This is a genomic window from Bacillus spongiae, assembly GCF_037120725.1.
Taxonomy (GTDB): Bacteria; Bacillota; Bacilli; order Bacillales; family Bacillaceae_K; genus Bacillus_CI; species Bacillus_CI spongiae.
In genome coordinates this window covers 115344-172177 of record NZ_JBBAXC010000009.1, presented here as the reverse complement: position 1 = coordinate 172177, position 56834 = coordinate 115344, and the positions used below count along the sequence as shown (strand labels likewise).

63 protein-coding genes, 1 pseudogene and 2 riboswitches (1 of these 66 only partly in view) are annotated in these 56834 nt (G+C 36.4%); of the genes and pseudogenes, 39 read left to right on the top strand and 25 right to left on the bottom strand.

Annotated elements, in window-relative coordinates; genetic code table 11:
• Positions 1-912, top strand: the 3' portion of a protein-coding gene (locus tag WAK64_RS12565) for a glycosyl hydrolase family 18 protein (protein WP_336587322.1). The gene continues 360 nt to the left of window position 1, outside the view; only the last 912 of its 1272 coding nucleotides appear in the window; its start codon lies beyond the left edge, outside the window; its stop codon occupies positions 910-912.
• Between the two features lie 231 nt (positions 913-1143).
• Here the strand turns inward: WAK64_RS12565 and WAK64_RS12560 are convergent, their stop codons facing one another.
• The 6 genes from WAK64_RS12560 to WAK64_RS12535 form a co-directional block, all read right to left on the bottom strand.
• Entirely contained in the window at positions 1144-2124 is a 981-nt protein-coding gene (locus WAK64_RS12560; protein ID WP_336587321.1) for an ABC transporter permease, read from the bottom strand.
• Complete coding sequence (locus tag WAK64_RS12555; protein ID WP_336587320.1) at positions 2117-3034, bottom strand: ABC transporter ATP-binding protein; 918 nt, start codon at positions 3032-3034, stop codon at positions 2117-2119. Before WAK64_RS12555 ends, WAK64_RS12560 begins: the two co-directional genes overlap by 8 nt.
• Positions 3027-3821 (bottom strand): GDSL-type esterase/lipase family protein, encoded by a 795-nt coding sequence (locus tag WAK64_RS12550; protein ID WP_336587319.1) that lies wholly within the window; start codon positions 3819-3821, stop codon positions 3027-3029. The genes WAK64_RS12555 and WAK64_RS12550 overlap by 8 nt, the downstream gene beginning before the upstream one ends.
• Positions 3822-4326: 505 nt before the next feature.
• Complete coding sequence (locus tag WAK64_RS12545; protein WP_336587318.1) at positions 4327-4947, bottom strand: hypothetical protein; 621 nt, start codon at positions 4945-4947, stop codon at positions 4327-4329.
• 590 nt (positions 4948-5537) lie between these two features.
• Entirely contained in the window at positions 5538-6200 is a 663-nt protein-coding gene (locus tag WAK64_RS12540; protein ID WP_336587317.1) for a haloacid dehalogenase type II, read from the bottom strand.
• Between the two features lie 133 nt (positions 6201-6333).
• Positions 6334-6753: a VOC family protein gene (locus tag WAK64_RS12535; RefSeq protein ID WP_336587316.1), complete on the bottom strand. Its 420-nt coding sequence runs from the start codon at positions 6751-6753 to the stop codon at positions 6334-6336.
• Positions 6754-7085: 332 nt separating this feature from the next.
• Here WAK64_RS12535 and WAK64_RS12530 point away from each other — a divergent pair, with 332 nt between their 5' ends.
• Positions 7086-8165 (top strand): AI-2E family transporter, encoded by a 1080-nt coding sequence (locus tag WAK64_RS12530; protein WP_336587315.1) that lies wholly within the window; start codon positions 7086-7088, stop codon positions 8163-8165.
• A 170-nt stretch (positions 8166-8335) separates the two neighbouring features.
• Here WAK64_RS12530 and WAK64_RS12525 read toward each other — a convergent pair whose 3' ends face one another.
• Entirely contained in the window at positions 8336-8755 is a 420-nt protein-coding gene (locus WAK64_RS12525) for an organic hydroperoxide resistance protein (RefSeq protein WP_336587314.1), read from the bottom strand.
• A 243-nt stretch (positions 8756-8998) separates the two neighbouring features.
• On the bottom strand, positions 8999-9319 hold the full coding sequence (locus WAK64_RS12520) for a thioredoxin family protein (RefSeq protein WP_336587313.1): 321 nt from the start codon (positions 9317-9319) through the stop codon (positions 8999-9001).
• A 299-nt stretch (positions 9320-9618) separates the two neighbouring features.
• Here WAK64_RS12520 and WAK64_RS12515 point away from each other — a divergent pair, with 299 nt between their 5' ends.
• The 3 genes from WAK64_RS12515 to WAK64_RS12505 all read left to right on the top strand — a co-directional run bounded on the left by WAK64_RS12515 (position 9619) and on the right by WAK64_RS12505 (position 11086).
• Positions 9619-9870, top strand: a complete 252-nt coding sequence (locus WAK64_RS12515) for a YusU family protein (protein ID WP_336587350.1) — start codon at positions 9619-9621, stop codon at positions 9868-9870.
• Positions 9871-9962: 92 nt separating this feature from the next.
• The gene (locus tag WAK64_RS12510) at positions 9963-10517 is read left to right on the top strand and encodes a class I SAM-dependent methyltransferase (RefSeq protein ID WP_336587312.1); all 555 of its coding nucleotides are present in this window, start codon (positions 9963-9965) and stop codon (positions 10515-10517) included.
• Between the two features lie 59 nt (positions 10518-10576).
• Positions 10577-11086, top strand: a complete 510-nt coding sequence (locus WAK64_RS12505; protein ID WP_336587311.1) for a GNAT family N-acetyltransferase — start codon at positions 10577-10579, stop codon at positions 11084-11086.
• A 137-nt stretch (positions 11087-11223) separates the two neighbouring features.
• On the opposite strand, the gene WAK64_RS12500 is transcribed toward WAK64_RS12505, so the two are convergent.
• Entirely contained in the window at positions 11224-11565 is a 342-nt protein-coding gene (locus tag WAK64_RS12500) for a spore coat protein (RefSeq protein WP_336587310.1), read from the bottom strand.
• Positions 11566-11578: 13 nt separating this feature from the next.
• Positions 11579-11839 carry a hypothetical protein gene (locus WAK64_RS12495; RefSeq protein WP_336587309.1) on the bottom strand — a complete coding sequence of 87 codons (261 nt, stop codon included), beginning with the start codon at positions 11837-11839 and terminating at the stop codon, positions 11579-11581.
• A 230-nt stretch (positions 11840-12069) separates the two neighbouring features.
• Between WAK64_RS12495 and WAK64_RS12490 the strand changes: the two genes are divergently transcribed.
• On the top strand, positions 12070-12987 hold the full coding sequence (locus WAK64_RS12490; RefSeq protein ID WP_336587308.1) for a proline dehydrogenase: 918 nt from the start codon (positions 12070-12072) through the stop codon (positions 12985-12987).
• A 134-nt stretch (positions 12988-13121) separates the two neighbouring features.
• Here WAK64_RS12490 and WAK64_RS12485 read toward each other — a convergent pair whose 3' ends face one another.
• A complete protein-coding gene (locus tag WAK64_RS12485; RefSeq protein WP_419465940.1) occupies positions 13122-13256 on the bottom strand; it encodes a YuzL family protein in 135 nt (44 codons plus the stop codon).
• Positions 13257-13473: 217 nt separating this feature from the next.
• Between WAK64_RS12485 and WAK64_RS12480 the strand changes: the two genes are divergently transcribed.
• From WAK64_RS12480 to WAK64_RS12425, 12 genes are all read left to right on the top strand, one after another.
• Complete coding sequence (locus WAK64_RS12480) at positions 13474-15858, top strand: 3-hydroxyacyl-CoA dehydrogenase/enoyl-CoA hydratase family protein (RefSeq protein WP_336587307.1); 2385 nt, start codon at positions 13474-13476, stop codon at positions 15856-15858.
• Between the two features lie 37 nt (positions 15859-15895).
• Positions 15896-17071 (top strand): acetyl-CoA C-acetyltransferase, encoded by a 1176-nt coding sequence (locus WAK64_RS12475; RefSeq protein ID WP_336587306.1) that lies wholly within the window; start codon positions 15896-15898, stop codon positions 17069-17071.
• Between the two features lie 50 nt (positions 17072-17121).
• The gene (locus WAK64_RS12470; protein WP_336587305.1) at positions 17122-18906 is read left to right on the top strand and encodes an acyl-CoA dehydrogenase family protein; all 1785 of its coding nucleotides are present in this window, start codon (positions 17122-17124) and stop codon (positions 18904-18906) included.
• Between the two features lie 275 nt (positions 18907-19181).
• On the top strand, positions 19182-19484 hold the full coding sequence (locus tag WAK64_RS12465; RefSeq protein WP_336587304.1) for an ArsR/SmtB family transcription factor: 303 nt from the start codon (positions 19182-19184) through the stop codon (positions 19482-19484).
• Positions 19485-19498: 14 nt separating this feature from the next.
• Positions 19499-19864: an arsenate reductase family protein gene (locus tag WAK64_RS12460; RefSeq protein ID WP_336587303.1), complete on the top strand. Its 366-nt coding sequence runs from the start codon at positions 19499-19501 to the stop codon at positions 19862-19864.
• A 71-nt stretch (positions 19865-19935) separates the two neighbouring features.
• Entirely contained in the window at positions 19936-20319 is a 384-nt protein-coding gene (gcvH, locus tag WAK64_RS12455; RefSeq protein WP_336587302.1) for a glycine cleavage system protein GcvH, read from the top strand.
• 303 nt (positions 20320-20622) lie between these two features.
• Entirely contained in the window at positions 20623-20967 is a 345-nt protein-coding gene (locus WAK64_RS12450; protein ID WP_336587301.1) for a toprim domain-containing protein, read from the top strand.
• 22 nt (positions 20968-20989) lie between these two features.
• Positions 20990-21304, top strand: coding sequence for a thioredoxin family protein (locus tag WAK64_RS12445; protein WP_336587300.1), 315 nt, complete (start codon positions 20990-20992; stop codon positions 21302-21304).
• 321 nt (positions 21305-21625) lie between these two features.
• Positions 21626-21949 carry a hypothetical protein gene (locus WAK64_RS12440; RefSeq protein WP_336587299.1) on the top strand — a complete coding sequence of 108 codons (324 nt, stop codon included), beginning with the start codon at positions 21626-21628 and terminating at the stop codon, positions 21947-21949.
• Positions 21950-22067: 118 nt separating this feature from the next.
• Positions 22068-22181: riboswitch (SAM riboswitch) on the top strand.
• Between the two features lie 114 nt (positions 22182-22295).
• Positions 22296-23318 carry a methionine ABC transporter ATP-binding protein gene (locus WAK64_RS12435; RefSeq protein ID WP_336587348.1) on the top strand — a complete coding sequence of 341 codons (1023 nt, stop codon included), beginning with the start codon at positions 22296-22298 and terminating at the stop codon, positions 23316-23318.
• Complete coding sequence (locus tag WAK64_RS12430; protein ID WP_336587298.1) at positions 23315-23983, top strand: methionine ABC transporter permease; 669 nt, start codon at positions 23315-23317, stop codon at positions 23981-23983. Before WAK64_RS12435 ends, WAK64_RS12430 begins: the two co-directional genes overlap by 4 nt.
• Before the next feature lie 13 nt (positions 23984-23996).
• Positions 23997-24806, top strand: a complete 810-nt coding sequence (locus tag WAK64_RS12425; RefSeq protein WP_336587297.1) for a MetQ/NlpA family ABC transporter substrate-binding protein — start codon at positions 23997-23999, stop codon at positions 24804-24806.
• A 396-nt stretch (positions 24807-25202) separates the two neighbouring features.
• Here WAK64_RS12425 and WAK64_RS12420 read toward each other — a convergent pair whose 3' ends face one another.
• Positions 25203-25700: a hypothetical protein gene (locus WAK64_RS12420; RefSeq protein WP_336587296.1), complete on the bottom strand. Its 498-nt coding sequence runs from the start codon at positions 25698-25700 to the stop codon at positions 25203-25205.
• A gap of 311 nt (positions 25701-26011) precedes the next feature.
• Positions 26012-27388, bottom strand: a complete 1377-nt coding sequence (locus tag WAK64_RS12415; protein ID WP_336587295.1) for an aminopeptidase P N-terminal domain-containing protein — start codon at positions 27386-27388, stop codon at positions 26012-26014.
• 748 nt (positions 27389-28136) lie between these two features.
• Here WAK64_RS12415 and sufC point away from each other — a divergent pair.
• The 12 genes from sufC (at position 28137) to WAK64_RS12355 (ending at position 41533) form a co-directional block, all read left to right on the top strand.
• Positions 28137-28922, top strand: coding sequence for a Fe-S cluster assembly ATPase SufC (gene sufC / locus WAK64_RS12410; protein ID WP_336587294.1), 786 nt, complete (start codon positions 28137-28139; stop codon positions 28920-28922).
• A gap of 14 nt (positions 28923-28936) precedes the next feature.
• Positions 28937-30244: a Fe-S cluster assembly protein SufD gene (gene sufD / locus WAK64_RS12405; protein ID WP_336587293.1), complete on the top strand. Its 1308-nt coding sequence runs from the start codon at positions 28937-28939 to the stop codon at positions 30242-30244.
• On the top strand, positions 30244-31473 hold the full coding sequence (locus WAK64_RS12400; protein WP_336587292.1) for a cysteine desulfurase: 1230 nt from the start codon (positions 30244-30246) through the stop codon (positions 31471-31473). The genes sufD and WAK64_RS12400 overlap by 1 nt, the downstream gene beginning before the upstream one ends.
• Entirely contained in the window at positions 31463-31894 is a 432-nt protein-coding gene (sufU, locus tag WAK64_RS12395) for a Fe-S cluster assembly sulfur transfer protein SufU (RefSeq protein ID WP_336587291.1), read from the top strand. The genes WAK64_RS12400 and sufU overlap by 11 nt, the downstream gene beginning before the upstream one ends.
• A 40-nt stretch (positions 31895-31934) precedes the next feature.
• On the top strand, positions 31935-33332 hold the full coding sequence (gene sufB / locus WAK64_RS12390) for a Fe-S cluster assembly protein SufB (protein ID WP_336587290.1): 1398 nt from the start codon (positions 31935-31937) through the stop codon (positions 33330-33332).
• A gap of 209 nt (positions 33333-33541) precedes the next feature.
• Positions 33542-34387, top strand: a complete 846-nt coding sequence (locus WAK64_RS12385; protein WP_336587289.1) for a DUF72 domain-containing protein — start codon at positions 33542-33544, stop codon at positions 34385-34387.
• Positions 34388-34404: 17 nt separating this feature from the next.
• On the top strand, positions 34405-35226 hold the full coding sequence (locus WAK64_RS12380; RefSeq protein WP_336587288.1) for a sulfite exporter TauE/SafE family protein: 822 nt from the start codon (positions 34405-34407) through the stop codon (positions 35224-35226).
• Positions 35227-35244: 18 nt separating this feature from the next.
• Positions 35245-36609: a bifunctional metallophosphatase/5'-nucleotidase gene (locus WAK64_RS12375; protein ID WP_336587287.1), complete on the top strand. Its 1365-nt coding sequence runs from the start codon at positions 35245-35247 to the stop codon at positions 36607-36609.
• Positions 36610-36651: 42 nt separating this feature from the next.
• Positions 36652-36954: a YunC family protein gene (locus tag WAK64_RS12370; protein ID WP_336587286.1), complete on the top strand. Its 303-nt coding sequence runs from the start codon at positions 36652-36654 to the stop codon at positions 36952-36954.
• Between the two features lie 456 nt (positions 36955-37410).
• Positions 37411-37602: riboswitch (Lysine riboswitch) on the top strand.
• A gap of 119 nt (positions 37603-37721) precedes the next feature.
• Positions 37722-39260 carry a Na+/H+ antiporter NhaC family protein gene (locus WAK64_RS12365; protein ID WP_336587285.1) on the top strand — a complete coding sequence of 513 codons (1539 nt, stop codon included), beginning with the start codon at positions 37722-37724 and terminating at the stop codon, positions 39258-39260.
• Positions 39261-39905: 645 nt separating this feature from the next.
• Positions 39906-41432 carry a sodium-dependent transporter gene (locus tag WAK64_RS12360; protein ID WP_336587284.1) on the top strand — a complete coding sequence of 509 codons (1527 nt, stop codon included), beginning with the start codon at positions 39906-39908 and terminating at the stop codon, positions 41430-41432.
• The gene (locus WAK64_RS12355) at positions 41432-41533 is read left to right on the top strand and encodes a methionine/alanine import family NSS transporter small subunit (protein WP_336587283.1); all 102 of its coding nucleotides are present in this window, start codon (positions 41432-41434) and stop codon (positions 41531-41533) included. Before WAK64_RS12360 ends, WAK64_RS12355 begins: the two co-directional genes overlap by 1 nt.
• Before the next feature lie 38 nt (positions 41534-41571).
• Here WAK64_RS12355 and WAK64_RS12350 read toward each other — a convergent pair whose 3' ends face one another.
• Positions 41572-42537 (bottom strand): M23 family metallopeptidase, encoded by a 966-nt coding sequence (locus WAK64_RS12350; RefSeq protein ID WP_419465943.1) that lies wholly within the window; start codon positions 42535-42537, stop codon positions 41572-41574.
• A gap of 247 nt (positions 42538-42784) precedes the next feature.
• On the opposite strand from WAK64_RS12350, the gene lipA reads away from it, so the two are divergent.
• Positions 42785-43699 carry a lipoyl synthase gene (lipA, locus tag WAK64_RS12345; protein ID WP_336587281.1) on the top strand — a complete coding sequence of 305 codons (915 nt, stop codon included), beginning with the start codon at positions 42785-42787 and terminating at the stop codon, positions 43697-43699.
• A 51-nt stretch (positions 43700-43750) separates the two neighbouring features.
• On the opposite strand, the gene WAK64_RS12340 is transcribed toward lipA, so the two are convergent.
• Positions 43751-44434 carry a YhcN/YlaJ family sporulation lipoprotein gene (locus WAK64_RS12340; RefSeq protein WP_336587280.1) on the bottom strand — a complete coding sequence of 228 codons (684 nt, stop codon included), beginning with the start codon at positions 44432-44434 and terminating at the stop codon, positions 43751-43753.
• A gap of 126 nt (positions 44435-44560) precedes the next feature.
• On the opposite strand from WAK64_RS12340, the gene WAK64_RS12335 reads away from it, so the two are divergent.
• The gene (locus WAK64_RS12335; RefSeq protein ID WP_336587347.1) at positions 44561-44839 is read left to right on the top strand and encodes a YutD family protein; all 279 of its coding nucleotides are present in this window, start codon (positions 44561-44563) and stop codon (positions 44837-44839) included.
• Between the two features lie 15 nt (positions 44840-44854).
• On the opposite strand, the gene WAK64_RS12330 is transcribed toward WAK64_RS12335, so the two are convergent.
• Complete coding sequence (locus tag WAK64_RS12330) at positions 44855-45130, bottom strand: cytosolic protein (RefSeq protein ID WP_336587279.1); 276 nt, start codon at positions 45128-45130, stop codon at positions 44855-44857.
• A 50-nt stretch (positions 45131-45180) separates the two neighbouring features.
• Entirely contained in the window at positions 45181-45447 is a 267-nt protein-coding gene (locus WAK64_RS12325; protein WP_336587278.1) for a DUF3055 domain-containing protein, read from the bottom strand.
• A gap of 122 nt (positions 45448-45569) precedes the next feature.
• Between WAK64_RS12325 and WAK64_RS12320 the strand changes: the two genes are divergently transcribed.
• Together WAK64_RS12320 and WAK64_RS12315 are read left to right on the top strand one after the other, a co-directional pair.
• Positions 45570-46007: a DUF86 domain-containing protein gene (locus WAK64_RS12320; RefSeq protein WP_336587277.1), complete on the top strand. Its 438-nt coding sequence runs from the start codon at positions 45570-45572 to the stop codon at positions 46005-46007.
• Between the two features lie 89 nt (positions 46008-46096).
• Positions 46097-46861, top strand: a complete 765-nt coding sequence (locus tag WAK64_RS12315; protein WP_336587276.1) for a TIGR01457 family HAD-type hydrolase — start codon at positions 46097-46099, stop codon at positions 46859-46861.
• 462 nt (positions 46862-47323) lie between these two features.
• Here WAK64_RS12315 and WAK64_RS12310 read toward each other — a convergent pair whose 3' ends face one another.
• Complete coding sequence (locus WAK64_RS12310) at positions 47324-47821, bottom strand: phosphatidylglycerophosphatase A family protein (RefSeq protein WP_336587275.1); 498 nt, start codon at positions 47819-47821, stop codon at positions 47324-47326.
• Positions 47822-48011: 190 nt separating this feature from the next.
• On the opposite strand from WAK64_RS12310, the gene yutH reads away from it, so the two are divergent.
• Positions 48012-49016 (top strand): spore coat putative kinase YutH, encoded by a 1005-nt coding sequence (gene yutH, locus WAK64_RS12305; protein ID WP_336587274.1) that lies wholly within the window; start codon positions 48012-48014, stop codon positions 49014-49016.
• A gap of 104 nt (positions 49017-49120) precedes the next feature.
• On the opposite strand, the gene WAK64_RS12300 is transcribed toward yutH, so the two are convergent.
• Positions 49121-49378, bottom strand: a complete 258-nt coding sequence (locus tag WAK64_RS12300; protein WP_336587273.1) for a SunI/YnzG family protein — start codon at positions 49376-49378, stop codon at positions 49121-49123.
• 438 nt (positions 49379-49816) lie between these two features.
• Between WAK64_RS12300 and WAK64_RS12295 the strand changes: the two genes are divergently transcribed.
• A complete protein-coding gene (locus tag WAK64_RS12295; RefSeq protein WP_336587272.1) occupies positions 49817-50779 on the top strand; it encodes a 2-hydroxyacid dehydrogenase in 963 nt (320 codons plus the stop codon).
• Positions 50780-50814: 35 nt separating this feature from the next.
• Here WAK64_RS12295 and WAK64_RS12290 read toward each other — a convergent pair.
• A pseudogene (locus WAK64_RS12290) lies at positions 50815-51137 on the bottom strand (NifU family protein).
• A 151-nt stretch (positions 51138-51288) separates the two neighbouring features.
• Here WAK64_RS12290 and WAK64_RS12285 point away from each other — a divergent pair.
• Entirely contained in the window at positions 51289-51612 is a 324-nt protein-coding gene (locus WAK64_RS12285; RefSeq protein ID WP_336587270.1) for a YuzD family protein, read from the top strand.
• A gap of 190 nt (positions 51613-51802) precedes the next feature.
• Here WAK64_RS12285 and WAK64_RS12280 read toward each other — a convergent pair whose 3' ends face one another.
• Both WAK64_RS12280 and WAK64_RS12275 read right to left on the bottom strand, forming a co-directional pair.
• Positions 51803-52639 carry a glycerophosphodiester phosphodiesterase family protein gene (locus WAK64_RS12280; protein WP_336587269.1) on the bottom strand — a complete coding sequence of 279 codons (837 nt, stop codon included), beginning with the start codon at positions 52637-52639 and terminating at the stop codon, positions 51803-51805.
• A gap of 162 nt (positions 52640-52801) precedes the next feature.
• Positions 52802-53869, bottom strand: coding sequence for an NAD(P)/FAD-dependent oxidoreductase (locus WAK64_RS12275; RefSeq protein WP_336587268.1), 1068 nt, complete (start codon positions 53867-53869; stop codon positions 52802-52804).
• A gap of 335 nt (positions 53870-54204) precedes the next feature.
• On the opposite strand from WAK64_RS12275, the gene WAK64_RS12270 reads away from it, so the two are divergent.
• The gene (locus tag WAK64_RS12270) at positions 54205-54441 is read left to right on the top strand and encodes a YuzB family protein (RefSeq protein WP_336587267.1); all 237 of its coding nucleotides are present in this window, start codon (positions 54205-54207) and stop codon (positions 54439-54441) included.
• A 62-nt stretch (positions 54442-54503) separates the two neighbouring features.
• Here the strand turns inward: WAK64_RS12270 and WAK64_RS12265 are convergent, their stop codons facing one another.
• Positions 54504-55211, bottom strand: a complete 708-nt coding sequence (locus WAK64_RS12265) for a DUF2225 domain-containing protein (protein ID WP_336587266.1) — start codon at positions 55209-55211, stop codon at positions 54504-54506.
• Between the two features lie 184 nt (positions 55212-55395).
• Between WAK64_RS12265 and WAK64_RS12260 the strand changes: the two genes are divergently transcribed.
• Complete coding sequence (locus tag WAK64_RS12260) at positions 55396-55758, top strand: HesB/IscA family protein (RefSeq protein ID WP_336587265.1); 363 nt, start codon at positions 55396-55398, stop codon at positions 55756-55758.
• Between the two features lie 482 nt (positions 55759-56240).
• Here WAK64_RS12260 and WAK64_RS12255 read toward each other — a convergent pair whose 3' ends face one another.
• Both WAK64_RS12255 and WAK64_RS12250 read right to left on the bottom strand, forming a co-directional pair.
• The gene (locus WAK64_RS12255) at positions 56241-56396 is read right to left on the bottom strand and encodes an SHOCT domain-containing protein (RefSeq protein WP_336587264.1); all 156 of its coding nucleotides are present in this window, start codon (positions 56394-56396) and stop codon (positions 56241-56243) included.
• 36 nt (positions 56397-56432) lie between these two features.
• Positions 56433-56621: a PH domain-containing protein gene (locus WAK64_RS12250; RefSeq protein ID WP_336587346.1), complete on the bottom strand. Its 189-nt coding sequence runs from the start codon at positions 56619-56621 to the stop codon at positions 56433-56435.
• Positions 56622-56834: the final 213 nt, after the last annotated feature.

The following is a 56834-nucleotide window of genomic DNA, read 5'->3' as shown; positions in this document are numbered from 1 at the left end:
AATACAATTCCTTTAGAGGAAGAAATAGCGACATTTTCGCCGTGGCTAACACATGTTCCTATATTTGATTATCAGCTGCAGGAAGAAGGCAATCTTAGTGAGCTTCAAGATGAAAGTGCAGTTAATGTTTTAATACAAGAACAAATTGTCCCATTAGCAACAATCACAGCATTTGACGAGGAGATTATTCATAACGTATTATCCTCATCAGAAAATACGAAGATATTAATAGAAAACATTTATCGAGTAGTATCAAGTAAAAAATACTCTGGTGTTAATGTTGATTTTGAAGCAGTGTCTGAAAGGGATAGAGACTTATTTTCTAATTTTTGCAGATTGCTAAACGAGCGAATGAAAGCGGAGGGCTATCTTACCACTATTGCATTACTAGCAAAGGAGTATGAGGGAGTCCATAAAGGGTTAGATTACAAAGCCATTGCACCAACAATGGACTTTGTCTTTATTATGGCCTATGATTTCCATTGGATGTTTAGCCAACCTGGTCCAATTGCCCCCATTAATCGACTAAGAACAGCCCTTGACTTAGCAGTTACACAAATTCCAAGAAATAAAATTATTTTAGGAACCGCATTATACGGTTACAATTGGACCGTTCCTTTCTCATCTGGTATGAAGGCTACTGCCTTTTCGTCCCATGCAGTAACTCAAATGGCTATTCAATATCAACTCCCGATAAAGTATGATATTGAATCTGCATCCTCTTGGATAGAGTATATCGATCAAGAGGATAAAAAACACATTGTTTGGTTTGAAGGTGTAAAAAGTATGAATGAAAAATTTAAGCTAGTACGAGAATATGGATTGAGAGGGGTAGGGTTTTGGCAAATAAGGCTTGAATTTCCACAGCTTGCATCGTTAATGAGTGAAATGTTTACCATTGAGCATAAGTGAGTAAATTGTAGACCGAGCTAAAACGTTGTTTCATATTAGCAAAGTTAGCCCTTTCGCCCTTTATAACGTAGTGTCATAGAATGAGTACGTTCAGCTTTTGTATTTCCCTTACTTTTTTCAGCATTACTATATCGATGCTTTTCGGTTTACATCAAAAAACACCTAAACCCCTTCTTATAAAAAGAATGAAGGAGTAGGTGTTTGAAGTATTTAGTAAATGAAAATCATCATTTAATACACATCACTGCGGGTAAACGAAATGAATGCAATAATAAGAGCTATTGCCCCCCAAATGGTTAAAACACTCATCGAAAAGCCGAGATTCATTCCTTCAATTGGTGCTCCCGTACCATTTATAAAATTAGTCATACGCAAATTTACCATAAAAAAGTACTTTGCACTTTCCCAAGATGATACCATGTTTGTCAAAATAGCTCCAGATATAAGGGTTGCTAGCATGACACCAAAAACAGCTGCTGTACTGCGTATTAATACGGAAAGCATTAACGTTAACGAGCCGACAATGATACCGACAAACCAAACGAGGCCAAACTCCATTAATAAATATTCCCATTGAGCAATTAAGTGAACATTTTCAGTAACGAGCTCCTCACCTTCGACAGAAAATCCTGTTAAAATGGGCATTGTCCACCCGGAATATCCAAATGCTAAACCGGAAACCCCATAAGAAATCGTCCCTAACAGTAAAACAATAAATGATACCGATAAAACCATAGTCAAAAATTTACTAAATAGAATACGCCATCTTTTCACAGGTCTAGTTAATAAAAGTTTAATCGTTCCACCACTTGCCTCAGACGACACAAGGTCGGCCACTACCATAACAATTAATAAGGGTAAAAATAAGTCTATCGAATTTTCGATAAACATTCGCATAAATGTAGGGGCGCCAGGTGCTGCTGGGTTAATGTTGTTTTCAAGATAGTATTCTTGCTGACTGACTTGGATCTGTAAATATTGTCTCCATTCATCTGAAATACCATTTGAATTGAGACGATTTTGTGTATCGATAATCTCTTGTTGAAGTTGAGATTGCCAATCCATTGAACCAAATCGTTCTTGAAACGTTTTGGCCTCTTTCATTTGGGCATATGTAAACATGGCGACGATAACGGTTATAATTCCCATTACGACATATAACCGTTTCTTCCGAACAAGTTTAATCAATTCATTATGAAGAAGGTTAATCAATGGACTCACCCCCGGTTAATTCGATAAATAAATCTTCTAGCGTTGGGATAGTGGTGTGAATGCCACTAACTTTCACACCTTCACTGACTAGCCTTTTATTAATTTTAGCTATTCTCTTTTCCTCATTTGGGGTAATCAATGTCCCTTCCTTTTCAAAAATAATGGTTGTTTCTTCTGAAAGAATGCGTCTTCCTTCAGTAAGAGGGCTTAACTCCCAAGCAACTCTTTCTTTTTGAGCAAGTAGTTGTTCAACCGAGTCAACAGTGATAATTTCTCCCTTAGAAATAATCGCAACACGATCACACATTAACTGAATTTCACTAAGTAAATGAGAGGATACAAGAATACTAATCTTATCTTTTTCTGCTAAATTACGGATAAATTGTCTCATTTCACGAATCCCTACAGGATCGAGGCCATTCGTTGGTTCGTCTAATATAAGCACCTTTGGTTTTCCTAAGAGAGCCTGCGCAATTCCGAGGCGTTGACGCATACCAAGTGAGTACGTTTTGACCAAGTCATGAATTCGATTCTGCAGTCCGACAAGTGTGACGACTTCTTGGATTCGTTCATTCGTAATGTTCGGAACCATTCGAGCGTATTGCTGGAGATTCTCCCATCCACTTAGATAAGAATATAATTCTGGATTTTCGACAATGCAACCGATATTGCGAATGGCTTTTGTAAACTGTTTTCGTAAATTATAGCCACAAATTGAAATTTCACCAGAGGTGGGCTTTATCAATCCAACTAACATCCGAATGGTTGTAGTTTTTCCAGCACCGTTCGGACCTAAAAAGCCAAATACTTCCCCTTCTTGAAGTTGGAAGGAAATGTTGTTTATAATGTTTCTTTTACCAATTTTCTTCTGCAAATTATTCACAGTTAATGTAGGCTTTTGGTTATTCATTCCCTTTTTCCTCCTCATGAAAAGTGATCAGTGATGAAATACGTTCTCCTATTAATTGGTATCCCTTCGAATTAGGATGAAATTGGTCGCTATATAAATAGTCTTGGACATTGAGTTGAAACAAATCAAATGTTGGTACTACAATGATATCTTTATAAGTGGCAGCTAACTCTTCTGTTTTAAAGTTCCAATCACGGACGGCGCTCGAGGTAAGGGCTGAATGGTCTAATTCGCTAAAAGGATTATAAAGCCCAATATGAAAGATCGTTGCATGCTTGTTTAGGCTGCGTAATGTCGAGTATATTTTATTAAGGTTGTTTATGTACTGGTTGACAGAAACGTCGATGGAGGATTCTGAAACATTCATCAGTGCCTCCCCGCCTTGAAAAAGGTCATTCCCACCTATTGATAATAAAATAATAGTAGATTGTTGAATTTGGCGCTGTACTTCGGATTGTTGAACTTGTTCTACTAGTTGTTGAGAGGTATAGCCTTTAATAGCCAAATTTGATAATTGAATCGGTTGACTGGACTTTTGAGTAAGGTCTTCCAGCATATAAGATATGTATCCATTTCCAGTGGTATCACCAGTTCCACGAGTGAGGGAGTCTCCTAGACCAACTATTAGTAGGTCGCTAGAAGGCAATAATTCATTACTAGACTGTTGTTTAGCACTGAAAGAAGAGGTACTACTAAAAAAATAATTGTTTAAAGTTAAAATAACTCCAGATGACCATAATATAGTAGAGAGTAGGGCAGAAATAGCAATTATTTTGACAAGTTTCATTGTCGGAATCATCCTTTCTTCAAGAATCCGAATGTAATAGTTTATTTATAACGTATGTAATCTAACCTTATTTGTAAAGAATTTCGATTTCAGTAAGCTAGATTACTTTTCAAAAAGAACTGAATAATAGTAAGTAATAAACTAATGGGATTATAAAATCAGACTGTTTTGAGAGTTAAAGAATGCTCCTACTATCCGTTCATTAGTGGAAGTTGTAGCCAAATAAAGTGAATTTTATCATCGATTAGAAAACCTTGAAAGGGAGAATAGTGAAGATTTCGACCAAGTCACCATGTTGTGCAATAAAACATCCTTTTTATTGAGGAAAGAGGAACAAGTATAGGGTGCTTTTGTCCCGATTACCAGTAATTAAATGAAAAGGCTAGATAGGAAGAAAAAAAAATCTATCCTGATAAAAGTAAGGAATATGCTAATAACGTTTCTCGAATTAAATTAAACAAAGCCCCTTCTTTAATAAAAGGGACTTTTCTCGGTTAAAACCCGATTAATTATTCACCGTATAGTCATCATATATGACATGTAAGTAATTTTCATCAGTATAAATGCTATAACCACCGATTTCAAACTTTGCTTCTATCTGTCCGTGTGTATCTTCTACTAACTTAATATTTTCAATTATTCCTTTATCTGTAAAATCACTGATATATTCTTTAAAGTAATCTATTTGAATATCAGAATACTCTAACGCAGCCTTTGTATGGAAGAGATTAATAACAAAAATCACTTCATTATCTTCTCTCTCAATAAACAAAATATCCGAGCTTTCTAATCCATATAGGATTCCGTTGTGCTTTGTTGCTATCTTTGCTAAGTCAGCAAATTTTTCACTATCCATGAGGTTTACCTTATTAGAAGTTGTACTTAGGCTGTTAATATCATCTGCCTTAACTAGTTCATCTGTGCTTGTTATAGAATCTGTTCCATCAGCTAAAGCATAATTTTCACTTGACGAGTCTATTATCTCATTCGTGGAAGTATTTTCGGTAGATTGTGCTGATCCTGGAGATTGGGTAGCTTTCGTTTCACTTGGAGCACCATGGTAATAAAATGCAGAAGTAATTAGGAAAAAAACAGTCAGAATTAAAATTATACCTTTCTTTTTCATGTTAAATACCCTCCCAAAAATTAACTTTATTATTACGTTTTTGTAACAAATATTACAGTTAATTTATAACATGGTTAGTAATAAGTGTCAATTACTTTTTAGTGAATGGGCTTTTATCAATTCACTAAACAGGGTCATACTAAGCGATCTATTTAATCATCTAAGTAAAATATGTTTGCTAATTACCACCAATAAGATTTTAATTGTAGGCCTATCTTTCTCTTGTCTATAACATAATTAAAAGGGAAGTAGTAAGGGTTATTTCAGGATTACATAACAAAATTCAGTGTGTTTATGGGAGGATCTATTCCAAAAGCAATTAATTATGGTTAAAGTATTATCTCAGTTTGGAAAATAGGGAATGTCATTTATATGAGTATAGATGTAGGGGTCTAGATGCTGATTATTCTTCACTCTTGTTAAGGGTAAATTTACCTTTTTAGGAGGAGTCACTTCTTTAAACAGGGTATAGTAGAAATATATCTAAAAAGATGTCCAATTGATAACTACTAAAATTAAAACTAATCTGTAGAGAAGTTAACGACCTCAAAACTATTAGGTTCTGTAGTCCAAGGTTTGAATAGCATTTCCTATTTCAGCATTCCTGACAAATCTCGGAACATGAAATGAGGCAAAGTATCTAATTCATCAAGAGGCAAATTTTTCCGATTAACCCAAGCTGTTTTGAATCCAAAATTTGTAGCCCCAATTATATCCCATCCATTAGAAGATACAAATAAAATTTCTTCTTTTTCGTACCCCAATGTTCTTAAAGCATGAAGGTAGGAAGCAGGAGTTGGTTTATATTGTTTAACGTCATCTATACTAATAATGTCATCAATATACGGTGAGAGTGTAGATGTCTTAACAAGGGGCTCTAGCATATCATGTGATCCGTTCGAAAATACAACAAGCTTCTTCTTATTCTGTAGTTGCTGTAAGACCGATTCAACTTCTGGAAAAGGACTTAATTGCTTATAGGCTTCAAGCAATATTTTTTCACTTTCCTCATTATAAAGTAATTGTAATTCGTTTAACGCATACTTTAATGATGAACGGGTGATGGAAAGAAATGATCTGTATTTGTCCATAAGTTGACAAAGAAAAGCGTATTCCAGCTGTTTCTTTCGCCATAATGTGCTCATTTTCTCGCCGTTTCCAGGATAAAGCTCTTCACATTTAGATGTGATGGAATAAACATCGAATAACGTACCGTATACATCAAAAATAATGGCTTTCATGTTTGGATTCATGAGTACCCTCCATCAGAAGATTATTGGTGAACATTCCTAATTATAAATCAGTAGCTTTTAGACAGTATGACCCAGGTAGCTGAACATACAAAACGGACGAATCTAGTCCATTCGTCCGTTTTGTGTGCCAGCGCTATTTAGAAGTAGGGATTGTATAGTTTAAGTCCCAGATTACATCAAAGCAATCTTTAATTTTGGCAAATTTTGCTCCCCAAAACGTATCCTGAAGCTCCATTAAAACTGTGCCCTTTTCAGATAGACGGGAGTAAATTTTTTGAATTTCTTCTTCACTATCCAATTCAAGAGCTAATGAGATATTATTGCCTGTTGTAACGGGTTGATTTAAGAAGGCATCAGAAAACATGAGTATGAATTCTCCCTTCATAAATCGAGCATGCATAACGAGGTCATCTGCCTCTGCTGGTGTTGGGAAATCTGCTTCACCGAATGTTTGAATGGAAGAAATCTCCCCTTCAAAAACGTCTTTATAGTACTGTAATGCTTCTTTTGCTTGGCCGTTAAATGTTAAGTATGGGGTTGCTTGAGAGTTCATTTCACACACATCCTTTTAAAAAGTGGGACTTGCAATCCTTATTATATATCGAATGAAGCTACAAAACAAGAACGTTTGTTCGATTATTTTCGATTGTAATCTTCATTTTTTGCGAAAAATAGAGATTTATTACATGGTTTCTGAATCTTACTATACCTCGCTTGTAAGAAAATAGTTGTTGCATGCGTTATGACGGAGAACGAGTGATTAATCATGCAAGTTGTTCCACTCTATTGACCATTCGTTTCATAATTAGGTGAATAGTCTCTAGAAAAATAGATAAAAATGGTATAATAAGCGTAATAAAAAAGAGTAGATTGCGAGGAGAAATCATGTCACTAACAAATAAGCGGTGGTTTCGGTCGATGATTGCCATCATTTTAAGCTTAATCATTATTTTTTTATTAGATAAAGTGAGTTTTATCTTTACTCCGTTAACGGTGTTGTTAAAAACGATTTTTCTACCATTTGTCGTAGCGGGAATATTATTTTATTTATGTCGACCGTTGGTGAGTTATTTAGAAAGGAATAAAGTGCCAAAGGGAATTGCCATCATTACGGCCTATATTGCCATTGTGCTAGTGATATTCGGGATGACGAGGCTTATTGGGCCTGTTGTGAACGATCAGTTAGATCGATTTGTACAAAATATTCCTGAAATGACGGAAGCGATTAAAGAGGTGGTAGAGTATGTTAATGAAAATCAAGAAGAAATCATCCCTCAATCGTTGAAAGACTATAGTAAAAACTTAAGTAATAATATTGAAAGCTATGACATAGAAGGATACATATCCAGCTGGTCTTTAGGCATTATCTCTTTCGTGACGGGAATCGTAAATACGATTATTTATTTAATATTAGTTCCTTTTATATTATTTTATATGTTAAAGGATAGTAATCGCTTTGTTCCTTTTATCTCTAAATTCTTTCCGCAAAATAAACGGAGTGATGTGAAGGATGTTTTTGGGGCAATGGATAAGACGATTTCCTCTTATATTCAGGGGCAAGTGTTTGTAAGTATTTGCATTGGTACTCTTTTGTTAATAGGGTACTTAGTTATTGACCTTGAATATTCTATTGTATTAGCGCTATTCGGAATGTTTACAAATGTGATTCCTTTCATTGGTCCGTTTATTGCGGTGATACCAGCGCTATTGGTTGCCCTTTTTCAAGATCCGATTATGGTATTCTATGTTGCTATCATCATGATAGTTGCACAGCAAGTAGAAGGGAATATCATCTCGCCACAAGTCATGGGGAAAACCTTACAAATTCATCCATTAACGATTATCGTGTTAATTTTATTTGCAGGAAATTTAATTGGTTTTATCGGGATCATCTTTGTGATTCCTGTATACGCGGTCTCGAAGACTGTCGTCACTCATTTATATAAATTAATTGTCTCTAGTTAATGGACTATGAAGGTAATTCGTGATGGCTATTTTGGATTTTTGTGTCATTTTGGTGAAGGAAGCGTTTATGAACTGAAACCGAAAGCTATAGAAAAGTGGATGGTATTCGTGTAGTGTCCATACAAATACAGTGAATAAAAAAGCGAGCTCAATTTGAGCTCGCTTTTTTATTAGATTGCTTTAGCTGTAAGGTCTACACTAATATTTCCTTTTGTAGCTTTAGAGTATGGACATACAGTGTGAGCTGTGTTGACAAGCTGCTCAGCTTCTTCTTGTGATACACCTTTAATCGTAACCATCATGTTAACAGATAAGCCGAAGCCGCCATCTGTGTCTTTTCCGATTGAAACTTCTGCTGTTACTTCGCTTTCAATTTGCTTACGTGCTTGACGAGCTACTAAGTTGAGTGCTGAATCAAAGCAAGCAGAATATCCTGCTGCAAATAATTGTTCAGGGTTTGTTCCCTCACCACCTGCTCCACCTAATCCTTTTGGCATGGAAAGAGAAAAGTCAATCGTACCATCTGATGAAGTAACTTTCCCTTGGCGTCCTCCAGCTGTTGTAGCACTTGCGGTATATAATGCATTCATGTTTAATTCCTCCTAGATTTAATAGTTAAGTATTTTCATTTCTTATAATACATTTAGCCTTAATTAATTGCAAGTAATTAGATTGTGCAAAATGAAAAAAGTTTTGATTAAGATTTTATTTAGAAGAAAACGTTTTGTTTCGTTGCACAGTAATTGTAAAAAATCCACTGTTTGAAAACGCAAAAAACCAACTGAATGTTATTGTTCAGTTGGTTTTTCTCGTACAGAAGTAAAGGGCATTAATTAAAGCTTTACTCCATCTAAAAATTCAATTACTTGGTCTGGCGTTTTAGCATGCGCACTGTGTAAGTGTGCCTTTTTCTCACCGTTTTGAAAAATTAATAAGCTTGGAATACCCATTACATCGTATTTTTCGGCGAGCTCTGGTAATTCATCCTTGTTTAATTCATACCAAGTGTATTGACTGTATTCATTAATGATATCATCAATAAACATATCCATTCGACGACAGTCTGGACACCAGTCAGCAAAAAACTTGATTAAGACGGGCTCAGGTTTTGAGATGAGTTGCTCGAATACGTCTGTGCTTTTAATTGCTTCCATACTGTTCTCCTCCTATTCCATTTTATTGTATCCACGTTTATTGAAAGAATCAAAAAAAATGCTTCTTGAATAAGAAAATAAAAAATGAACTATGTCAGAAAAGTCTCCTAAGAAAGGAAACATCCTTTGTCGTCAGATGCAGTGAGAGCAGGAAATTCTCTTTGTAGGTTGAATATAAGAATAAGGATTTCTCTCTCGCAAAATTGTTGAATTATCATTAATCATTAGATATCTCGAAAGAAAAGATTGTTAATGTAAACATAGACCAGGAAAAGGAGTGAGCCAAATTGGACAAAGAAATGTTTTATCAACAAGTGGATGGACTCGTTGAAAAATATACCGAGCTGTTACTTGGAGAAGCAAATGAAGATTTAAAGGAAAAAGTTGAAAAGTGGATCCTTTACACGTATATCTCTAAATCTATGCCACCCCTTGTCAAACATTGGAATACACTATATCCAGAAGGGAAGGCAGAAATGAAAAAACTCATCCTCGAAATTAAGCAATTAAATGAACAGCATCGTGAAGCTACTAATCGAAAGGATAAATAAAGATAGAGGAATTTTGATTTCATTCATGAGAATAGAGTAATTAGAGGTTCACTATCAAAATAGACGAAATGAATAGTGGGAGACAAGGAATCATGAAACAAGAGGAGATTAAGATTGTATTAGGGGCGGGGGAATATAATAATAACCCTGGATGGGTTCATTCACAGGAAGGTGAATTAAATTTATTAGATGAAACTACATGGAAAAACAAATATAGTACCTGTTCTATAGCAGCTTTCTTGGCGGAACATGTATGGGAGCATTTGACCTATGATGAGGGAATTGAAGCAGCAAAGCGATGCTATAAATATTTAAAAACATCAGGGTATGTTCGTTGTGCAGTTCCAGATGGGTATTTTCGTAATGATGAATATCAAAATATCGTGAAAATAGGAGGGCCAGGCCCTATAGATCATCCTGCTGCAAGCCATAAAATCGTGTACAATTATCACACATTGTCAGAAGTGTTTAGAAAAGCAGGGTTTGAAGTGAGATTATTGGAGTATTGCGGAAGTGACGGAGAGTTCCATTACAAAGAATGGGACGGGAAAGACGGTGTAATCTATCGTTCAAAAAAATATGACCCTAGAAATCAAGGAGATAGGCTTCAATGTCCGTCACTGATTATTGACGCAATTAAAAAATGAATGTGTTTTTATATTGAAGAATTCGATTGTTACTAGATTGATGAAAAGGGAAAGGTGTAATGGATATATATATTGATAGGTTAACGGCACGTGATACGGAAGAATTGTATACATTTGAATGTCTAAACAGAAGCTTTTTTGAGGAATTAGTTCCTAGCCGTGGTGAAGACTATTATCAGTATCAGAATTTTAAAATAAGGCATACAGAATTATTAGCAGAACAAGAAAAAAACTCATCGTATTTTTTTCTAATCAAAAATAATACAGATAAAATTGTCGGTCGAATGAACTTGGTAGATATCGATCAACATAAAAATGAGGCTAGTGTCGGGTATAGAATTGGAAAAGAATTTACGGGGAAAGGAGTTGCCAGCAAAGCTTTACAGCTTTTAGTTGAACAAATAAGGAATTCTAGTATCGAAAAGGTAAAAGCCAAAACAACGACGAACAATATTTCATCTCAAAAGGTATTAGAAAAAAATGGGTTTAACTATCTTCGCTTAAGTGATGAAACTATTGAATGGAATGGCCAAAATGTGAAATTAAAATACTATGTATTATATGTGTAGCTTCATTCGTAAGCTTTCAAGCAGTTGGAAATGTGGGCGAGAAGTGGTGTGAATCGAGTAAGCATTATATTTTACTCAGGAGAATGAAACAGTGTAGAGATGATCTCTACACTGTTTAAAAGAACGAAAATCAACGATTATTGCATATGATTTCCATAAGGGAATTGAGAAGAGTAACCTTGGAACTGTTGATAGGACTGTTGAAGTTTTTGTTGATCGGCAGCCTCTAGTTTATACCATCCGTGACGGAACATGCAGTTATAGAGCTCCCTTTGTGAATTTTGTGTTTCATTAAAAATCGTTAAGAGGTCTTGGTAAAGTGCTTGATGACTAGCTTCATTTAAAGCGGTACAATACGCATCGGTTAAGTACTTTTCCGTAGATAAAAGATCGTTGACAAAATCACGATCATTCATTTTGGGTGTTTTAGGTACTTGGGTTTCAGGGTTCTGAATTTTATTATTTTGTTGGTTTTGCATCGAGAAGTCCCCTTTACATATAGGTTTGATTTTGTGGCGATTGATTAGCGTTTAAGTGTGTTAATATTTGTTCGTAATGTCGTTGATGCATTTGTCCGCATTTATCTAGTTCGGCTTTTAGCTCAGCATCTTGGCAGTGCTCCGCTAAAAAATGTGATTTTTTCATGGCAAGTAAGTTCCAAGAAAGCATGTCGTTTAAATAAAGTGCATCCTTTGTTGTAATCATTTGTGGGGGTGTTTGGTAGGATTGACCTCCCGTTTGGTTATGTTGCATTTGCTTTCCTCCTAATTGTTATATTCATACCACCCTTTAGTCTCCCTCAAGGCTCTTTGTCTATGCAAACCTTCGCGACAAATAATGATATTTTTTTCGTAAACTAATTGTCATGTATATTCAAATAATATGAAAAGTGGTAAAATAAATTGAATAGTGGGAAGGGGGTTCACCTCTTTATTCTTCAAGAAGTAACCGCTTTCAAGATTTCTTTTTTGGGGGTATACAACATGGAACAAGTCATGCGTAATTTTTTCTTATTTTTATCTAAAAATCGTGGACTTACGAAAATGGCGAAGCGATATGGGCTTAAATTTGGTGCAGGTCGATTTGTGGCAGGTGAAGATATCCAGCAAGCTACTAAGGTTATCCAAGAGTTAAACCGAAAGGGCCTTGTTGTGACCATTGATTATTTGGGAGAATTTGTGGATAACGAAAAAGAAGCAAATGAAATGGCAGATAACTCCATTATAGCTATTAAAGCAATTGGGCGCCAAAACCTTCAATCCCAACTATCCTTAAAATTGACTTCAATGGGATTAGATATTTCTGAAGAAGTGGTTATGAGCAACATGCGAAGAATCATGGAATCCGCTAAAGAGAATGATGTGTTTGTGACGATTGATATGGAAGACTACTCACGTTGTGAAAAAACGATCCAAATTTTTAAAAAGCTGAAAAGCGAATATGATAATATAGGAACCGTCATTCAATCCTATTTGTATCGTACTGAGGACGATATGAAGGACCTTGATTCCTATTCCCCTAATTTACGTCTAGTGAAAGGTGCATACAAGGAATCTACAGACGTTGCCTTTCCAGAGAAAAAAGACGTAGATGAAAATTTAAAAAATATTATTAAAATGCATCTATTAAATGGCCATTATACAGCTGTTGCTTCTCATGATGATGCAATGATTGAATATACGAAAGAGCTTGTTAAGAAACATAATATACCAAAAAGTCAGTTTGAATTTCAAATGCTTTACGGAATACGTCCTGATCGCCAACAAGAATTAAAAGATGAAGGTTATACAATGCGGGTATATGTACCATATGGAACAGATTGGTACGGGTATTTTATGAGACGATTAGCAGAAAGACCCGCTAATGTTGCTTTTGTGTTAAAAGGAATTTTAAAGAAATAAAAAACATTTTTAATGGCAGGATTAGGTCATGTAGGTAAATAATAAATGAACAGGGCGTCCAATCAGTCGTTATTTAAACTATTGGCCGCCCCTTTGCATGGTGAAGAATATAGACAAGCTTTATTTCTAGGATTCTATGGTTGTTTTTTATACTGGTTATTTTGACTGTTTACTTTACCACCACCGTCATATTCGGGTGTTGGACCCGCATTTCCTTTTACACTAGCTGCGCTAACGGCCGCTTTTGTTGGACTTTTTTTCCTTTTCATTATTTACACCTCCATTAATTAATGTTTCCAAATTAAATAGGGTTATTATTTTTTAGAAATATCAATATTGTTAGAAAATTTATTTTTTTAGGCGTTTAAATATTGCGTTTTTTTCCATTTTCTTTTATATTATAAGTAGTAGAACTCATTCGAGGTAATTTTTTTTGGCAATAAAATGAATGAGTATTCATTCAAGATGTCAAAGGAGGAAGTAAACGTGGTAAAGCAAATAAAGAAAGCAGCCGTTTTAGGTTCTGGTGTGATGGGATCAGGAATTGCCGCACACTTAGCGAACATTGGAATCCCAACTTTGTTATTAGATATTGTTCCTCGTGAATTAACCGATCAAGAAAAAGCAAAAGGACTAACACTAGAAGATAAGGTTGTTCGTAATCGGATTAGTGAAAGCGCTTTAAAGAAACTACTAAAACAAAAGCCCGCACCATTAACATCTAAAAGTAACCTTGGACTAATTGAAGCTGGAAACTTTGATGATGATATGGAAAAGATCAGTGAGGTCGATTGGGTTATCGAGGTTGTTGTAGAAAATTTAGATATAAAGAAAAAAGTATTTGGACAAGTCGAAAAGTATCGAAAAGAAGGAAGTATTATCAGTTCGAATACTTCTGGAATATCAATCGAAGCAATGGCAGAAGGACGCTCAGCAGACTTCCAAAAGAACTTTCTTGGAACGCATTTCTTTAATCCACCTCGCTATTTAAAATTACTTGAAGTTATTCCAACAAAACATACAGATCCAAGTGTTCTTGAGTTTATGAAGGGCTTTGGTGAGGATGTGTTAGGTAAAGGGGTTGTGTTGGCAAAGGACACTCCGAACTTTATTGCTAACCGTATAGGAACATATGGATTATTAGTGACTGTTCAAGAAATGATTAAAGGTGATTTTAGCGTAGGAGAAGTTGATTCCGTGACGGGTCCTCTAATCGGAAGACCAAAAAGTGCAACCTTCCGTACTCTTGATGTTGTTGGCTTAGATACCTTTATCCATGTTGCCAACAATGTTTACCATCAAGTTGAAGGAGACGAAAAAGCGGCGTTCTCAACACCTGAGTTTATGAAGAAAATGCTGGAAAATGGCTGGTTAGGAAGTAAATCAGGCCAAGGATTTTATTTAAAGAAGGGCAAAGAAATTCTTGAACTGAATACAAACACACTACAATATGAGGAACGAAAAAAGCTTAAGACGCCTGGACTAGAGATGAGTAAACAGCAAAAAGGGGCAAAAAATAAGCTGAAGGCCCTCGTTTACAGTGAAGACAAAGCAGGTAACCTGCTGTGGAATATCCTTTCACCGGTACTAAGATACTCTGCCCAGCTACAAGGTGAAATTGCTGATGATATTGTGGCAATTGATCAAGCGATGAAATGGGGCTTTGGTTGGGAGTTTGGTCCATTTGAGTCATGGGATGCTATTGGACTAGAAAAGTCTGTTTCTAAGATGTTAGCAGAAGGGAAAGAAGTACCAGCTTGGATTAGCGACATGCTAGAAAATGGATTCACTTCATTTTATAAAGAAGAAGCGGGAGAAATGTTCTTTTATCATGAAGGGGAATATAAAAAAATTGAACGAAATAAAAAAGAAATTGATTTAAAGCTATTGAAAAAGCAAGGAAAGCTTATTAAGAAAAATTCAGGTGCGAGTTTAATCGACATTGGTGACGGAGTCGCATTACTTGAGTTCCATTCACAAAATAATGCAATTGGTTTGGATATTATCCAAATGGTTAACTACGCGGTTGATGAAGTAGAGAAAAATTATAAAGGGCTTGTAATCGGAAACCAAGCTAAAAATTTCTGCGTAGGAGCAAACCTTGCCCTCATCTTAATGGAAGCTCAGGACGATAATGTATTTGAAATTGATATGGTCATTCGCCACTTCCAACAAGCAATGTTAAAAATGAAATATAGCCATAAACCAGTAGTCTCCGCCCCATTTGGGATGACATTAGGAGGCGGTGCAGAGATGTGTTTACCGACAGATCATATCCAAGCATCTATGGAAACCTATATGGGCCTTGTTGAAGTTGGAGTTGGCTTAATTCCTGGTGGAGGCGGAAATAAAGAACTTTACCTTAAATATTTGAACAGTATGCCAAATGGTGTCGACTTTGATCTTCAGAAAGTAGCGAATGCTGTCTTTGAGAGTATTGCAATGGCTAAGGTGTCTACTTCTGGAGAGGAAGCAAGAGACAATAATTTCTTAAACAAGGCTGATGGAGTAAGTGTAAACGCCGACCACCTTTTATATGATGCTAAACAAGCTGTTCTTGCCCTTGATGCAGCAGGTTATACACCACCGATTCGTAAAAAAGTACCGGTTGTAGGGGAGACAGGTTACGCAACCTTACTACTTGGCGCACAAGCAATGGTTCATTCCGGTTACATTTCTGAGCATGATTTAACAATCGCGAAGAAACTAGCTTATGTGATTGCCGGTGGAAAAGTTCCATACGGAACCGAGGTAGACGAACAGTATTTATTAGACTTAGAGCGACAAGCATTTATTGAACTTGTAGGAGAACCAAAATCGCAAGCAAGAATGCAACACATGCTCATTAAAGGAAAACCATTACGTAACTAATAAAATACAAGAAAACTAAGAAAAGGGGAGAACATTCATGCGTGAAGCGGTCATCGTTGCTGGTGCTAGGACACCAGTTGGAAGAGCAAAAAAAGGGACGTTAGCCTCTGTAAGACCGGATGATTTAGGGGCACTCGTTGTAAAAGAAACATTGAAGCGTGCAGGTGATTATGAGGGAAATATTGATGATTTAATTATCGGGTGTGCAATGCCAGAAGCGGAGCAAGGGTTGAATATGGCAAGAAATATCGGAGCCATTGCCGGCTTATCACATGATGTACCAGCCATCACCATCAACCGATATTGCTCGTCTGGATTACAGTCCATCGCAAATGCAGCTGAAAAAATCATGATTGGTCATGCAGACACGATTATTGCTGGTGGTGCGGAGTCAATGAGTCTAGTTCCGATGATGGGACATGTGGTGCGTCCAAATGCTAGTTTGGCTGAAACGGCTCCTGAGTATTATATGAGCATGGGCCATACAGCGGAGGCTGTTGCACAGAAATTCGGTATTTCTCGTGAAGAACAAGATGAATTTGCTGTAAGAAGTCATGAACGTGCTGCGAAAGCTATCGCTGAGGGTAAGTTTGATGATGAGACGGTTGGTGTTGATGTAACGCTGCGATCAGTCGATGAAAATAATAAATTAGTAGAAAAACAGATTCATTTCGACAAAGATGAAGGCGTACGTACAAACACAACGTCGGAAGTATTAAGTAAGTTACGACCAGCCTTCAATGCAAGGGGGTCTGTAACGGCTGGGAACTCTTCACAAACAAGTGATGGAGCAGCAGCAGTAATGGTCATGGACCGAGAAAAATCTGAGTCAATTGGCTTAACACCTTTAGTCAAGTTTCGTTCCTTTGCCGTAGCAGGGGTTCGACCTGAAATTATGGGGGTAGGCCCAGTTGAAGCAATTCCAAAAGCATTAAAGCTTGCCGGATTAGAACAATCAGATATAGGGCTATTTGAGTTAAATGAAGCTTTTGCATCGCAATCGATTCAAGTTATCCGTGAGCTTGGTCTTGATATAGATAAAGTGAATGTAAACGGTGGAGCTATTGCATTAGGTCATCCACTAGGCTGTACAGGATCTAAACTTACGCTTTCCCTTATTCATGAAATGAAACGACGCAACGAGCAGTTTGGTGTTGTAACAATGTGTATTGGCGGCGGAATGGGTGCTGCTGGAGTGTTTGAGTTAATTTAATAAAAAGGCAATAACAAAATAGAATTACTAATTTTAAGGAGGATTTTTAAATGGAAAACACGACTGAAAAATTGATAAAAGGCGGAAGTTTTTTAATCGAAGATGTAACGTATGATCAAGTTTTTACACCAGAGGAGTATTCTGATGAGCAATTAATGATTGCAAAAACAACTGAAGATTATGTGGAAAAAGAAGTATTACCTGTTGTTGAGAATCTTGAGAATCATGAGTTCGAACATTCTGTAAGATTATTAAAAGAAGCAGGTGAGCTTGGGTTACTTGGTGCAGATGTACCGGAAGAATATGGTGGTCTAGGCTTAGATAAAGTAAGCTCTGCTTTAATTGCTGAAAAAATGTCTCGTGCAGGAGGCTTCTCAATCACACATGGGGCTCACGTTGGAATCGGTTCCTTGCCAATCGTTCTTTTCGGTAATGAAGATCAAAAAAATCAATACTTACCTGGGCTTTCTACAGGGGAAAAAATTGCTGCATATGCCTTAACAGAGCCTGGTTCTGGTTCAGATGCATTAGGAGCTAAAACGACAGCAAAATTAAATGAAGCTGGAACTCACTTCATTTTAAATGGTGAAAAGCAATGGATTACGAATGCGGGATTTGCTGATGTATTTGTCGTCTATGCAAAAATAGATGGAGAACATTTCTCAGCCTTTATCGTAGAGAATGAATTTAAAGGCGTTTCAACTGGTGCAGAGGAGAAAAAGATGGGAATTAAGAGTTCTTCAACTCGCACGCTGATTTTAGAAGATGCGGAAATTCCTGTAGAAAATTTATTAGGGCAAGCAGGAAAGGGACATATCATTGCTTTTAATATTTTAAATATTGGGCGATATAAGCTAGGAGTGGGTGCTGTAGGAGCCTCAAAACGTGCCTTAGAAGTTTCCTTACAATATGCAAACCAACGCCAACAATTTAAAACACCGATTTCAGCCTTTAACTTAACGAAAGAAAAATTCGCTACTATGGCAGCTAAGTTGTATGCTTCTGAAAGCTCAGTTTATCGTACAGTAGGTTTGTTTGAAAATCGAATGAGTAAATTAACAGATGAAGAAGTAAAAAATGGTAAAGAGGTTGCAAATTCGATTGCAGAGTATGCCATTGAATGCTCACTCAATAAAGTTTTTGCTACAGAAGTATTAGATTATATAGCTGATGAAGGGGTTCAAATTCACGGAGGTTATGGCTTCATGCAAGAGTATGAAGTAGAAAGATTGTACCGTGATTCACGAATAAATCGTATTTTTGAAGGAACAAATGAAATTAACCGTTTACTCGTACCAGGGACCTTCCTTCGTAAAGCAATGAAAGGTGAACTTCCTCTTCTTCAAAAAGCCCAAGGTCTTCAAGAAGAATTGATGATGATGATGCCGGAAGAAGTAGGCGATGAGCCATTAGCGCAAGAAAAATTACTTGTGAAAAATGCAAAGAAAATCGGATTATTGGCTGCTGGTCTTGCTGCACAGAAATTTGGTAAAAAGCTTGAACAGGAACAAGAGATTTTAGTGAATATTGCCGACATTGTATCAAATGCATACGCAATGGAATCTGCAGTTCTCCGTACAGAAAAAGCGATTGAAAAAGATGGTGTAGAGAAAGCATCACAAAAGCTTCTTTATACACAAATATTCTGTCAAGAAGCATTCATTGAAATTGAGCAACATGCAAAAGAAACACTTGTTGCTGCAGAGACAGGAGATGCACTAAGAATGATGTTATCTGCTCTTCGTAAATTAACTCGCTACACACCAGTTAACGTTGTAGCATTAAAACGTACGGCATCAGAAAAATTAACAGATACGGAGAAATACGCATTATAAGATAACCTTTTCTTAAGGAGAGTCCAATCATGGGCTCTCCTTTTTGTATGATACAATGAAACGTAACTAAAGGGGTTTACTCATAACGGATGAAATGGACGTCAAGGAAATGAACATGCTGATTGAACTTATCACGTGTACAGGATTGAAGCTATTTCAATACGCTTTCTTACATTGTCTCGTTGATTTATGTAGAGAATAATGTTTACATCCATTGTGAGAAAAGGTAAAGAACGAGTATAATGGTAGGTGAAACTGGAGAAAGGAAGGAATATATGGGGCAAAGAGCAATAGAAACATTTCGATCGTGCATACCACTCTTTCAAGCCTTAAGTGATCCTTATCGTCAAGATATAATATTGCTGTTGGCAGACAAAGAGCCGCTTACTGTTAATGAAATAACAGAGCATTTAACACTTTCCCGACCAGCCGTATCACATCACTTAAAAATCTTACGAGATCAAAAGTTGGTTTCCAATGTGCAAAAGGGAACACAGCGATATTATTCACTTGAATTGGAAGATGCCACACAACTATTAAAAGAACTTATTGATACAGTGGAAATTACATGTAATTAAGAGGTGAAGTCAATATGTTATCATTTTATCAATATCCAAAATGTGGAACATGCAGAAAAGCTAAAAAATGGTTTACAGACAATGGAATTGAAGTAGAAGAAATCCACATTGTCGAACATCCTCCTACGAAAGATACGTTGGCGGAATTAGTAAACAAAAGTGGTGTAGAGATAAAAAAATTCTTTAATACTTCTGGGAAAAAATATCGTGAACTTGGTTTAAAAGATAAACTGAAGGTAGCGACCGAGGAAGAGATGTTAGAGCTACTTGCTTCTGATGGGATGCTAATTAAAAGGCCGATTGTAACGGATGGACAAAAGGTAACAGTAGGGTTTAAAGAAGACCAGTTTGAATCGACCTGGTTAAATTCTTCAAAATAAGAAGGAATTTCTTGCTTTTTGTCGAATAAATATGTCAAGATAAAGTTGAATACAGGTATGGAGGGATTGCAATGAGCACACCAAAAAAATTGCGTTATTCAGAAGAACATGAATGGGTAAAAGTAGAAGGTGGACAAATTCGAATCGGTATCACTGAATTTGCTCAATCGGAACTTGGAGATATCGTTTTTGTCGAGCTTCCAGAAGTCGGAGATGAAATCAAAGCGGACGAGCCTTTCGGAAGTGTAGAATCGGTTAAAACGGTTTCTGAGCTATATGCACCACTTAGTGGTAAGGTAGTAGCTATTAACGAAGATCTTGATGATTCTCCAGAATTCGTAAATGAATCTCCATACGAGAAAGCATGGATGGTAATCGTTGAACCAACAGATCTTGCTGATGTTGACAAGCTAATGACTCCTGAGCAATATGAAGAAATGATTAACGAAAATTAATGACAAAGCACCTTGGATTTCACTTTTCCAAGGTGTTTTTGTTTTATTGGGTATATTAATATCAATATTTAGAAGGTAGCATACTAATAAAGATACATAAACGAACAAACTAATAAGATCTAATTAGGAAAATAGACGGTTTGAATTAGTAGAGCAACTAGTAAAAGATATATAGAGCGGAACTTTTGCTTTTTTTATGAAAAAAAGCGAAAATAACTCCATAAATAAATTTTCTTGTGTCCACTATTCATGAATGATGAATAGAATAACATATACTTACTTAAAAGAGCTTAGGTGATGTTGATGAATGAACAAGAAGAAAAAGTTATTATTGTAGAAGGTGCTTCTGATAAGCAAAAAGTAAAAGAAATCGTTAAGGAGCATGTTGAGATTATTTGCACAAATGGAACGATCAGTTTAACAAAATTAGATGAGATAATTGATCCCCTTCTTCATCGAGATGTATATGTTTTAGTAGATGCTGATAAAGCAGGTGAAAAACTAAGAAAGTTGTTTATCAGAGAATTTCCCGAAGCGGAACACTTATATATTGATCGAATGTACAAGGAAGTAGCCTGTGCTCCTGGAAAGCATTTAGCCTCTGTATTGCTTAGTGCAAATATTGATGTACATGCTGAGTATTTATAGAAAAGGATGAATTTGAGAGAAAATGATACAAAATTGGACAAGCGATGAGTTCAAGAAACATATAGAAAATAAAGAAGTTATTTGTTTATATTTGTATACACCTATGTGTGGTACGTGTCAAGTAGCAGGGAAGATGCTTGAGGTAACAAACGAGCTTCTTCCCTCTCTGGATATAGGGAAAATGGATTTAAATTATGCACCTGAACTAGCCGATGAATATGGTATTGAGAGTGTCCCATGCTTATTAACATTTGTTAATGGAATGATTCAAGAAAAGGTCTATGCATTTCAATCAGTGCCGTTTCTTTACGAAAAGCTATTAACTGTAAAAGCGTAAAAAACAAGGATGAATCGTTGTTTTTTTGTTATGCGCTTTTCTTTTCCGCTTGTATTTTCGTCATGTGACTTACTAAGGTTGCCTCCCAATCTAATTGCTACTATTCATTCTATAATAAGGTGAATCATTAAGGTTTTCGGTAGGACAACAAACGAAAACATCATGTGAAAATACTACAAAAGACACGATTGAATATTGATTGTATAATACCCCTTTTTATCTTTTTCAAATTTCATAGAAAGTTGTCGATTAAATCTAAAAGGAATCTCCCCGATTTTGAGGAATAATATGTATGATGCCACAAAATAGGGAGGTTTTCTTTTGAGAGAACAATTGAATCGCTTCATTCATGCTTATGAGTTAAGACCCCACGTGCAACAATTAATGCCTCATAGCCCCTTTTGCCTATTGCTTCAAACGGAAGAAGAAACGTGGTTCTTAAAATGGCAGGAGAAAAAGGTAGAAATTCTTTCTGAATATAACCATCAGCCGAACATTACACTCATAGGATCTCAAGAGAACTTTACCGTATTATTTTCAGCTAGACAAAAGCTCTCAACCCTTGTGACACTTGAGCTGCTAAATTATAACGGGCGCTATCGAGATTACTTGCGAATGGAATCGATCCTGTGGCTTTGCGGATAAAGGGTAAATGTGGAAGAATAAAAACTATTGACACAACAAAAAATATCATGTTAGAATCACAAACATAAATTAATTATTTAAAAATGAACGACAAGTAAAATTAAATATAGTGATAAGACTCTTATCCAGAGAGGTGGAGGGATGTGCCCTATGAAACCCGGCAACCATCAACGATTACGTTGAAATGGTGCCAATTCACACGAAACACGGATAGTGTTTCGGCAGATGAGAGAAAGGAATATTCATTTTTGCCTTTCTGCTCTTTTGCAGAAAGGCATTTTTTATTCTATCAGACAAATACTAACCTAGAAGCACAGAAGAGAAGATTGGAAAGTGGGTGATGGAGTTGATCTCCATTTCGAATGTAAAGAAAGTTTTTAATACAAAATCTGGGACTATTACAGCTGTTGATAATGTAAATCTTCAAATCCAAAAAGGAGAAATTTTTGGAATGATTGGGTACAGTGGTGCAGGAAAAAGTACATTGCTGCGAATGTTGAATGGTCTAGAAGTACCTACAACAGGTGAGGTTCAGATTAATAATAAAATAATATCAAAAATAACAGGGAAAGACTTAAGGAAAGCACGCCAAAGAATATCGATGATTTTTCAGCATTTTAATCTTTTATGGTCTCGAACAGTTGCTGAAAATATTGCATTCCCTCTTGAGATTGCTGGTGTTGATAAACCACAAAGAGAGAGAAGAGTCGCGGAGCTGATTAAGTTAGTCGGTTTAGAAGGAAGAGAGGCTGCTTACCCTTCGCAACTTAGTGGAGGACAAAAGCAACGTGTTGGCATTGCTAGAGCACTAGCAAATAATCCACAGGTGTTATTATGTGACGAAGCAACTTCCGCTCTCGATCCTGAAACGACGGACAGCATACTAAATTTATTAGTGGAAATTAATAAACAGCTAGGCTTAACAATTGTTTTAATTACACATGAGATGCACGTCATTAAGAAAATCTGTCATCGAGTAGCCGTGTTGGAAGATGGGAAGGTTGTTGAGATGGGAGATGTACTAGATGTATTTCAACACCCAAAACAGAAGATTACTAAACGTTTTGTTCAACAAATTAGTGAACAAGAGGAGACGAGTGAAACGATCCAACACTTACTTGGTCAATATCCAAATGGGAAAGTAATAAAATTAACTTTTATTGAAGCATCTGCAGAGCAGCCTGTTATTACCTCCCTAATTAGAAAATATAAAATCAATGTGAATATTCTTCAAGGGAATATTGCCCATACCCAAAAAGGACCGTATGGAACACTAATTCTTCATCTAGCGGGAGATAGTGACGAAATAGGAGAAGCCCTTCATTACCTTGATGAACAAAACGTAGGGGTGGAGGTGATTACAGCATGATTGAAACGTTATTTCCAAATGTGGAATGGGACAATATGTGGGAAGCTACATTAGAAACATTATATATGACAGGAATGGCGGTAAGTATTACCTTCATCCTTGGTACGATGTTAGGACTCATTTTATTTTTAACTTCACAGGGAAATTTATGGGAACAGAAATTTGTTTACTCTTTAACAAGTGCTGTGGTGAATGTGTTCCGATCTATTCCTTTTATTATTTTAATTGTTTTACTGATTCCCTTTACTAAAATTTTATTAGGTACCATTCGTGGTGCAAATGCAGCACTTCCTGCACTGATTATCGGGGCAGCACCGTTTTATGCAAGGATGGTTGAGCTCGCACTTCGAGAAATTAATAAAGGTGTTATTGAAGCAGCAAGGTCAATGGGAGCCAAAACATTTACAATCATTTGGAAAGTACTTTTACCAGAATCCCTGCCTGCGCTCATATCAGGGTTAACCGTAACGGCCATTGCTTTAGTTGGATATACAGCCATGGCGGGAGTGATTGGAGCAGGTGGTCTAGGAAACTTAGCCTATTTAGATGGATTTCAACGAAGTAGAGATGATGTCACTTTAATGGCAACCATCATTATTTTAATTATTGTGTTCGCCCTCCAAGCAATTGGAGATGTCATAACTAAAAGAATAGACAAAAGATAAGGAGAGGTTCAACATGAAAAAATGGATTAAAGGATTAGCAATAGGAAGTGTTTTAACTTTAGCTGCTTGCGGAAATGGTGATGAAGCTGAGAATAAAATTGTGGTTGGAGCGTCAAACGTACCTCATGCTGAAATTTTAGAAAAGGCAGTACCTTTATTAGAGGAGAAAGGCTATGAACTTGAAATTGAAACATATCAAGATTATATTTTGCCGAACCAAGATTTAGACAATGGAGATTTAGATGCGAATTATTTTCAACACATTCCTTATTTAGAGTTAGAAATAGCTGATAAAGGGTATGATTTTGTGAATGCTGGTGGAATTCATATCGAGCCGATCGGTGTATACTCAACGAAATATAACTCATTGGAGGAATTACCTGAAGGGGCAGTTATCCTGCTAAGTAGTGCAGTTCCTGATCACGGTCGTATTTTAACAATGCTTGAAGCGGAAGGCTTAATTACATTATCAGAGGATGTTGAAAAAACAGCTGCAACAATTGATGACATTGTCGAAAACCCAAAGAACCTTGAGTTTGATTATGAGTATGAGGCAGCACTACTTCCAGAGCTATTTAAAAATGGAGAAGGAGACGCTGTTTTAATCAACTCAAACTATGCACTGGATGCAGGCTTAAATCCAATCGAAGATTCAATAGCCATTGAAAATAGTGAATCACCTTATGTGAATATTGTTGCTGTAAACAGTGAGAACAAAGAAAATGAAGGAATTAAAGCATTAGTGGACGTTCTTCACTCTCAAGAAATCCAAGATTATATTTTAGAAGAGTGGGGAGGTTCGGTAGTCCCTGTATCTGAGTAAGCAGATGTTAAAACGCTTGAAGACGAAGTGATCTGTATCCAAGGTCATATCTTCAAGCGTTTTTTCTTTTGGTCATAAATATGCAAAAAGAATAATCTCTATATTTACATGGGGGATTGATTACGCTTCCTTTAAATTTGAAGTGGGTAGTTTCAAGTAGTCGTTAATCGGAGAACAGCTACAAAGGAGAGGATTGAACGAGCGTTTTTAAGCATGAAACAGCAAATGTACTTGATAAAAAAATGCAATATTGATGCTTACTTAGATACCATCAAAACGTATAATAACATCATGTTGATTTGTTTGTGTTATCTATTTTTGTAATTGATATAAGCTTACTATTTATTTATCTATATTGTTTAAAACATGTACGAGCTTAAATCCGTAGTTGAAACTCTAATTGCTAATGTTCTTTTTTAAAATTGGAAAAGTTAACTCCATTAATAATACGAGAACTGCTAGCCCAATAGAAATAATTAAGCTACTATGATTATCAATGTTGAAAAATGTACAGATCATACCAAACATAAAGATTCTAATAATCGCCATAAGTATTTTTTGGGGGAAATTTTGACCTATCGCATATTTAGTTAATTCTTCAAAAAAGGAATCGAATAGTAAAATGTATACAAAGAAACTAATAGCTAATGCTGAAATTTGTTGTTTGGTCAAATGTAAATCGAATAAAATAGCAACAATATTGGTCGACCCAGTCATTAGTAATAATAGAACGAGTATGAGGAGTGTAGGAACTAGTGATATAAATAGTGAAGCGGTAAGTATGCCAGGAATATCTAGTTTGTCCTTTGCTTCTTTTTTTTCATTTATAAAGATGAACATGAAAAAAAAGCAAGAGGAAAGAAGAAACGTGATGATAGAAGTATTTAAGAACATATCCTGGTTACCTCCTGCGAAAAAAGGAAATTATTTTACTTTAAACTGTGACAATGTCATTTGCGTTTCGAACATAGATTAACTCTTCACCACATTCTCTTCTATTATGAAGACATACTAGGGTTTAAAACTATCTAGTGAGATATCGTTAACTCGTATACATTTATTTCTACAGTAGGATCTGGTCGTTTACTGTGCGCTCTTATATAATTTGTTTTAAACATTGAACTTGAGACCCTAAAAGGCGAATGCATTTATGCTGTTGGTGATACAAAGTAAACCGAAACAATATAAAGGGTTTTCTTACCTTGTTACTCTTTCATAAAACTTTCAATCTCTTCAATTGATTTAAATAAATCTTTCGACAATACTTCATTTCCATTTTCAGTGACAAGGATGTCATCCTCAATTCTTACTCCTAGTTTTTCTTCTGGAATATAGATACCTGGTTCAACCGTAATAACCATTCCAGGCTCTAGTGGTTGAAGCATATTATAAGTATCATGTGCTTCTAAACCTAAATGGTGCGTGACTACGTGGGGATAGTAATCAAAAAGTTGTCCCTCATCAGAAATAAGCTCCAATTTTAGTAGACCTGCAGATAATGTGTTGGTCGCAATTCTTTCCAGGTCAAAAACGGTTACACCAGGTTTCACGGCGTTAATGGTCTCTTCTTGAGCTTTTAGAACGAGCTCATAAATCTCTTTTTGACGGTCAGTAAAAGTTCCATCTACCGGAAAGGATCGAGTTATATCTGCTGCATAATACTCGTATTCTGCTCCTACATCATTTACAATCATACTGTCTTTTGGAATTTCCATGTTATTATTCTGGTAATGGAATTCGGTAGAATTTTTTCCACCCCCGATTATCGGTCCAAAGCTCATTTTATCAATTTCTCGTTCATGTAATGTGTTGATAAAGGCTTCTTCTAGTTCAGCTTCATTTATATTATCTTTTGCGGTTTTCATGACCGTTTTTATTCCTTCAATGGTGACTGCAATGGCTTCTTTGATCATATTAATTTCTTCTTCAGTTTTGACCATTCTTAAGGATGCAAGCGTTTCAGAAATATCTTTTACTTGAGAACCTTTTTCACTTGCAGTTGATTTCAAATTTTTCACCGTTTGAGTTTGCACAGGTTCCCCTAATTTATTTCCGTTCAATTCTAAATATAATGTGGGTGATTCACTCAAAATAATATTTAGATCTTCTTCGAATATTTCTGCTTCTTTCATTGTACTAATCTTCGAAATTTGCTCTGCTTCCTCAGAGTTAACTTCTGCTTCTCGGGATAGGTATAAAGTTTCCTCCAAGCTGTCTTTATTCTTTTTTAGTACGATAAACCCTTCGGAATCTTTCACTCCTGTAAGGTAATAGAAGTTACGGTCCGCACCTATGTCTTCGGTAAAATACGGTTCTCGGATTCTTTCTCCATAAAGAACGACTACAGACCCAACTTCCATCTTTTCTGCTAATTTCTTTCGGTTATCCAGAAAGAAGTTATCTGGCAAAGAAACCTTTGCTTCTTCCTTATTTGAAGTTTCCTCTACTTCTTGTTTTACTTCGCTATTCGCAGTTTCTTCTTCTTTTTTTTCTTTACTAGTATTCTCTTCGCTACATGCAGATAGGATGAACACCAGTGAGAGAAAGAAAAGAGTAAAAAATTTCTTATAACTAACTACCATGAAATTACCTCCAACTATTCAATATTTTTCCAATATAATTATTACCATATCATATCATCCTCTATTAGTCTATGAAAAGACAGTCTATTCTCTTAATCAATTATTTTCCATCAATGAATGGATGGTTTTACACTATAAAATGAACAGGAAAAGAGAACTGACGATTGGAAGCTTTCCTTTCCCATTGCTTCTGCATTTCAAAACGTGGCAGAACCCCACGAAGATAACAGGCTGTTGGTTAAAATAACGTTAGATTTCTATATGGTTAGCAGAGGATAGCTCTACTGATTTTGTAACACGTTTTATGGGGTTATGATTCTTTTGGAAAAAGTGTGGTATCAAATTATTTAAAGGTTGTTTAAACTTTCATGAAGAGCCGAACATTTTAAAAGGTTGTACTTAATAATCACCAGATCCACCTTTTGATTCCATCCGTGAATAAGAACTATATAATAAGGAAAAAAGTCGGAACGATAGTGAAGGAATGCAGTATTTATAAGGGATGACCTTGCATTTATGGCAAGCCTTTATCATCAGCTGAAATAAGCTAATACTCATGCGTATTTTTTATGTTATTTCTGCATGATAATATATAGGTGGGAGTAGGAAACCTTTTGCAATACGTACATAGTGAAAACTCAGTTTAAGTAGTTGCTTATAATTTTCATTTGTTATAAGATTGTAATGAGAATAGATTGAGAATGATTTTGCTTTAGCAAATATTATAAATGTTTTTGGAGGTATGAAGATGTCAGGTTCAACGTTAACAATTACAGATTTACATGTAGCTATTGATGGGAAAGAAATTTTAAAGGGTGTTAACTTAGAGGTTAAAGGTGGAGAAATTCATGCGATTATGGGACCAAATGGTACTGGTAAATCGACGTTATCTTCTGCAATTATGGGACACCCAAAATATGAAGTAACAAGCGGAAGTATTATGTTTGATGGTAAAGATGTTTTAGAAATGGAAGTCGATGAACGTGCTCAAGCAGGATTATTCCTTGCTATGCAATACCCAAGTGAAATCAGTGGTGTAACAAACGCTGACTTCTTACGTTCTGCGATTAACAGTCGTCGTGAAGAGGGAGAAGAGATTTCCCTAATGAAATTCATTCGTCAAATGGATTCAAAGATGGAACTTCTAGAAATGGATCCAGAAATGGCACAGCGTTATTTAAATGAAGGGTTCTCTGGTGGAGAGAAAAAACGGAATGAAATCCTTCAATTAATGATGATCCAGCCGAAAATTGCCATTTTAGATGAGATTGATTCAGGTCTAGATATTGACGCGCTTAAAGTAGTTTCTAAAGGAATTAACGAAATGCGTAGCTCTGATTTTGGTTGCTTAATGATTACTCACTATCAGCGTCTTCTTAACTATATTACACCAGATAAAGTACATGTTATGATGCAAGGCCGTATTGTTAAGTCGGGCGGTCCTGAACTTGCGCAACGTCTAGAGTCAGAAGGATATGACTGGATTAAGCAAGAGCTTGGAATTGAAGACGAAACAGTTGGTCAAGAAGCGTAATTGTTAGGAGGAATGTGACTGTGGAAACGAAATTAACAGTAGATATAGATTACGTAAATACCTTCTCAACACAAAAAGGAGAGCCAGAATGGCTTACCTCTTTGCGAAAGGAAGCATTTACAAAGGCAGAAGATCTTCCAATGCCAAAGCCAGATAAGACAAAAATCGATAAATGGAACTTTTCTTCATTCGGAACTCATAATGTCAATAGCGAAGCGTACGCTTCAATTGAAGAGTTACCGGAAGAAGTAAAGGCTCTTTTAAATACAGGTGAACAAGCATCAAACCTCTATATTCAAAGAAATAATACACCATCATTGGTGTCACTTTCTCCTGAATTAGTAAGTCAAGGCGTTATATTTACAGATATTTTTACAGCGGTGAAAGAGCATAGTGAACTTGTACAAAAATATTTTATGAATGCAGTGAAAGTGGATGAACATAAGCTTACTGCCTTGCATACTGCATTATTAAACGGTGGGGCTTTCTTATATGTCCCGAAAAATGTTGAGATTCAAGAACCTATTCAAGCAATATACGTGCACGATGATGAAAATACAACTTTATTCAATCATGTACTAGTTGTAGCTGACGACAATAGCTCGGTTACATATGTGGAAAACTATATTTCTACATGTACAGTGAACGATGGGGTTTTCAATCTCATCACAGAAGTTGTGGCCAATGGTAATGCAAAAATCGCGTACGGTGCAGTTGATAATCTTGCAGAAGGATTAACAACATATGTGAATCGTCGTGGTGTGGCTGGACGTGACGCGCGTGTTGAATGGGCATTAGGCTTGATGAATGATGGTAATACGATTTCTGAAAATGTAACGAATTTAATGGGCGATGGATCTTTTGGAGAATCTAAAACCGTTGTTGTAGGTCGAGGATCACAAAAGCAAAACTTCACAACGAAGGTCGTTCATTTTGGGGAAAATTCTGAGGGATATATATTAAAACACGGTGTAATGAAAGACGAAGCTAGTTCAATCTTTAATGGGATTGGGAAAATTGAGCATGGGGCTTCCAAGTCAAATGCAGAACAAGAGTCTCGTGTACTTATGCTAAGTGAAAAAGCTAGAGGAGACGCTAACCCAATTTTATTAATTGATGAAGATGATGTAACAGCGGGTCACGCAGCGTCCGTTGGCCGTGTAGATCCACTTCAGCTTTATTATTTAATGAGTCGCGGAATTTCTCGGAAAGAAGCTGAACGTTTGATCATTCATGGCTTCCTTGCACCAGTAGTGAACGAACTACCTATTGATGGTGTTAAAAAGCAACTAGTAGAGGTCATTGAAAGGAAAGTACAATAATGGATGTTAGAGAGATTCGTAAACAATTTCCGATTCTCGACCAAGAAGTAAATGGCCATCCACTCGTTTATTTAGATAGTGCAGCTACTTCTCAAAAGCCGATTCAGGTTATTGAAGCACTGGACGACTATTATCGAGGCTATAATTCTAACGTACATCGCGGAGTTCATACTTTAGGTACTCGAGCAACAGATGGTTATGAAGGCGCACGTGAGAAGGTTAGGAAATTCATAAATGCTTCTTCGATGGAAGAAGTGATTTTTACTAGAGGAACAACGACAGCCTTAAATCTTGTTGCCAAAAGTTATGGAATGGCTAATGTATCCACAGGAGATGAAATTGTCATAACCTATATGGAGCACCATAGTAATATCATACCTTGGCAACAACTTGCGAAGGCAACCGGAGCGACGTTAAAGTATATTCCGCTTCAAGAGGATGGGACGATTACATTAGAGGATGTTCGTGCCACGATTACGAGCAAGACAAAGATTGTCTCAATCATGCAAGTGTCAAATGTTCTCGGGACGATGAACCCCATAAAGGAAATTACTCAAATTGCTCATGAATTTGGTGCTATTATGGTGGTCGATGGAGCACAAGCTGCTCCCCATATGAAAGTAGATGTTCAAGATTTAGAATGTGATTTCTTTGCATTTTCTGGTCATAAAATGTGTGCCCCAACAGGTATTGGTGTCTTGTATGGGAAAAAGCATCTTCTGGAAGAGATGGAACCTGTTGAATTCGGTGGAGAAATGATAGATTTTGTTGGTCTTTATGAATCCACATGGAAAGAGCTACCTTGGAAATTTGAAGGTGGGACACCGATTATTGCAGGTGCTATCGGTTTGGGTGCAGCTATTGATTTCCTAGAACAGATTGGTTTAAATCATATTGAAAAACATGAGCATAAGTTAGCTGCTTACGCACTCGAAAGAATGTCTAGTATAAAAGGAATGTCTATTTATGGTCCTAAAGAACCTGGTAAACGTGCAGGACTCGTTACCTTTAATGTAGATGACGTTCATCCTCATGATTTAGCAACTGTGTTAGATGCGGAAGGGATTGCGGTCCGTGCTGGTCATCATTGTGCCCAACCATTAATGAAATGGTTAAATGTATCAGCTACAGCCCGAGCCAGTTTTTATTTATACAACACGGAGGAAGATATTGATAAGCTTGTTGAAGGGGTTGTAAAAACGAAGGAGTATTTTAGCGATGTCTTTTAATAATCTAGATACATTATATCGTCAAGTGATTATGGATCATTATAAAAATCCGCGAAATAAAGGTTCGATTGAGAATGGAAGTATGACGGTTGATATGAATAATCCAACCTGTGGGGATAGAATTCGCCTTACCATGAATGTGGAAAATGGTATTGTACAGGATGCTAAATTTGATGGAGAAGGCTGCTCTATTTCTATGGCTTCGGCATCCATGATGACACAAGCCATTAAAGGGAAAGATAGTGAAACCGCATTAAAACTTTCCAGTATTTTTTCGGATATGATGCAAGGAAAAGACTATGATGATGATATTGATTTAGGCGATATTGAAGCTTTGCAAGGAGTTGCTAAGTTTCCAGCTCGTATTAAATGTGCGACACTTGCCTGGAAAGCAATGGAGAAGGGTATTAACGAAGCTTAAGCAATAAAGCATATACAATATTGAAAATGGAGGAATCAACATGGCGAAAAACATGCCAGAGATCGGAGATTATAAATACGGCTTTAAAGACAAAGACGTGTCGATCTTCCGTTCAAAGCGAGGCCTAACACGTGAAATTGTGGAAGAAATTTCTCGTATGAAAGAGGAGCCACAATGGATGCTCGACTTTCGCTTAAAGTCATTAGAGCATTTTTACAATATGTCTATGCCACAATGGGGCGGAGACTTAAACTCATTAAACTTTGATGAAATTACGTACTATGTAAAACCATCTGAAAAATCAGAGCGAACATGGGATGAGGTTCCAGAGGAGATTAAACAAACCTTTGATAAGCTAGGAATTCCTGAAGCAGAGCAAAAATATTTAGCAGGTGTTTCTGCACAGTATGAATCTGAAGTGGTATATCATAATATGCAGGAAGATTTAGAAGAGCAGGGAATTGTCTTTAAGGATACGGATTCTGCCCTTAAGGAAAATGAAGAAATTTTCCGTGAGCATTGGGCTAAGGTAATCCCAGCAACAGATAATAAATTCGCTGCTTTAAATTCGGCTGTATGGTCTGGTGGCTCATTCATTTACGTACCTAAAGGTGTAAAAGTAGAAACGCCACTTCAAGCCTATTTCCGAATCAATTCAGAAAATATGGGCCAATTTGAGCGTACGTTAATTATTGTTGATGAAGGAGCACATGTTCATTACGTTGAAGGATGTACTGCACCTGTGTATACGACAAACTCTCTTCACTCAGCGGTTGTTGAAATCATTATTAAAAAAGATGCTTACTGTCGATATACAACGATTCAGAACTGGGCTAATAACGTGTACAATCTTGTGACAAAACGTGCCGTTTGTGAAGAAAATGCCACGATGGAATGGATTGATGGTAACATTGGTTCTAAATTAACAATGAAGTATCCAGCGGTTGTTTTAAAAGGTGAAGGTGCACGTGGAATGACGCTTTCAATTGCACTTGCTGGTAAAGGGCAACATCAGGATGCTGGGGCGAAAATGATCCACTTAGCACCGAATACATCATCGACGATTGTATCAAAATCGATTTCCAAGCAAGGTGGAAAAGTAACCTACCGTGGGATTGTTCACTTCGGTCGTAAAGCGGAAGGTGCTCGTTCAAATATCGAATGTGACACTCTTATCATGGATAATCAATCGACATCTGATACGATTCCATACAATGAGATTTTAAATGATAACATTTCCTTAGAGCACGAAGCAAAAGTTTCGAAAGTATCTGAAGAGCAATTGTTCTACTTAATGAGCCGTGGAATTTCAGAAGAAGAAGCAACGGAAATGATTGTAATGGGCTTTATTGAGCCATTTACAAAAGAACTACCAATGGAATACGCTGTAGAAATGAACCGTTTAATTAAGTTCGAAATGGAAGGTTCTATTGGATAAAACTCAAGCTTAACCTTTTCAACAGTATGAAGGATGGTGGATGATTCATTTCTGTCCATCATCTATTCATTTTATAATAACTAGCTAGCAGAAGTCGCAATATAAAAATGCGTGTCCAAATTTCATGGACACGCATTTTTTTGTTCTTATCCAACAAGAGGGCGATGGTATAAAGTATGGTAAAATAGTTCTTGCGAAGAGGTGGTAAAATGATCTATATAGGTGTTACAGGCTGGGGAGATCACGATACTCTTTATGCCGATAAGACCCAACAGAAAGATAAATTGAAAGAGTATGCAGCAAATTTTCCTACTGTAGAAGTAGATACGACGTTTTATGCTGTTCAACCGCTTAGAAATGTTGAAAAATGGGTGAACGATACTCCATCAGGTTTCCGTTTTGTTGTAAAGGCATATCAAGGAATGACGGGGCACCAACGAGGAGACATTCCTTTTCAAACAAGCGAGGAGATGTTTGCAGCTTTTATCGAATCCATCCGCCCTTTTCAAGAGTCGGAAAAATTGGCAATGGTATTATTTCAATTTCCACCTTGGTTTGATTGTACAAAACAAAATGTGGCCTATTTACGATATTGTAGGGAAAAAATGGACAACCTACCTTGTGCGTTAGAGTTTCGTCATCAGTCATGGTTCAAACAGCGATTTCTTGAAAAAACCATAGACTTCATGGAAAAAGAAAAATGGATTCATTCGATTTGTGATGAACCACAAGCTGGCATGGGCTCTGTGCCTATTATCATAAAAGCTACTACTAAGGATATGACACTAGTCCGTTTTCATGGGAGAAATAAACATGGGTGGAATGCTTCTGGTCAGAAAAATTGGCGAGATGTGCGTTATTTGTACCGTTATACAGTACAAGAGTTAACAGCGTGGAAGGAATATATTGAAGAACTGCATAAAGACAGTAAGGATGTTTATGTTTTATTTAATAATAATTCAGGCGGAGATGCTGCTGACAATGCAAAACATTTCGTGGATATTCTGGGCATCGAATACGAAAACTTAGCACCAAAACAGTTAGATTTATTTTAAAGAGCGGAGTGAATGGAATGGAATGGATTATACTAGTCTTGATAGGTTTAACAGCGGGAACACTAGGTGCATTAATTGGACTTGGGGGAGGCATCATTATCGTACCCGCATTGTTATACTTTGGGACAAGTACATCTTTGTTAACTAATATTAGCCCTCAAGTGGCAGTAGGAACATCATTAGTCATTATGATATTTACAGGATTGTCCTCTACTTTAGCCTATATGAAACATAAAACAGTGGATTATAGGAGTGGACTCCTTTTCTTTCTAGGAAGTGGTCCTGGGGCTATAGTGGGAGCGTGGGTAAACCAGTCGCTTAATATAGTTGCATTTAATATTTACTTTGGTGCTTTTATGATTTTTATATCCTTAGTATTAATGGTAAGAGATAAATTAAAACCATTTCCGTTTACAAAGAGTGGTTTGAAACGCTCATTTCAAGATGCAGAAGGGAATACATATGAATATAGCTATCAGCCCATTGTAGCAATTGGCATCTCGTTTATTGTTGGCTTTACATCGGGTTTATTTGGAATTGGGGGCGGCTCTCTCATGGTACCTGCTATGATCCTCCTGTTTTTATTTCCACCACATGTGGCCGTTGCTACGTCCATGTTTATGATTTTTTTATCAGCATTAGTAAGTTCTGTTACACATGTAATGCTTGGGAATGTTAATTGGCTTTATGCGTTAGCGCTCATTCCCGGTGCCTATATTGGTGCGAAACTGGGGGCTTACCTAAATAAGAAAGTGAAATCGGACTCTTTAGTAAACATGTTAAGGATTGTGTTGATTATCGTAGGAATTCGTTTAATTTACCAAGGGTTAGTAGGATAATCGCAGGGAGAGGATTTTGTGATTGAAAAAATACATATATACCACACAAATGACCTTCATAGTCATTTTGAAAATTGGCCGAGAATTTCTCGTTTTTTATCAGAAAGAAAGCGTCAACATGAGGTAGCAGGCGAGGAAGTTATTTTTTTGGATTTAGGAGACTTTGTTGATAAGTGGCATCCATTAACAGAGGGATCAAAAGGAAAAGCAAGTGTTCCTTTGTTAAATGAAGTAGGATATGATGCAGTGACCATTGGTAATAATGAAGGAATTACTTTTTCTCATGAAGAGTTAGATACGATGTATAAAGAGGCACAATTCGATGTGGTTGTTGCGAATTTATACACCAAAAAAGGCCAGAGACCGAAGTGGGTAAAGCCATATATTAAAAAGAAGCTAAAGAGTGGGTTTACGTTTGCCATCATTGGTATTACCGCGTATTATGAACATTTTTATCAGTTGTTAGGATGGAAGATGACGCCGCCTTTAGATGAACTTAAAAAGGTTCTGGATGATATAACAGATGTTGATGGCATTATTTTAATGTCTCACTTAGGGATTAGAGATGATGAATGGATTGCTACAGAGCATGAGGTTATCGATGTCTTATTAGGAGGGCATACACATCATTTACTTCCTAACGGGAAAGTCATTCATCAGTCTCTTCTTGGAGCTGCTGGAAAGTATGGATATTATATCGGTCATGTGCAGCTAAGTATAGACACAAGCACTAATACGATTGTTAATAAAACGGCAACTGTGTATAAAACAGAAGATTTAGAAGAAAAAAAACAGGATCAAAAACTCATTAATGATTGGATGGAGCAAGGAAAATCTCTTCTAAATAAAGAAGTTGTAAAACTAAAAAACGGATTAAAAGGGGACTGGTTTAATCCATCACCGTTAACTCAGCTTCTGTGTGATGCTATTCATCATTGGACTAAGGCAGATTGTACTTTTATTAATTCGGGGCTTGTCCTTGGTGATTTACCTCAAGGCAGTATTACACAATATCATATACATTCGTTACTTCCTCACCCTATTAATCCATGTGCAGTCACCCTAACTGGTGCAGAACTGAAAGAGGTTATTAAACAAAGCTTAAACCCAGAATTGCCACAACTACAATTAAAAGGGTTAGGTTTTCGGGGACAAGTGATGGGGAATATTGTCTATAAAGGGATTACAATTGGTGAGAGTATAAATGATCTCTCTATTAATGGAGAAAAAATTGAATTGCATCGAGAATATCGTTTAGGTACGACAGACATGTTTACCTTTGGTCATTTCTTTCCTGAGCTTAAAAGAGCCAAGAAAACATATTATATGCCAGAATTTATACGAGATGTTTTTTCATGGGAGTTAAAAAAGCATCACTCATAAGTTCTTCTCATCATACATATATGGTGAAAGGAGCGTTGAAGCATGGTGAATTTATCCCCAATTGTCATTGAAGGACATACATTTTTAGCCATTTCAGTAGAACTTCCAAAAACTAATCTGCTTGTTGTTACATGTGACAATGGCTATATTATGTGCGGTGCGCTAGATGTAAAACTTCTGAATGATAAGCTTTTTGCCCGGAAAATAATAGCAGGTAGAGCAGTCGGAGTGAAAACAATTGACGAACTTTTACATGCCCCATTAGAAATGGTTACACATGAGGCTGAGTCACTAGGAATAACAAAAGGAACTATAGGCAAAGAAGCTTTGTTAAAAATGGTGTAAAACAGCCTAAAAGGGCTGTTTTATTCTTTGTTCGCTAGTTCTCACCCTTTAAGGAAAAAGTTGAATATTAAAATTGATTCTCAATGGTTATCTACTTGCCGTACCCATTAATTGTTGACTGCACTATCTCCTTCCCTTATAAAAAGACATCATATATTTCATTTACAAAATTCACCTTTAACAAATCTCTTATTATAGATGCAAACGATACTTTTTTAAATAACTATGTAGAGATGGCTAAATAGTAAAATGTATGGAATGATCTTGGTTCAATATTTGTAAAGTGTTTAAGTAAACAACATGCTATATTTAGTGTGCTTACTTGTTATGGACTTAAGTGGAAACTTCAAATTCCTTTTTGGGAAATTTTTCTTATGTAAATAGGTTGCAAAATGCTAGATATGTTGATATAGTAGTAAAAGTGTTTAATAATTTAATAATATCCTAATCAAAATCCGATGGGGTAGAGGCTGCAAGATTTATTAGTAAGCTGTGTGAGGATGACAACGAAGATCACAGTTAAAAGGAAGTTTTGCCGAAGTAATAAAGATAGGTCGAATTCTTTATTATTGGGGTTACTTTGAAAAAAGGTAACACTGTCATTATGAAGAAATATTATCATCTTCATAATGGGGAGCTACAGATCGTGATGGAGAAATGTCTATATTACAAAGGTAATGATAGCGTCTCTATCATTACCTTTTTTGTATTTCTTCTATGATACAAACTGTTCCCCCCTGTCCTATAAATAGGAGGAGGAAAACTATATGGAAAACACAATTTACTCATTATTACCACCACTAATTGCGATTATAATGGTCGTCTTAACGAAACGAGTTCTACTTTCGTTAGGGACGGGAATTGTATCAGCAGCCCTCATTTTATCTCAATTCAATATCGTTGAAACATTTACAATTATATGGGACTCATTTAAAGGTATTTTCGTTGATGAAGGTGCACTAAATACTTGGTATGTATATATTATGCTCTTCCTACTAATTCTTGGAATGATTACGGCGTTTATTAATCTTTCAGGCGGAACACGTGCCTTTGGAGAATGGGCAATGAAGCGTGTGAAAACAAGAGTAGGAGCACAAATCGTTGCGGCAGTACTAGGAATTATTGTTTTCATCGATGATTATTTTAATGCGCTTGCAGTAGGGCAAGTCGCTCGTCCAATAACTGATCGTCACAACGTTTCTCGTGCAAAACTTGCGTACATTATTGATTCAACATCTGCACCAATTTGTGTTGTTTCCCCAATTTCGAGCTGGGGTGCGTATATCATTACCATTATTGCGGGAATTATCACGGAATATAATGTGTCGGACTACTCTGCTTTTTCGGCGTTTATTCAAATGATTCCAATGAATTTATATGTGTTTGCAGCCATTGCTCTCGTATTTATTACGACTACGCGTGGTATTAACCTAGGACAAATGAAAGTTCATGAAGCTAGAGCTATCGAATCTGGTGAAGTATATGACAAGACTAAAGACATCCCTGGAGAGTTAAAAAATGACCTTCCTGTTAGTGAGAAGGGTCAAGTTATTGATTTAATTTTACCGATCATCGCTTTAGTAGTAGGAACGATAGGAACAATGATTTGGACAGGGTTTGATGGAAAATGGGATATATTTAATATTCTTGAGAATACAGATGTAGCAACTTCATTATTATATGGAGGGTTAGTTGGATTAGCTGTAGCGGTCGTGATGAATTTACGCAAAGGATCTCAAGCATCGACCTATTCAGTCGGTATCGTGGAAGGGATTAAGTCCATGCTACCAGCTATTTATATCCTCATTTTTGCATGGATGATTGTTGGTTTAATTGATTCATTAGGGACAGGCACTTATTTAGCTGGGCTAGTGGAAGAATCGAATTTACCAATTGGATTATTACCAGCTATTCTCTTTATCGTAGCAGGAATCATTGCTTTTTCAACGGGAACATCTTGGGGTTCATTCGGTATCCTTTTACCAATCGCAGGGCAAATTGCGGCAGTAACAGATGTTGAAATGTTGCTTCCTTCATTAGCTGCTGTTTTAGCAGGTGCTGTTTTTGGTGATCATTGCTCACCAATCTCTGACACGACTATTCTTTCTTCAACTGGTGCGGGAAGTAATCACATGGATCATGTCATTACTCAGCTACCTTATGCCCTTACTGGAGCGGTGATTTCAGTTATTGGCTTTATAATTTTAGGATTTACTGGCAGCACTCTTCTTGCCCTTGGTATAACCGCTATGTTATTAATAGCTTATGGTTTTGTGATGGGCAATAAAGGTGAAAAGACAGTATAATAGATTAAAAAACTTAGGCATGAGTCCGGAATGGAACCGGACTCATGCCTTTTCGTTTTGTCTGCTTCCGTTTATGGTAATTAGTTCGGACTTAACATGCACGACCTTTAACAGAATGTTTATTTTTATAATATTCTCCTTGGTTCATTTACTTCCATTTTTCCCTATTTAAAATAGTATACTTTATTCGCATATGATATATATCTTAATGTTTGGCGATATAATGTGGATGATTTCCTGCTAGAGACTTGGGTCAAAGGTCATAAATTTAAAGTGAATTGATGCTATAAGTGAGGATTGGATTAAATTACAAGAGAATTGTTGACTCAAAAAGGGAGGAGGTTTATTTAGTAGTGTAAGTTGATTATCTTTCAAAGAATAACACCGATATTTCAGTCATATCAATAAGGATGGAGAAAGGTATGAAATCCTAATTAAGGATGATAATCTATCACAGGTGGCGAAGGTTAGTAAGTTATAAAGAAGCGTTCCTCCCTATTTTTTTAGAATCTTTCGAATCTATGAAATATTACTTTGACTTTTGTCCTATAGGTGCTTATACTTATTGTTAGATTATAGTAAATAATCTGAAAATTATAATATTCTTGCTTCGACGAGAAGCAAGGAAGTAGGGGGGAATTGTCAATGGAAAGTCGTCCACAGTGGGGGACACGTGCTGGATTTATCCTAGCTGCTGTAGGTTCTGCCGTTGGATTAGGGAATATTTGGAGATTCCCAGGAGTAGCGTATGATAATGGAGGAGGAGCATTCTTTTTACCGTACTTATTTGCTTTATTAACTGCTGGAATTCCACTTCTTATCTTAGAGTTTACAATTGGTCACAAATACCGTGGTTCCGCTCCATTATCTTATACTCGTGCTAGTAAAGGTAGTGAATGGCTAGGCTGGTGGCAAGTTATGATTTCCTTTGTCATCTCAACTTATTATGCTGTTATTATTGCATGGGCAATGGCGTATGCTTATTTCTCAATTAATTTACAATGGCAAGATAGTGAGAGCCCAGTCAGCTTTCTAGTCGGAGACTATTTGAAGGTCACTGACCCTGGAAAGATTGGGGATCTCGTTCCTGGTGTGCTAATTCCACTAATTATAGTTTGGGTTATTACATTAGGTGTGTTATTTGCTGGTGTTAAAAAAGGAATTGAAGTAGCTAATAAGATTATGATTCCTGCACTAGTTGTTTTGTTCTTAATTATTGTTATTCGTGCCCTTACGTTAGATGGTGCAGTAGATGGATTGAATGCATTCTTCAAGCCAAATTGGGACCAAATTATGGAACCTGAAGTGTGGGTTGCAGCATATGGTCAAATCTTCTTTAGTTTATCAATTGCCTTTGCGATTATGATTACGTATTCAAGTTATTTACCTAAGAAATCTGATTTGACGAATAACGCCTTTATTACTGGGTTTGCCAATTCTAGTGTTGAGTTACTAGCTGGTTTTGGAATTTTTGCTGCACTTGGTTTTATGGCATTTTCTCAAGGTGTAGCGTTTGAAGAGCTGGATGCGAGCATGAGTGGGATATTACTAGCATTTGCTGTATTCCCTGAAATTATTAATCAGTTCCCTGCTTTAAACGGATTGTTTGGATTCTTATTCTTTACATGTTTAGTTCTTGCGGGGTTATCTTCTCTCATCTCCATTGTAGAAACGTTTGTTTCAGCAGCATCGGAGAAATTTAATGTATCACGACCTACGGCAGTTGCTGTTGGAGGAGGTCTTTCAGCCGTTATTTCCTTATTATTTGCCACACAAGGCGGACTCAACTTCCTTGACGTGACAGATGAATTTATTAACCAATTTGGTGTAGCATTAGCGGGGTTATTTGAAGTGGTATTCATTGCGTGGATTGCACGACAACTTACTCCACTTCAAAAACATGCCAATTCCGTATCTGATATTCAATTGGGATTCTGGTGGAAATTGTGCTTAGGATTAATTACACCGATTGTATTAGGTTATATGATGTACGGAAAATTAAAAGAGCGTATCATTGAAAGCTACGGTGGCGGAAGTTACCCACTAGAGTTTGTTTTTAATGCTGGTTGGGCAGTAGCAATTGGTGCAATGCTTATCGCCGTTCTATTAACCGTAAAACCTTGGAATTCTAATACGGTGGAGCTTCCGGTATCGAAGAAGGAGGTATCTTAATGGATACGAGTGCAATTGTGATGATGGTAGTTGGAGTGGTTATCATTTGGGGAGGCTTAGCAGCAAGTATATTTAATGCTGTGAAAAAGTCAAAACAATGAAGAAGAAAAAAGAGCTTCGGATAATCCGAGGCTCTTTTTTATCGTTGTTTTTGCCTTTCTTGTCTCTCCCAAAGCTTTAAATGAGGGTATGGATCAAAGGACCATTCCGTAAAGCCGTTGTCTTTATACATTCCATAGTGTAAATGGGGTGGGAATTTACCAGAAGTACCTGGCGGACCGTAGCCAGTACTCCCAACCCCGCCAATAATCTGTCCTGGTTTTACGGTTTGTCCAATCGTTAATCCTTTTGAAAATCCACTAAGGTGGGCGAAGTAATGGTACGTATTATTAATATCTCTTATTCCAATTCTCCATCCCCCGTAACGGTTCCACCCTTTCATTTCAATAATACCGTAGCAAGTTGAGCGGACAGGTACGCCATAATCAGCAAATATATCAGTTCCTTCATGAATGCGCCTTCCACCCCATCCACGAGCATCGCCCCATGTATTCCGATAGCTATAGTTAAAACGAAGTGGTAGTGGGAAAGATTTTTCATCTAGTGAAATACTTCCATATGTTTTATAAATTTTCGCTTTTCCCATTATAATACTGACAGTTTTATCACGTTTATAGATATTCCATAAACCAATTTTAAAATTATCTTCATCGATTCCGTATTGTAAAATTTGTTGGCTTATTGCCATAAGAATATCTTCATCATTCTCACGATCGGCTTTTCCGTCATTGTTTCCATCTTCTCCAATTCCATTAAAAAAAGCAATCGTATTAGGAGTTTGATCTTCTAAGTTAGGGTTTAACGCACCTGCCCATTCCTCTTTTGAAAAATAGATGGAAATAACCCCTTTAGGGTTTGGGATGTCTTTTCTTGAAAATCGCCAACTACGTTCATATTGATCTATCGCAGCTAAATAGTACCATGGAATTTGAGTAGCTGCTTCCATTTTTGTATAAAGTTCCATGCGAAGGCGATAACGATCAGCCTCACTTAATTCTTTTCCTTGAGCATGAAAAGGTCTTAAGGAGGAAAAGAGAAAGAGCATTACGATTAGATAAAGAACTTTTTTCAACACTTACCTCCTCCTTCATTAGCTTCCTAGCTTCTTCTCTTATTGTGTTACATGGATAGAAATTCATTTATATCAATAATTGGAAGCTGAAACCGAATGCTTGTTTTCGTTATTTCAGTATGATACAGTGTCAAAGAAGAACTTCGTAAATGGTTTAAAATACATAAATGTTTTCCTTCTATTTTTAGTGGTATCATTATGGAAGAATGGAGATGATTGTATGAGTAAGAAAGATGAATATTTACGTAAACCTGATTGGTTAAAAATAAAACTTAACACGAATGAAAACTATACAGGTCTTAAGAAAATGATGCGCGAGAAGAATTTGCATACGGTTTGTGAGGAAGCAAAATGTCCGAACATTCATGAGTGTTGGGGAACGAGACGAACAGCTACCTTTATGATTTTAGGTGATGTTTGTACACGTGCCTGTCGTTTCTGTGCAGTCAAAACGGGACTACCAACCGAGCTTGACTGGCAAGAGCCAGAGCGTGTTGCAGATTCTGTGGAATTAATGAACTTAAAACATGTTGTGGTAACAGCTGTTGCCCGAGATGATTTGAAAGATGGAGGATCCGAGGTGTTTGCTGAAACAGTTCGAGCTATTCGCCGTAAAAGCCCCTTCACAACCATTGAAGTATTACCTTCTGATATGGGTGGCCTTTATGAGAATGTTAAAACATTGATGGATGCCAAGCCAGATATCTTTAATCATAATATTGAAACGGTGGAGCGCCTAACTCCGAGAGTACGAGCAAGGGCAAAATATGACCGTTCCCTAGAAGTGCTTCGAATGGCAAAAGAACTTCAGCCAGACGTACCGACGAAGTCCAGTATTATGGTTGGACTAGGTGAAACAAAAGAAGAGATTATTCAAACAATGGATGACTTACGTGCAAACAATGTTGATATTATGGCAATTGGTCAGTATTTACAGCCATCTAAAAAACATTTGAAAGTGCAAAAATATTATTCACCAGATGAATTTGGAGAATTAAGAAAAATAGCTATGGAAAAAGGATTTAGCCATTGTGAGGCAGGTCCATTAGTGCGATCTTCTTACCACGCAGATGAACAAGTTAATGCAGCTGCAAAAGCGAAGCAAGAACTTGGCGAATCAGCTGTAGAAGCGTAATGAAAAAAGTTCAGTGATCGCTCACTGAACTTTTTTATTATCACTTTTTTTCTATCGATTCATGTTTTGCTTAGTGAAATCGTATCGTGCAGGTCCTTTTTCCTTATATTTCATGTCCGTAGACATTTCCTCGTTTGATGATTCAACATTCTGCCCTTGGGGAGAGCTTTCCAACATCAAGCGAATAACGTTATCTATTTGATCACTTGACTCTTCAGAATTTGAACTAAGCGGGGCTAAGTTCTCTACATCTCTCATAAGCATTTTATCATCGGTCACATAAACATGGTACCAACGGGGCAAAACGGATAAAGCTGTTTTCTTTACTTGGTCAGCAACTTCAAAGCGACCTTGCTCATCTACTTCGTTCGTTGTGTAGGAGACAAGAACCTCTTCATCTGTGACAAGCGCAGCACAGTCGTTTACTTTTGGAAGAGTAACACTCAACTCGCTAATAATATCCGCCATTTCTTTTCGATTAAGGGAATACATATTTTCCATAGAAATTTGACCATTTCCAGCTGGATTTTTTTGATGGCGAACATAGCCATATTTTGAGACAGTTCCCTCTGTTGATACATTTCCTTTTTTATTAAATAAATCATTTTTATTGGCAATATTAATAGTGTTTCCATCATCATTCACAATCATTTCATCACTGCCGTAACTATTTGCACAGGCTGATCCAATAAGGGAGAGGGATACTATACTGATTGTTACCGCGGATTTTCTCAATGTAACACCTCCTCATCCAATAGGATGACCATTGTTTTACTTTTTCTACTTAGTAATTAATGGGGAAAATGCGTTATAATCTAGAGAGGTCGTTAAGATTGAATAGGACGAAGAGAGGTGAAATTTGTGATCGACATAAATAAAACATCGTATGAAATCTTAAAGGAATATCGCGAAGGATTCAATGAAGAGGCATTCCGCGGGAGGTATAGCGACATTTTATCCAAGTATGATTACATTGTTGGTGACTGGGGATACGGTCAATTAAGATTAAAGGGCTTTTTTAATGATCAAAACCCTAAATCCTCATATGATAGTAAGATTTCCACTCTTGATGATTATTTATATGAATTTTGTAATTTTGGATGTGCTTATTTTGTGCTAAAAAAAACCAAAAATAAATAAGGTCCAACTTTGACCTTATTTATTTTCGTCTTCCTTTGGATTATCATGAGGAGGATGAGAACCATCCATTTCCCGTGGTAGTCCTTGATGAAGAGATTTAAATTCATAATTAAAAGCACTATAGTAACGTTGGCCGTTTTTCCAAGGGGTAGATTTATTTTGAACGGGAACATCTTTCCCTCTTGGACTGCCATATGGTCCTTCTGGCAGTTGTTCAGGAATTAAATTATTTTTCCCTGCTTCGACATTAGAAAAGTCGTGATAGTTTTCATCATCTAAATAAAAACTCATGCCATCCCTCCTTCTCCTTTAGTATGGAGGGTACGTTTAAAATCATACTATTAAACGATGTCGGTCAGAAAAGCACGAAGTTCATTTGCTTCTTCCTCAGAAACTTTATACACATTTTCTATATAACCTGGCTCATCTAGGTCATCATTCCCGATAATGGCAAAGCGTCCTCCTTGAATATCAAGGACAAGTTTTTTTCCGTAATAGCGTTCCGTTGTCATGATGGCAAGATCGTAGCGTTGGTACTCTCCCATAAAGCTTACAAAGCGCGTTTTTGTTTCTTCCATATCATCATACAAGAAAAATCGTTCAGTCATCTTCATCCTGCCTTTCGATAGATCAATTTATTTATTACATATTATCATATCAGAAAAAGCGGTGTGTGCATTTTTGTGATAAAATAAGAAATGACTTTTTCAAGGAAAGAAGGGGCATTTAAGTGTACTTTGTGGATAGAGAAAAAATTGAAGAAATGCTAACCTTTATGGATCATCAGCTAAAACATTTGCAACAACCATTTATGAAAGTAACACTCCTTGAGCAAGCGGCAATCGAGAGATGGGCTCATACCGTTATTGAGGCAATTTTAGATGTAGGTAATAGTATGATTGATGGTTTTATCATGCGTGATCCAGGAAGCTATGAGGACATAGTTGATATTTTAACAGATGAAAAAGTAATAACCGAAAAGATGTCAGTGGATTTAAAGAAAGTTATTTCATACCGTAAGATGCTTGTTCAACAATATACGGAGGTAGATCATTCGAAAATCTTAACTGATTTTCAAACCCATATGGAATCACTTTCTGCCTATTCAGCAAAGGTGCGCGAATATTTAACGAATGAGTTAGGACCAGTTTCTGCTTTTCGTAATTAGTGAGGAAAAACGCTTTCTTAATGAAAGCGTTTTTAATTTTATAAATCAGCATATTCTATATGTATGGAAACTTTGAGAGGAAGAGGAACATGAAACAATATAAAGGGTATTTAATTGATTTGGATGGAACTATGTATCGTGGAAAAGAAAAGATTGAAGAGGCGGGTGATTTTGTACATCGTTTAAAGAGTAAGGGAATTCCGTATTTATTTGTTACAAACAACTCTTCAAGAAGGCCAGATCAAGTAGCTGAAAAGCTTTGTAAGTTTGATATCCCTACCGATGAATCACAAGTATTTACTACTTCAATGGCAACTGCTCAGTATATTCAAGCAAGAAAAGCGGGGGCAACAGTATATATTATTGGGGAAGAGGGAATTCGTTCAGCTATTGAAGAAAAGGGTTTAATAATTAGTGAAGAAAATCCGGATTTCGTAGTCGTTGGAATGGACCGCGGTATTAGTTATGAAAAACTGGCACTTGCTTGTTTAGGTGTTCGAAATGGCGCTACATTTATTTCAACAAATGGAGATATTGCGATTCCAACAGAGCGTGGATTGTTACCAGGGAATGGTTCATTAACTTCTGTCGTGACGGTATCTACGCAAACACAGCCCATTTTTATTGGAAAACCAGAGCCGATCATTATGGAGCAAGCATTAAAGGTGCTAGGTGTTTCAAAAGAAGAGACGCTAATGGTAGGAGATAATTATGATACAGATATTTCAGCTGGAATCCGCTCAGGAATAGATACATTACTTGTTCATACAGGAGTCACGACAAAAGAAATATTAAAAGAAAAAACTACTCAACCAACGTATACCGTTCAATCACTAAGTGAATGGGAGGTTTGATGGTAGTAGGTTAGCATTGTCAACGGTCCCCTTAAGCATTTATTAAGGGGCCGTTATCAATGTTTTTCTTTCATCGGACCCTTGTTAGTTCTTTGGTAAATATACTGTAATCGTCTTTCCTTTTGTAACTTGGCTTTCAGAGATGCCACCATGAGCGAGGATAAAGACTATTTACAATCGTCATCCCTAGACCAGTACCAAATTCAGGCGAATAAGTCGTTGTACCTCTATAATATTTATGGTTGTTTGCTTTACAAGCTGCTTAGTTATAGGAGGAAAAAATGTACTAGCTGTATAGTGGAGATTAACTTCTTAAGGTTTGAAAATAGGCCTTCCCTCTTCAAAGAGGAATATAGGAAGAGAATTATAATGGTTATTTATTTTTATAAAGAGGTCATGACAGTAAAAAAATGAAAACCACGCTTTTGAGGAGGTGGTTTTCATTTTTACATTGTTATCAACTTATTCCACATTAGCGGCCCGATGAGCCAATCGTGAAGAAGCTGCAGCTGCAATTGCGCCAACGATATCATCTAAAAATGTATGGCATTGTTTTAAAGATTTATCATTAAGCCTATCTAAAATACCTGGTTTCTCCTTATCAATATAGCCATAGTTCGTGAAACCGATGGAGCCATACACATTGACAATTGAAAAGGCTAATATTTCATCTACACCGTATAAGCCCTCATCCACAGAAATAATGGATTGTAACGGTTCTTCTAATAAGCCTTGCTCTGTTAAGCGATCAAGTTGAATTCCGGTTAAAATTGCATTTTGAACTTCTCTTTTAGATAGGACGCGTTCAACGTTATGAACACATTCTTCCATTTTTAAATTAGGATGATATTTTTTTTGAAGAAACATCACTAAATCCGCGATATCATCAATTTCTACTCCTCTTTCGTGTAGCCACTTTCTAGCGGTTTCTTCTGATAGATGCATTTTACTTTCTTTCATGATTGTCACCTTTTCTTTTTTTATTGGTTTTATGATTAAATACATAAAGTAATCAATGTTTATGAAGTGCTTAAAATTGTATATTCCCTTTTTTCCCTACAACGAATCGATTTATTCACGTTGTTAGTTAAGCTTTGTAAGTTTACAACATATAGATATGTAGTAAGAGAAGTAAAAAGGGGATGATGGGTTGCAAGAGGTTTTGGAATATTATTTTGGAATTAATGCCAGTAAAATTATGGATCATGAACGGTATGAGCGTTACGTAAAAGATGGTGTAGTATATTCTATTGTAAATGTGACAAATGTGGAACAAGAATACTTAGTGGAGTTATATCAAATGTCTGAGCATTTAAAAGAACGTGGCGACCGATATGTTTCCTCGTTTATAAAGGCGAATGAAGGCAAATTTTTAATTACTCATGAAGGGAAGGACTTTGTGGTCGTACAAAATCAGCAGCTACCTCCTCCTCGAGAAAAAAAGTTGGGTAGAAAATTAGCAAAGTTTCATCAACGGGGGCGATTAATTCCTGAAAAAATTGTCTATAGTAGCCGTGTTGGGGAATGGAAAAGCTTATGGGAAAAACGTCTAGATCAAATGGAAAAAGCTTGTTATGAGATGGTGCGACGTGAGCCAAATGACCATTTTGAACGGATGTTAATCGATGCGTTTCCTTACTATATGGGGCTTGCTGAAAATGGAATTCAATATTTAGTGGATACAGAGTTAGATGATGAACCATTACAAGATGATGCGGGTACCGTTTGTCATGAACGATTTTTAAATTCAACATGGGGGACGGATCAGTGGATACGCTTTCCATTCGATTGGGTATTCGACCATTGTAGCCGCGATATTGCAGATTGGATACGTGGTCAATATTTAAGCCGAAATCGAACATTTGGACCAGATGTACAGAAATTTATACAAGAATACCAAACAATTTCGAGGTTATCGCCTTTCGCGTTTCGCTTAACTTACGCAAGGCTCATCTTCCCACTTCACTTTTTTGAATGTGTAGAAGATTATTTTATCACCCGATCAGAACAACGAATGAAACTGTTAGAAGAAAAGCTTGAAAGATATTTAAGGTTTTCTAGTGACTATGAACGTTTTTTAGGTAGTTTCTATGAAATATGTCAAATTTCTTCTAGGGCTCAATCTATTCCTAGGATAGAGTGGCTGTCTATGTAGGTCAAAATGCTGTCATTACATCCATGGATTGTTGAATAAAAAGAACAAGGGAACGCATAGTTCGTACCTTCCCTTGTTCTATAGTATCCATATTTTAAGGTAAACTACTTCATAAATGATAATATCTTTTCTTTCAAACCACCAATACTTGTATATATAATATAAGTCTCAGAACTTGTATGTATAACTACTCTATCAGTGTTTCCATAAGGATAACCAAATCGCAAAGCTGATTTTTCCTCACCACTATAAGTATCATCATATTGTACTTCTGTAATATCAGATAATGGTATTTCTATTTTACTTAAATTCCATTTAATCTGTAAGTGTTCATCTTTCTTTGTTACCTTCACTTCGAACATACCTATCACTCCAATCTTTATATGTAAACATACGTCATTAACTGTAAAAAAGCTTCAATTTTTACTATAAATTCATTTAGGTATAGGTCATTTATAGGATACTGTCTAGAAAATATTGCGTCATTTATATCATTAATGTTTATAATCGGCTGTTTGGTGTAGCATCTAGCTTATACAACGAATGCTTGAATCTATAGCGTCCAAGCTTTTCTCTCTTTGCAAAACGTCAATTGTGTGTACATAGGGAATAAACTTTATACATTTCTGAACGAATATTATAATCTAACCACGACGTAGCTAGTTAAAAAGAAGACCTTAACGAGAATTGTGCTTCATTAGCGAGTAATTAACGTCTTTCATGGAAAGGGTATTTCACTTTTCTTGCTTTACTTCATGTTGGGTTGTAAAATGCAGAAAAAAGGGAAAGGAGGTTAGGGAGTGAAGCCATTTGTATATATCACTAGGAAACTTCCAGAAGAAATTATCCAACCGCTTCAAGATAATTTTGATGTAGAGATGTGGTACAAAGAAGACGAACCTGTACCTCGTGAAGTGTTACTTAATAAAGTTGAAAAAGCTAGTGCTTTGTTAACCATGTTATCTGAAAAGGTGGATAGCGAGCTTCTGGAGCGGGGAAAGCAACTAAAAATTATAGCGAACATGGCGGTTGGCTACGACAATATTGATTTAAATGTTGCTGAAGAAAAAGGGGTTTTAATAACCAATACACCAGACGTTTTAACAGAAACAACAGCAGATTTAGCTTTTTCGCTTATATTAATGACAGCACGAAGAACCATTGAAGCAGCTTCGATGATTCAAGATGGAAAATGGACGAGTTGGGCACCACGTTTATTAGCAGGCGTCGACGTTCATCATAAAACAATCGGAATTTACGGTATGGGGAAGATTGGCCAAGCTGTTGCTCATCGAGCGAGAGGGTTCCACATGAGGGTTCTCTATCATAATCGAAAACGGTTAATAAAGGTGGAACAGGATTTAGGGGCCACGTATGTTTCATTCCAGCAACTACTGTCCCAGTCTGATTTTGTAGTGTGTTTAGCACCACTTACTGCAGAGACAAAGGGTATATTTGGCATTCAAGAATTTAAACAAATGAAGAGTAGTGGCATATTTATTAATGCGGCAAGAGGGGCTATTGTAAAAGAGGTTGATCTGATTGAAGCTCTTAAACAGAGAGAGATTGCTGGAGCAGGATTAGATGTATTTGAAAAAGAACCGATTGATAGTGATAATCAATTGTTAACGTTTCCGAACGTTGTGTCACTTCCACATATAGGTAGTGCAACAGAGGAGACAAGGAGAAAAATGATGAGCCTATGTGTTCAAAATATTGAAGCCGTACTGACGGGGAATAAGCCTATAACATTAGTTCGTTAAAAAAAGACGTGCAAATGCACGTCTAACTGATAAAATTAAAAAACTTGTTCTACTTCAACAACGCCAGGAACTTCTTCAAGTAAAGCTCGTTCAATTCCCGCTTTTAACGTGATGGTTGAGCTTGGACAGCTACCGCATGCCCCTAGTAAACGTAGCTTTACAATACCGTCTTCAATATCAACAAGCTCGCAATCTCCGCCATCGCGCAGTAGAAATGGACGTAATTTATCTAATACTTCGGAAACTTGCTCTTTCATTTCTTGTTCAGCCATGTTAATCGACTCCTTTCCTTCCTTTCTTTATTATAATAATTATTGAGAAAAAAATCTATTGTTGAGAAACAATTTCGTTTGGTCAAAGGAAAATTGACTGTTAAAAAACAATTTTTTCAATGAGCAACTAAAAGAAGTTAGGTTGTAAGACAGTAAAACATGAGTTTAACACTTATCCGTTTTTTTCTTATAAAATTTTCGGTACAATAAAAGAAAATACAATAGGAGAGAGTCCTAATGAATAAACAAGTAGTAATTGAAGTATATGGTGCTGAACAAATCTGTGCAAGTTGTGTGAATATGCCATCCTCTAAAGAAACAATGGATTGGTTACAAGCTGCAATTTCTAGAAAGTATCCTCAACAACCTTTTACAATCGACTACATTGATATATATAATCCTCCTGAGCATGAAGAGAAAAAAGTGTTTGCTCAAAGAGTTATTGAGGAAGATCTTTTTTATCCAGTCGTGTTAGTAGAAGGGAAAATTGTAGGTGAAGGAAATCCAAGGTTGAAGGCGATATACAGTGAACTGGAGCAATTTGGTTACCAACCTAAATAGTGAATTAGCATAGGCTAAAAACGCCTCCACCTACAATATCGTTTTTCAAGTAGTTTAAATACCTTCTGTTTTAGGAGGAGTTAGATTTTGGAGAAATGAATTGACGAATAGGATGAACCTCTTATTCGTCAATTCTCTTTTTTTCTAGGCCAGTTGATGAACCCCTTCAATTAATAAATAGTAGACCTTTCTATTTGGACGAATCTATTACTTCTTTCGTATAAGCAGGGTTATTGGTGATCAAACCATCAACTTTTAAAGTAAGCATTTTGGGCGTTAACTCTTTCTCATCGTCTGGGTAAAAAAATACGTGAATTTCCATTCTAGCATTATGAACCATGCTGACTATGTCGTCATCAATAAACTGAGCATTAGGCCCAACAGCATAAGCGAATTCTTTTATGTTGTTTAAGGTATCTAAATTTAACTCCTGTATTTCTTCATTATTTAATAAACGAACAAGCGGAATACGTTTGTTTATGGAATGGATTTTCTCTAAACTCTTTTCATTAAAAGATTGAACAACCACTTTTTTTCTATCAATAAGATCGTATTTGGATAGTAGATCAACTAGCTTTTGTTCCATTACTAGGGGGTCGTTTGGATCTGTTTTAGTTTCAATATAATAGTTTGTCGATGTACCAAACTCTTCGATAATCTCTTCAATGGTTACAATTTTCTGCCCCTTACCTGCATCTAATTCTTTCAATTCAGCTAAAGTAAGGTCGCTGACCCTATCTGTACCGTTAGTTGTTCTTTCAACAGTCTCATCATGTATAGCCACTAACTCACCATCTTTAGATTGCCTTAAATCAATCTCGATGAAATCTGCTTTATCTTTTATGGCTCTTTCATAAGATAATAAAGTGTGCTCAGGTTCTAGTTCAGAAGCTCCTCTGTGTGCAATTGTTAAAGGTTGAATTTCTCTAGTTTTTTCAATATCTTTAGTGTTAGAAGAGGCCGTTGTTGAACAACTAATTAGACTAACACATAGGCTTATTAAAAGTATATTTAAATAATTTTTCATCCTATTAATCTAGCATACTAAAAGATTTACAACAAGATTATCATAGTGGAATGTTTAACCAATAAAAAAAGACGTGTAAAACTGATAACAGTTCACACATCGTGGACATTCTTGTATGAGAAAATAAATCAAAATGTAATGACAATAAATATAGAATGATTTTTATCCGTTGTGATATTTATACATCCATAAGATTCCTGACTTTAGCAAACGCGCAACACGGCCTGTAATTGCACGTTCATTAACTAGACCAAATCCGTGCTTTTTCCCAAGTGATCCTAAGATACCTTTAAGTTTAATAGTGGGCATCTTTTCAGGGAGCTTTTGATTATTCCAACGTTTTAGCAATACATCGACAATTTGTTCAGCCTGTCCTTCGGCCAATTGTGCACTAGGAGCGTGTGGTAAAGCAGCGCAATCTCCAACTACATAAACATTTTCATCTTTCGGAAGGTTGTGATACTTTGTGAGCACGACGCGACCTGAACGATCTTTTTCCACATCCATCTCTCGGACAATTTTATTTGGCTGTATTCCAGCTGTCCAAACGATAATGTCACACTGAATGGCTTTGTCATGATTATAAAGAATATTTTTCTCTACTTTTGTAATGTTGGCTTCGTTTATAACTTCAACATTGTTTCCTTCAAACCACCCTTGTACGTACCGGCTTAGGCGTTCAGGAAAAGCGGATAAAATACGGGTACCACGATCAAATAATTTAATGTTTAAATCTGAACGACTTTCACGTAATTCACTAGCTAGCTCAATTCCACTTAGGCCAGCGCCTACGATTCCGACGACGGATCCTGCTGGAAGATTGGATATAGATTCATAAGTGACTCTCGACTTTTCAATAGATTGAATGCTCGATGTGTTTTCGGCTGCACCTGGTACGTTATGAAATTTATCCTCACACCCTAAGCCGATGATTAAGTCATCGTATATAAGCGGCTCTTCATCTTTTAAGAAAACTGTTTTTAACTTATGGTCAATGGATTGAACCTCAGCATATTTAATGTTTAAACGAGAATGCTCTGGAAATGCTACGCGAACTTGTTGGTCAGAGATTGTTCCTGCTGCTAGAGCATAATACTCAGTTTTTAAACAATGATATGGGACGCGATCGACTAAAGTAATCGTTACATCTTCAGGCAGTTGATTTGGTAATAAGCGCATGAGTACTTTCATATTGCCATATCCACCACCAAGTAGCACTAAATGTTTCATGAAAAATTTCCCCTTTAAATTAGCCTTATACTTTGAAGAATAGTAATATTTTGAAAGTAAGCATTTTCAATATGATGAATAAATAAGGTGATAATATGTGAAATAAAATAAATATCATCTAAAAGTATATCGAAATAACTCGATTTTCACAATAAAATCTAGAGAAAAACTTCACAATCTGTTATACCAATTAAAATTTATTCGTTTTTTATGTTTTAGTTGGTTTGCGTGTATATAGATAATCATTAGCCTCACGAAAAATAGTCACAAGTTCTCTTTCATTGACGATAATAATAAAACGAGGTAGCATTATGTTGAGTAAAGAGGTGATCAAGATGAAGCCAATTATCGAATTTTGCATAAGTAATTTAGCAAATGGCTCCCAAAAAGCGCTTGAAATTTTAGATAGAGATCCCAATTTGGATATAGTTGAATACGGCTGTCTCGGTTATTGTGGAAAATGTTCACAATCCTTGTTTGCTCTTGTGAACGGTGAGGTTGTCATAGGTGATACACCTGATAATCTTGTAGATAACATCTATCAATACCTAGAAGATAATCCAATGTTTTAAGACGAGCGAGAAATTGCTCGTTTTTTTATTCGGGAAATATCCCCTTATTAGAATATCAAGTGTTAATCAACCACAATGGAACTCTTTGCTGCTTTATATTCTTGACGAGCTAGATACCAACCTTCACGGGCCATTTCGATTATTTTTCTTTCTTGCGATTGAGTCTTTGTCTCAATGACCTTCCTATAATATAGGATAGCGTCTTTATGATTATCTAAACGCCGATAACATTCACCAATAAGGTATAAAAGGCGAACTTCGTTCATCTTTAATTGAGAAAAATGATCCAATTGATAAGTATTTACATAATACTTAAGTGCATGACTTAAACAATACTTTTCCTCTTCTTCATTTTGTAATAAGCGATATAACCAAGCCATCCTTAAATATAATCCTCCAATGATAATATTCTGCTCTTTTTTTATTAACGCACAATGGATGGCTCGTTTATAGGATTCAAAGGCAATTTCTATTGTCCGTATGTCTCCAAAAGTTGATTCCTCCCCTGGTTTCATGTGGGCCAACAGTTTTTCCTTTACTTTAGGTGGAAAATAAGCAGAGAATTCTTCAGAATAGGAAAATCCGCAGTTTGGACAAACATGAACATAATAGAGAAGTGGAGATAAGTGAATATCCTGATATAATGGCATAAAGTCGGTATCTATACCGAAAAATGTAACGAAACGACTGCGTAAACGCATTGTGTTATAAGCATGATGGCATAAAGGACAAGTAGTATTTTTATTGAAATAAGGAGATGTATAGGTCATAGGTAATATAATTTATATGTATTCCCTTCTATTTGTTAGTTTTATTTTACTATAAAATATATAGTCTCTGGGGTCTTTTTACCTTAATTTCTACTATTTTGAGGAAAAGTCATGTCTGTTGAGCATTCATTGCATAGAGTATATACTAGGACTAATACGTTGATTGTAGGTGGAGGTGTAAATAATGAGTGAAGTTGTTTATATTACAGAAGCTGCTTCCTATCAGGTGAAAGATATGATGAAGCAAAATGAAGAGGAAGGAGCCTATCTCCGTGTAGCTGTGAAAGGTGGAGGATGTAGTGGCCTTTCATATGGTATGGGATTTGAACATGAGGTTTCTAAAGAGGATGTACAACTAGAGCAACACGGAATCAAAATTATTGTGGATAAAAGCAGTGCCGCTATTCTAAACGGGACGAAAATCGACTATAAACAATCCATGATGGGCGGCGGGTTTACAATTGATAATCCTAATGCCATTGCGTCATGCGGTTGCGGTTCGTCCTTCAAAACAGCAACAAATGCTGGTACGCCAGAGGATTGTTAAGGTTTTGAATATTTGTTCGGGGTTATGGATTACAGTGTAATTTTGAGTGTGCACAAGCATGAAAATGTATAATAACAACCCTATAAGTACCAAATTAAGGTTGTGAATTACATGCCTTCTCGTAGTTAATGTTGAAAAACATAAACTATTTGAGGAGGTTTTTTTATGACTTTAAACAAGAGAAACAAGCAGAAACCTGCAGGAAGGATGTCTAATCAAAAAATTATTCGAAAGTGAAAACCGAAAGGCAGGGCGTTGCTCGTTGGAAAATCCAAGTAATACTCGAAGAAACAAGCCGAAGAAATGAATGGAATAAGTAAGTCAACGTTAATAAGAGTGAAAAGAAGGCTGTCAGGTTAATGATAGCCTGCTCTTTTGACACGAGGCTCGATATATCCGACACCTCCCTTGGCGCATCAATCTTATGAGCACAAATTTAAAACTTGAGGTGTTAGATGAAAAAAGAACGCCGTTAAGCGTCTTTAAATTCCTAGAAGTTGCTTTTTCTTCGTGTTGAATTCTTCCTCACTAATAATGCCGGAGTCTCTAAGTTCAGCAAAGCGCTTTATCTTGCTGGCTGTGTCAAGAGGTGTGGCGGCTGAAGCTGCCGATTTACCTTTGCCGATATTATTAAGCACATGATTGATAAACCCTGCGATATCTCCTACGTTAATCTATTTCATTTTTACTGTATTGCCTGAAGAACAGAAAGTGATAGAATGCCCCATCATTCCCTTCCTCATTTCAATGCTGCTAACGTTTTCATAAGGGAAAATATCAGTGTTATAGCCGAATGTCTTCTTATCATAGAAAAAGATGCGTTTGTCAGTTGCAACATAACGCCGGTGCGTACGGTGTCCCAGTATTTCTGTTTCGTAGCCGCATAGAACTGAATAAGAAATTTTTTGCCAGCGTCCAAGTGCTCTTGTGCTAATTTAATAAATTTATCTATTATTTCCATAAGATAAACTCCTAGTTATGTAATTATTCAACATTAAATAATAATCTAATAGTTTATAGGTATAATATAGTAGTCCTTGCGAAACAGAATACGACGGTACAAACGTAACCCTTGT

Excerpts from the sequence above, each read along its gene's own strand:
- WAK64_RS12260 (WP_336587265.1), top strand. The coding sequence starts at position 55,396 with ATGAGTGAAGTTGTTTATATTACAGAAGCTGCTTCCTATCAGGTGAAA.
- WAK64_RS12385 (WP_336587289.1), top strand. The coding sequence starts at position 33,542 with ATGATCTATATAGGTGTTACAGGCTGGGGAGATCACGATACTCTTTAT.
- sufU (WP_336587291.1), top strand. The coding sequence starts at position 31,463 with ATGTCTTTTAATAATCTAGATACATTATATCGTCAAGTGATTATGGAT.
- WAK64_RS12355 (WP_336587283.1), top strand. The coding sequence starts at position 41,432 with ATGGATACGAGTGCAATTGTGATGATGGTAGTTGGAGTGGTTATCATT.
- WAK64_RS12420 (WP_336587296.1), bottom strand. The coding sequence starts at position 25,700 with ATGTTCTTAAATACTTCTATCATCACGTTTCTTCTTTCCTCTTGCTTT.
- WAK64_RS12310 (WP_336587275.1), bottom strand. The coding sequence starts at position 47,821 with ATGAAAGAAAGTAAAATGCATCTATCAGAAGAAACCGCTAGAAAGTGG.
- gcvH (WP_336587302.1), top strand. The coding sequence starts at position 19,936 with ATGAGCACACCAAAAAAATTGCGTTATTCAGAAGAACATGAATGGGTA.
- WAK64_RS12275 (WP_336587268.1), bottom strand. The coding sequence starts at position 53,869 with ATGAAACATTTAGTGCTACTTGGTGGTGGATATGGCAATATGAAAGTA.
- WAK64_RS12330 (WP_336587279.1), bottom strand. The coding sequence starts at position 45,130 with ATGAGTTTTTATTTAGATGATGAAAACTATCACGACTTTTCTAATGTC.
- WAK64_RS12285 (WP_336587270.1), top strand. The coding sequence starts at position 51,289 with ATGAATAAACAAGTAGTAATTGAAGTATATGGTGCTGAACAAATCTGT.
- WAK64_RS12270 (WP_336587267.1), top strand. The coding sequence starts at position 54,205 with ATGAAGCCAATTATCGAATTTTGCATAAGTAATTTAGCAAATGGCTCC.
- WAK64_RS12360 (WP_336587284.1), top strand. The coding sequence starts at position 39,906 with ATGGAAAGTCGTCCACAGTGGGGGACACGTGCTGGATTTATCCTAGCT.
- WAK64_RS12515 (WP_336587350.1), top strand. The coding sequence starts at position 9,619 with ATGTTTTATCAACAAGTGGATGGACTCGTTGAAAAATATACCGAGCTG.
- WAK64_RS12535 (WP_336587316.1), bottom strand. The coding sequence starts at position 6,753 with ATGAACTCTCAAGCAACCCCATACTTAACATTTAACGGCCAAGCAAAA.
- WAK64_RS12490 (WP_336587308.1), top strand. The coding sequence starts at position 12,070 with ATGGAACAAGTCATGCGTAATTTTTTCTTATTTTTATCTAAAAATCGT.
- WAK64_RS12495 (WP_336587309.1), bottom strand. The coding sequence starts at position 11,839 with ATGCAACATAACCAAACGGGAGGTCAATCCTACCAAACACCCCCACAA.
- WAK64_RS12315 (WP_336587276.1), top strand. The coding sequence starts at position 46,097 with ATGAAACAATATAAAGGGTATTTAATTGATTTGGATGGAACTATGTAT.
- WAK64_RS12505 (WP_336587311.1), top strand. The coding sequence starts at position 10,577 with ATGGATATATATATTGATAGGTTAACGGCACGTGATACGGAAGAATTG.
- WAK64_RS12350 (WP_419465943.1), bottom strand. The coding sequence starts at position 42,537 with ATGCTCTTTCTCTTTTCCTCCTTAAGACCTTTTCATGCTCAAGGAAAA.
- WAK64_RS12445 (WP_336587300.1), top strand. The coding sequence starts at position 20,990 with ATGATACAAAATTGGACAAGCGATGAGTTCAAGAAACATATAGAAAAT.
- WAK64_RS12525 (WP_336587314.1), bottom strand. The coding sequence starts at position 8,755 with ATGAATGCATTATATACCGCAAGTGCTACAACAGCTGGAGGACGCCAA.
- WAK64_RS12500 (WP_336587310.1), bottom strand. The coding sequence starts at position 11,565 with ATGCAAAACCAACAAAATAATAAAATTCAGAACCCTGAAACCCAAGTA.
- WAK64_RS12555 (WP_336587320.1), bottom strand. The coding sequence starts at position 3,034 with ATGAATAACCAAAAGCCTACATTAACTGTGAATAATTTGCAGAAGAAA.
- WAK64_RS12540 (WP_336587317.1), bottom strand. The coding sequence starts at position 6,200 with ATGAATCCAAACATGAAAGCCATTATTTTTGATGTATACGGTACGTTA.
- WAK64_RS12545 (WP_336587318.1), bottom strand. The coding sequence starts at position 4,947 with ATGAAAAAGAAAGGTATAATTTTAATTCTGACTGTTTTTTTCCTAATT.
- WAK64_RS12415 (WP_336587295.1), bottom strand. The coding sequence starts at position 27,388 with ATGGTAGTTAGTTATAAGAAATTTTTTACTCTTTTCTTTCTCTCACTG.
- WAK64_RS12465 (WP_336587304.1), top strand. The coding sequence starts at position 19,182 with ATGGGGCAAAGAGCAATAGAAACATTTCGATCGTGCATACCACTCTTT.
- sufB (WP_336587290.1), top strand. The coding sequence starts at position 31,935 with ATGGCGAAAAACATGCCAGAGATCGGAGATTATAAATACGGCTTTAAA.
- WAK64_RS12425 (WP_336587297.1), top strand. The coding sequence starts at position 23,997 with ATGAAAAAATGGATTAAAGGATTAGCAATAGGAAGTGTTTTAACTTTA.
- WAK64_RS12265 (WP_336587266.1), bottom strand. The coding sequence starts at position 55,211 with ATGACCTATACATCTCCTTATTTCAATAAAAATACTACTTGTCCTTTA.
- WAK64_RS12430 (WP_336587298.1), top strand. The coding sequence starts at position 23,315 with ATGATTGAAACGTTATTTCCAAATGTGGAATGGGACAATATGTGGGAA.
- WAK64_RS12510 (WP_336587312.1), top strand. The coding sequence starts at position 9,963 with ATGAAACAAGAGGAGATTAAGATTGTATTAGGGGCGGGGGAATATAAT.
- WAK64_RS12550 (WP_336587319.1), bottom strand. The coding sequence starts at position 3,821 with ATGAAACTTGTCAAAATAATTGCTATTTCTGCCCTACTCTCTACTATA.
- lipA (WP_336587281.1), top strand. The coding sequence starts at position 42,785 with ATGAGTAAGAAAGATGAATATTTACGTAAACCTGATTGGTTAAAAATA.
- WAK64_RS12370 (WP_336587286.1), top strand. The coding sequence starts at position 36,652 with ATGGTGAATTTATCCCCAATTGTCATTGAAGGACATACATTTTTAGCC.
- WAK64_RS12400 (WP_336587292.1), top strand. The coding sequence starts at position 30,244 with ATGGATGTTAGAGAGATTCGTAAACAATTTCCGATTCTCGACCAAGAA.
- WAK64_RS12300 (WP_336587273.1), bottom strand. The coding sequence starts at position 49,378 with ATGTTCGAAGTGAAGGTAACAAAGAAAGATGAACACTTACAGATTAAA.
- WAK64_RS12280 (WP_336587269.1), bottom strand. The coding sequence starts at position 52,639 with ATGAAAAATTATTTAAATATACTTTTAATAAGCCTATGTGTTAGTCTA.
- WAK64_RS12460 (WP_336587303.1), top strand. The coding sequence starts at position 19,499 with ATGTTATCATTTTATCAATATCCAAAATGTGGAACATGCAGAAAAGCT.
- WAK64_RS12325 (WP_336587278.1), bottom strand. The coding sequence starts at position 45,447 with ATGACTGAACGATTTTTCTTGTATGATGATATGGAAGAAACAAAAACG.
- WAK64_RS12475 (WP_336587306.1), top strand. The coding sequence starts at position 15,896 with ATGCGTGAAGCGGTCATCGTTGCTGGTGCTAGGACACCAGTTGGAAGA.
- WAK64_RS12365 (WP_336587285.1), top strand. The coding sequence starts at position 37,722 with ATGGAAAACACAATTTACTCATTATTACCACCACTAATTGCGATTATA.
- sufC (WP_336587294.1), top strand. The coding sequence starts at position 28,137 with ATGTCAGGTTCAACGTTAACAATTACAGATTTACATGTAGCTATTGAT.
- WAK64_RS12520 (WP_336587313.1), bottom strand. The coding sequence starts at position 9,319 with ATGGAAGCAATTAAAAGCACAGACGTATTCGAGCAACTCATCTCAAAA.
- WAK64_RS12450 (WP_336587301.1), top strand. The coding sequence starts at position 20,623 with ATGAATGAACAAGAAGAAAAAGTTATTATTGTAGAAGGTGCTTCTGAT.
- WAK64_RS12530 (WP_336587315.1), top strand. The coding sequence starts at position 7,086 with ATGTCACTAACAAATAAGCGGTGGTTTCGGTCGATGATTGCCATCATT.
- WAK64_RS12380 (WP_336587288.1), top strand. The coding sequence starts at position 34,405 with ATGGAATGGATTATACTAGTCTTGATAGGTTTAACAGCGGGAACACTA.
- WAK64_RS12470 (WP_336587305.1), top strand. The coding sequence starts at position 17,122 with ATGGAAAACACGACTGAAAAATTGATAAAAGGCGGAAGTTTTTTAATC.
- WAK64_RS12485 (WP_419465940.1), bottom strand. The coding sequence starts at position 13,256 with ATGAAAAGGAAAAAAAGTCCAACAAAAGCGGCCGTTAGCGCAGCTAGT.